Source organism: Melioribacter sp. (genome assembly GCF_049325435.1).
Classification (GTDB): domain Bacteria; phylum Bacteroidota; class Ignavibacteria; order Ignavibacteriales; family Melioribacteraceae; genus Melioribacter; species Melioribacter roseus.
In genome coordinates this window covers 57,672-115,342 of sequence record NZ_JBMOLD010000019.1, presented here as the reverse complement: position 1 = coordinate 115,342, position 57,671 = coordinate 57,672, and the positions used below count along the sequence as shown (strand labels likewise).

The following is a 57,671-nucleotide window of genomic DNA, read 5'->3' as shown; positions in this document are numbered from 1 at the left end:
CAATGCCAGAACAACCAAAACGACTAAGATTATCAATAAAATCATTACCCAGTCGAGAGGTATTGTTACCGGAGATTTTACGTCCCGGATATCCTTTTCCGGGTCTATCTTTAAGGAATGAACATTAACGACTAAACTGTCAACCGCCGCGAATCCCGTATCTTTGCCTGCGACATATTTTATTCGGAATGAGGGAATCGTTACGCGCGCCGAATCGTAGTAAGAAAACAGATAGCCGCGCTTTTCGATAATTTTATTGTCGACTTTATTAATTGCCGCGCTTAGCGTGTCGATAAATTCGAGGTTTTTCAATGAATCTTTAACCGAAGGCATCAATATTTTGATATCCGGCGAATGAATAATTTCCAGTTGATATTTAATATAGTCGCCGATTTTATAGTCGGAAGTATCGGTAGTCGCTCTAACCGAGACTTGTTGAGCATCTGTTCCGTGCGCAAATAAAATCAGAAAAAGGAGAATGCTTAAATAGGCGCTTTTTACCATCTTTTTTCCCGCATCTTGAAAAATTCCACTAACGGTTTAACATAAGTTTGACTCGTATCTATTTCTACGGAATCGATTCCTCCGGATATAAATATCGACTTTCTGTACTCGTTTAATCTTCTAATGGTTTCTGCATAATTTACTTCGAAATCTCGGCCGTTCGTATCGACGTATCTTATATCGCCGGTTTCGGAATCGTGGAATTTAATCAGTCCGAATCCATTCAGTTCTCTTTCCCTTCTGTCGTTAAGAACAATACCTACGAGGTCGTGTTTTTTACCTACGATTCTAAGCATTTTATCATAGCCTTCGTCCAGAAAATCGGAAATCAAAAAAACAATGGCTCTCTTTTTGACTGCGTGATTCAGATATTCGAGCGCTTGTTTGATATTTGTTCTGTTGCCCTGAGGTTCGAAAGAGAGCACTTCCCGGATCAATCTGAGCGAATGAGTTTTCCCTTTTTTGGGAGGAATAAATTTTTCAATTTGATCGGTAAACAAAATCAACCCGACTTTGTCGTTGTTTTTAAGCGCCGAGAAAGCCAGGATTGCGCTCAGTTCAGCCGCTATTCTTTGTTTGTTTTTTTCTCCGCTTCCGAAAAGCAGAGAGCCGCTCATATCCACCATCAAAATTACCGTCAGTTCCCGCTCCTCTTCAAAAACTTTTACGTACGGGTGTCCGAAACGCGCAGTCACGTTCCAATCGATATTTCTGATATCGTCGCCTATCTGATATTCACGCACTTCGGCAAATTCCATTCCTCTGCCTTTAAATACCGAATGGTATTCGCCGGAGAACAATTCGTTGACGAGTCCTCGAGTGCGTATTTCGATATGTCTTACTTGCTTGATTAAATCTTTGGCAATCATTCTCGAATCCGGATATTAAGGCACTTCCACTCTGTTAAGTATTGTCTGAATTATCTTTTCGGAGGTAATTTCTTCGGCTTCGGCTTCGTATGTTACGGCAATTCTGTGTCTCAGTACGTCGTAACAAATCGAACGGACGTCTTCGGGGATAACGTATCCTCTCCTCCTTATGAAAGCCATAGCTCTTGCGCCGAGAGCAAGATTGATAGTTGCTCTAGGCGAAGCTCCGTAACTTATCAAATCGGAAAGTTCGTCCAGTCCGTAGTCTTTCGGGTTTCTCGTAGCAAAAACAATATCGAGTATATATTTTTCGACTTTTTCGTCCATATAAACTTCGTTCACAAGGCTGCGCGCTCGCAGTATATCATCCGGATTAATTACCTGTTTAACCTCGGGCAGGCTTTGCGTAGAATTCAGTTTCATTATTTTTAGTTCTTCTTCCCTGGTGGGATACGTTATTTTAACTTTCAGCATAAAACGGTCGACCTGCGCTTCGGGCAGCGGGTATGTGCCTTCCTGTTCAATCGGATTTTGAGTAGCCAAAACGAGAAACGGTTCGTCGAGTTTGAATGTAGTATCGCCGATTGTAACCTGGCGTTCCTGCATCGCCTCCAGCAATGCGCTTTGAACTTTTGCTGGAGCTCTGTTTATTTCGTCTGCAAGAATAAAATTGGAAAATACCGGCCCTTTTTTAATTGTAAAGTTGCCGTCTTTTTGGTTGTAAATTAAAGTACCTATTAAGTCGGCGGGCAATAAATCCGGCGTGAACTGAATCCTTTGAAATTTGGCTTTCATCGAAGACGCGAGCGTTTTGATGGCGAGTGTTTTTGCCAGCCCCGGAACGCCTTCCAAGAGCACATGCCCGTTGCCCAACAATCCGATAACCAGCCGTTCGAGCATATATTTTTGACCGACAATCACTTTGCCGATCTCATTAAACAAAATGTCAATGAACTCGCTTTCACGCCTGATTTTTTCATTTAATGCCGAAATGTCCAATTTACCACCTCTATATTTTTTAAAATCGTTTGGTTTTACAAAACTTGCATATAAAAGTTTCTGTAAATTTTACGGAATGTAAATATAACAATATTCGAAAAGAGACGTGCAATTCGATTATGATAGTTAGAATTGCCCGGATTTATTAAATTGAAGTGCAACAAAAAAAAAGGCTCGGCATGAAAAAGATAATATTACTCTTTCTTATTTTAATATTCGGATGTACGGCGCAATCAGATATCGAATATAAGGAATATAAAGACCAATTGATCGAAACAGCCAAAAGGTGCTACGATCGCCAACTTTTCTGGGGCTCGGGAGGCGATATAAGCGTAAAGATTCCCGGCGCCGGCAAGTTTATCGTCAAATCGACAGGCTATTCGCTCGGATCTCTCGATTATGATAGAGTTACTACAATGACTTTCGATAATGAAGTGATTGAAGGAAAGACGCCATCGCACGAGGCTCCCATACACGGCAACATATATAAAATAAGAAAAGACGTTGGGGCTATACTTCATATGCACGCTCCTTATTCGACGGCATGGGCGACAGCGGGCATGAAAGTTCCGCCAGTAACTCAACAGTCCGTTAAATTGCTTTCGAAATGCGGAATAGTTAAATACCATCCGGTCGGCTCAAATGAACTTATCGAAGAAATAACCGATTTATATAAAGACACAAGAATAAAAGTAGTTTTTATGGAGAATCACGGCGTATTTGTAGTTGGCAAAGATCTGGAGGAACTGCTCAATAATGCGGAACTTGTTGAGAACACGGCTCGCATAGCTTATTTATTAAAGACGATTGGCACACCCAAAGAATTCAAATTCGAGTGAATTTCCATCCATAAATCAATATGAAACGAAAGAGAGAATATGAAAAAAAATACTTCGAATAAATATATAGATAAATTTTTGTCGATTGTGGAAAATGTAGGCAATCGCCTGCCTCATCCCACAACATTATTTGCTCTTTTTGCGCTATCCGTGGTAATATTGTCTTGGCTGGTCAGCCGATTCGAATTTTCGGTAGTCCACCCCGGGACGGGCGAAATTATAACTCCGGTAAATCTCCTTTCGGTAGAAGGGATTCATCGAATAATCTTAAATATGATTACCAATTTTACCTCTTTTGCCCCGCTCGGAACCGTATTGGTTGCGCTGCTCGGAATTGCGGTTGCCGAACACAGCGGTTTGATAGGCACGGTATTAAGATACCTCGTTTTGAAATCGCCGCCCAAACTTTTAACATTCGTAATTGTTTTTTCGGGTATACTGTCCAATACCGCAAGTGAAATAGGCTACGTGCTTCTTGTCCCATTATCGGCAATAATTTTTCTTGCCGCCGGGCGTCATCCGATAGCGGGACTGGCAGCCGCTTTTGCGGGAGTCTCGGGAGGTTATAGCGCAAATCTTCTACTCGGCACAATCGACCCTCTTCTTGCCGGACTTACTCAGGAAGCGGCGCACATAATCGACAAATCGTATGAAGTAAACGCCGCGGCAAATTATTATTTCATGTTTGTTTCGACATTTTTTATTGCAGCCGCCGGAACGTGGGTTACGGAAAAAATAGTGGAACCGAGATTGGGTAAGTATTCCGGGAACGTGGAAGCGGAGGAAATCAAACCTCTGGACAAAGCGGAAAAAAGAGGATTGAAGTTTACCGCATATGCAGTATTACTTTTTACTGCAATTATTCTGATCGGAATTTTACCGGAAGACGGTTTTCTAAGAGAAATAAATACCGGCAGTATTCTTAAATCTCCGTTTCTGAAAGGAATTGTTGCGTTCATATTTATGGGAGGACTGATATCCGGTATAGCATACGGAATAGGAGCCCGCACAATTAAAAACGACAGCGATGTTGTAAAGGGCATGAATAAATCGATGGAGACACTTGGTTCTTATATCGTTCTGGTTTTCTTTGCCGCTCAATTCGTTGCATTTTTCAATTGGACGAATTTAGGATTGATCGTAGCGGTCGAAGGAGCTAATTTTCTAAAAGCTTCCGGCTTGGGTCCCATTCCACTGTTGATAGCGTTTATAATTATTTCGGCAATAATTAATTTATTCATCGGAAGCGCCTCGGCTAAGTGGGCTGTAATGGCCCCGGTTTTCGTACCGATGTTTATGCTTTTGGGATATACGCCCGAACTGGTTCAGGCGGCTTACAGGGTCGGCGACAGCATAACCAACATCATATCCCCGATGATGTCCTACTTTGCTCTCATTATTGCATTCGTGGGGAAATACGATTCGAAAGCAGGAATAGGCACACTGATTGCAACGATGCTGCCGTATACTTTTACGTTTTTCATTATATGGGTAATATTATTTATTATCTGGTTCATACTCGGCATTCCAGTCGGTCCCGGAGCGCAAATGTTTCTCTGATATTTATTGATTGCCGAATTCGAAGTCCTCGGGATTATAACCGTTTTGTTTGAGTATAGAAAATATTCGGTCGAGGGCTTCGCTATTCAGTTCCGGCGTTCGGCTCAATATCCAACCGTATTTTCTCGACGGCGTTCCAACAACCGCCCATTGATAATATTCGTCCAATCCGATTATCCAGTAATCGCCCCACACGGGACGCCATCCCAGAATACTGAAAAAACTTACTTCCAATTTGGAATTCGTTTTTTTATCGACAACGCGCGCTACGCCTTCGGCTTTATCCGTCTCTCCGTCTTCTTCGACGCAGGAGTTTACAACTTTAATTTCCCCGCTCTCCGTAAGCGTATAGTTAGCTGTTGTTCCCTTTATGCAATGATCCTGGAACTTGTTTGGTATTTTTGCTATTTCGTACCAAAGTCCCGCATATTTGTTTATGTCTACATAATCGACTGTTTTAATTTCGTTGTTTTGTGCGAATAATAATCCCGCAACGAGAAATAATAACGAAAAAAATTTCATATACGCCTCTCATAATTTTAATAATTTATAAATTCATTATCAGCTTCAAATTTTCATCCGTAACTTTCAACAAACCGCTGGGTACGAGTCTCGGAGTGAGCGTTTTCCAATTTTTATCTTTATCGAACACCTCTTTGAAAAGTTTAAGGGCGTCTTCGATCCTGTCGTTATTAGCGAGCGTAACAGCCGTCCAATATTTCATTTCAAGATTATCGGGAAACATATCCATTGCCGCCGAGTATTCTTTCATTGCGGTTTCCATGTCGTTTTTCTCGACTGCCAGGTCGCCGTTATTCATGTGTTCATACGCCCTGTGCACTTTAAGCAGTCTTTTTATTTCTTTTATCGGCTCGGGATGATCGTCAACTCTCAAGTCGACCAATTTATCGAGCCATATTTTACCGGTCGGTTTGCCTGAGAAGACCAACAAAGCCGCAGATTGTTTGCCTCTGATATCGCCTCCGGCATTTTCGGCGGCTTCCAGAGCCGCTACCATTCTCTCGGCCAGAGGACCTTCGGAATTTTCAAACGCTTTCGACATTGCGCCCCAGATTTTGTCGTTCGACATTAAATTAGCCTGAACCGAATAGCCTTTCCCTACAATATGTCCGGCCGGTTGAATGCAGTTCTTTCCAGTAAAAGCGGCAACATTTCCCTTGGCGTCGAGAATAGCCAATTGTCTGTATTCCCTTCCTTCGTCGTCGCTCAAAAGTTTATCCACGGCTTCTCCGGGTGTGAGTCCTTCTTTCAGGAGTTCCAATCCCCGCGGACCGAAAGAAACGTTTACGAACGATTGAGTCGCAACTACTCCTACTCCCGCCTCGCCCCAACATACGACTGATCCTACCGAAAACCAGTGCGATTGAACCGCCACCCCGATTTCGCCCGTAGTCGAGTCGTAAGCGACAATTGAATACGTGTGAGCGAAAGGATTATTGCCGTAAAATGATTGAGCCGTCAAAGCGAACGGAATCAACAACAATAATATAATCTTCTTCATTGCTTTGTCTCCCGATTGATATATTAAAAATAAAGGAATGAAAGAGATTAGTCAATTGATTTGCTATTCATGGCGACAGGATATATTTTCAACAATCACAATTTATAAATTTACGGGAGTACAAATGAAATTAACCGGAATAATCGCATTGCTGTTATTATCGGCAGGAATAATATCGGCACAGCAGGAATCCATTCTGAAGACGGCGGAAGATTCGATCAGCTACAGCGTGGGTCAAAGTATCGGAAAGAATATCAGCGATCCTCAATTAAAAATTAACTACGAAGTTCTTTTTCAGGGCTTGAAAGACCAGTCGGAAGGGAAATCGCTTTTGACCGACAGCCAGATTCAAACAATGATGATCCGACTGAATCAGAAACTGATTGCCATGCGCAACGCTAAGATTGACGAACAGAAAGTAAAGAATAAAAAAGAGGCGGAAGAATTTCTCGCCGAAAACAAGAATAAAGAAGGCGTGGTTACTCTACCGAGCGGATTGCAGTATAAAGTATTAGTAAAAGGCGACGGACCTTCGCCGAAAGAAAACAGCGTTGTAAGAGTTCACTACAAAGGAACGACAATCGACGGCAAAGTTTTCGACAGTTCGTACGACAGAGGCGAACCCGCCGAATTCGAACTCGACAGAGTTATCAAAGGCTGGACCGAAGCATTGCAACTGATGCACGTGGGCGACAAATGGATGCTTTATATACCTCCGGAATTGGGTTACGGCGAAGCCGGAGCCGGCGAAGTTATTGAGCCGAATTCTTTGCTAATTTTTGAAGTCGAACTGCTGGACGTAAAATAAAAAAAGGGAGGCAACGCCTCCCTTTCTCTTTTTTAAGCCAATTCTTTTTCTTCCAACCAATGTTGAGCGTCGAGAGCAGCCATACATCCGGTGCCTGCCGCAGTAATAGCCTGTCTGTATTTTTTATCGGCTACGTCGCCCGCGGCAAAGACCCCTTCCACGCTCGTGTGAGTGCTGCCGGGTTTGGTAATGATATATCCGGTTTCATCCATTTCGAGCTGACCTTTGAAAAGAGATGTATTCGGTTGATGTCCGATTGCTATAAAAATACCGTCGGCTTGAATTTCCGTTGTCGAACCGTCTTTGGTATTTTCCAGAATAGCGCCCGTAACGGACTTTCTTCCGTCTTCTTCTTTACCCAATATTTCTTTAATCACCGCATTGGTAATGAATTTTATTTTGGGATTTTTGCGCGCTCTTTCGAGCATGATTTTCGAAGCTCTGAACTCGTCTCTTCTGTGAATAATCGTTACTTCTGAAGCAAACTTTGTCAAATAAGTTGCTTCTTCCATCGCCGTATCGCCGCCTCCGACTACCAGCACTTTCAAATCTTTGAAAAAGAACCCGTCGCACGTAGCGCACGCAGATACTCCGTATCCCATATACTTCTTTTCGCTTTCGATGCCGAGCAACTTTGCAGAAGCGCCGGTTGCAATGATAACGGAATCGGCAGTGTGACTTTCGTTCTCGGATTTAATTACAAAAGGACGTTTCGAAAAATCGACCTCGGTGACGTTTTTGAATACACATTTGGCTCCGAATTTGCACGCTTGTTTTCTCATAATATCCATCAATTCGGGGCCCTGGATTCCGTTTTCGAAACCGGGATAATTTTCCACTTCAGTTGTAATCGTAAGCTGTCCGCCCGGTTGCATTCCTTCGAAAACAATCGGTTCCAAATTGGCTCTGCCTGTATATAATGCGGCTGTCAATCCAGCGGGTCCCGAACCGATTACTATTACTTTGTGATGATTTTCGTTCATAATATCTCCCGTATTTTAATTTCATTAGATGTAAATATATTCAATTCGATTCAGAATCGATCAGGAATTGAGCGTTTCGTTTCAATCCCTTCAGTTTCGATCTTTTAATCGGGCTTACGTTAAATTTTTCTTTGAACTCTTCTTCGGTCATGTTCATAATATCTTCCAATAAATATTCTTTTGATGCAGCCGGTTTGAAGGCTTCTTCATTTGCGGGCATTGAAAATTTCTTATTCCAAGGGCATACGTCCTGGCAAACGTCGCACCCGAAGAGCCAATTGTCGAATTTACCTTTAAATTCCCCCGGAATTTCGCCTTTGTTTTCAATTGTTAAATACGAAATGCATTTGTTCGAATCGACTACGAAATCCTCGACAATAGCACTCGTGGGGCAGGCGTCGATACAAGCCCGGCAAGCGCCGCATAATTCGTTCGCGGGTTCGGAATATTCAAATTCTCTATTATTTATCAAAGTAGCTATAAAAAACCAGCTGCCCATATTTCTGTTAATTATATTCGAATGTTTTCCCATCCAGCCGATGCCCGATTTAATCGCCCAGACTTTATCCATAACCGGACCGGTATCAACATAAGATTTCGCGACAAAACCTTCGTCCAATTTTTTCAGTTCTTCTTCGAGCAATTCAAGTTTGTCCCAAACTATCAGATGATAATCTTTGCCCCAGGCGTATCTGGAAATTTTTCCGTGTCCCGGCAGATTGGAATGTTTTTCGTTAATATAATAATTCAAACCCAGACTTATAATCGATTTTGCTTCGGGGAAAATATTCTTAACATCGCACCTTTTGTCGATGTTTTTTTCCATGTATTTCATGCCGGCGTGATATTTTCGATCGAGCCACCGATTTAATCTTTCCGTTTCCTCTTGCAATGTTTGGTACGGAGCAAAGCCGATTAAATCGAAGCCGATTTCCCTCGCCTTTTCGATTACGATTTCGTTCGTAAGTTTCATATTTGATCAAAAAAAATTGAATTATATAATTCAGTTACCAGTCGGGGAATCGATTATCCACTTTGACGTAGACATCGTCTCCGAATACTTTCACCTCGTAAACGCCTATGCCCCTTCTGCCGTTGGGCATAGAGCCGTCGTTCAAATTAAATTTCCAGCCGTGCAAAGGGCAAATTACATATTCGTTTTCTATTATTCCGTCGTACATAAGATGAGTTTTTTGATGCGGACAAATATTGCTTACGGCAAAGACGCTTTTTTTTACTTTAAATAAAGCTATTTCCACATCGTCCACAAAGAATTGTTTTCCTTCTTCGTCTTTCAATTCGTTTATGTTGCAAACTTTTACAAAACCGTCCGGAATTTTCATGGCAATTTTTCGAATTTTTCTCTTATTACTATTGCGCCTTTTTCATTGCGCTCTAAAGTTGCGGCGGCGCTGTACGGATCGTGCTCGAAAAACAGCGTCCAATTTTCTTCGACCGCTTGATTGAGTATATCAATTTTTTCTTTCAGTGTAACCAAAGGCTGGAGATCGTAACCCATTATATAGGGCAGCGGAATATGCGACGTAAACGGAATCAAGTCGGCGCAATAAAGAAGCTTAGTATCCGAATCGGAAATTTTAACCAATTGCTGACCAAATGTGTGTCCGTTAATTTCTATAAACTCGATTCCTTCGATTAGTATTTGATTTCCTTCGGTAAAGACGACCATATTTCTGTCCGCCAGCGGTTTGTATCGTTCTTTGAAGTAACTTGCTTTGTCCCGTAAGGAAGGATTCATTGCCCAATCATATTGCTTTTTTTGTATATAATAAGTCGCATTCGGAAAAGAAGGCTGCCACTGGCCGTCGACCAATTTTGTGGCTCCCCCGGTATGATCGAAATGAAGATGGGTAATTATAACGTCAGTTATATCTTCCGGATTAACGCCGTTTTGCGACAACGATTTTTCCATTGAAAATTGCGAATTATCAATACAGTAAATCCCTGAAAATTTTTCGCTCCAGTTTCCTCCCACGCCGGTATCGATTAATATTTTCCTTTCCGGAGACTCCAAGAGGAGGCAACGCGCATGAAGAAGAATTCTGTTTTGTTCGTCGGGAGGATTTGTCTTTTCCCAAAAAATTTTCGGAACTACGCCGAACATCGCGCCCCCGTCGAGTTTGAAACTGCAGGTTTCGACGGGAATCAGTTGATAGCTACCTATTTTCATAATTTTTTCTTATGTTTTTTATAAAATAACAAACTAATACGAAGGTATATAATGAACGCCCAAAACAGGTTGTTGAGTTCAGTTTTGGTGATTACTCTTTTTGCCGTATTAAGCTGCTCTACTACAAATCTAATAAAAAAAGAAGAAAAAGACGCCGTACCGATTAAAGTTATGACCTTTAACATAAGATACGGCGGCGCCGACGACGGAATAAACAGTTGGGATAACCGAAAAGATATTACATTCGAAGTTATTCGAAATTATTATCCGGATTTGTTGGGAATGCAGGAAGCGCTCAAATTTCAGTTGGACGAAACGCTCAACCAATTTCCCTATTATAATTATGTGGGCGTAGGCAGAGACAACGGGAAAACAGAGGGAGAATATGCGCCGGTATTGTATTTAAGAGACCGGTTTATAGTGGATACAAGCGGAACTTTCTGGTTTTCCGAGACTCCCGATATCCCCGGTTCTAAATCGTGGGGAAACGAAATCACTAGAATCAGCAGCTGGGCGCGGCTTTATGACAAATTTACCGGCAAGGCGCTCGAAATTTACAATCTGCATCTCGACCACAAATCGATGGAATCGAGAATTAAAAGCGCTCAACTGCTGCTAAAAAAAATAAATAAAAATATTCCGACTATAATTACGGGAGATTTTAACAGTTCCGAAGACGAAGAGACAATAAAATTGATATTAAATAACGGTTTTACGGATACCTATCGATTCCTTCATCCGAAATCCGAGCATGAAGGCACATATCACCGTTTTTCTGGAGACGACACTGGAAGTAAGATCGATTTTATCTTTGTATCGAAACATTTCAGAATTCTTGGGTCGGACATAATTAAAACGTACAGATTGACGGACGACAGGAAGCTCTATCCCTCTGACCACTTTCCCGTAACCGCGGAAGTTGCAATAAAATCTTCTGCGGAATAAAAGATTAGTCCCGAAGCGTTAAAAAGCTTCGGGACTTGAAAAAATTATCTTCCTAACGAATCCAGATATTCTTTCTTTTTGAGGAGAGTTTCTTTGTCTTCGACATGATTCGGATCGGGCACGCAGCAATCGACCGGACAAACAGCAGCGCATTGCGGTTCATCGTGGAAACCGACGCACTCGGTACATTTGTCGGGAACTATATAAAAGTAATCGTGCGAGAAAAAGCCCGTTGCGCCCGAAGGAGCAGGATCGTCGGGACCATAGGTTTTGCCTGCCAGAGTCCATTCCGCGCCGCCTTCATAAATTGCAGTATTAGGGCATTCGGGTTCGCATGCGCCGCAATTGATGCATTCGTCGGTTATCATTATAGCCATTTTTCAATTCTCCTGGTTTATTTGATAAAAGAAAATTTAGTTGAAAATCTTTGTAAAACCAATGAAATAATAATAAAAGGAGCAAATAACGTCAAGGAAAAAAGGACTTTCTCTCTTGAATTATCACCAACTTCCGCTGGCTCCGCCGCCTCCGAAAGAACCGCCTCCTCCGCTGAAGCCGCCTCCGCCGAAACCGCCTCCTCCCCAGCCGCCGCTTCTTCCGCCTCCCATTGAACCGATAACAAGCCAGGGCAGTAATCCTCCTCTTTTTCCCCCTCGGGTTAAGAGCAAAAAGAGTATTATCATTATTATATAACCGATCGGCGCTTTTACATTGTCATCGTCTACGCGTTTATCGTTCGTATACTCGCCTTTGACAGCCATCATAATTGCCGCTATTCCGGATTTAATACCCGAATAGTAATCTCCTTCTCTGAAATAGGGTCTCACCTCGTTTCGAAGAATCGAACTTGCAAGCGCGTCCGGCAACGCGCCTTCCAAACCGTATCCCACTTCAATGCGCATTTTTCTGTCCTCTTTTGCCACAAAGAACAAAACGCCGTTGTTTTTTCCGGCTCGCCCGATTTTATTCTTGTCGGCAACTTCATACGTATAATATTCGAGCGGATAACCCTGCAAAGAACGTATCATTAGAAATACGATTTGAGTGGAAGTCGAATCGTCAAAACTTTTTAACAAATAATTCAGCTCGCTCAGTTGCGACTGAGTGAGCGTAGAAGTAAAATCGTTGGCGTAGTTTTTAAGCGCTGGTATCTCCGGCTGCGCAGTCAACCGAAATGAAAATAAAAGTAATATAAAAACGATTTTTTTCATCAATAACAGATTCGCTAAAATTGAACTCTGGGAGCTTCTTCAGCGCCGGTTGCAGCGCGGAAATACTCTTTTTCTTTGAAACCCGCCATATTGGCAATCAAAGCGGCGGGGAAACGTTTTATTTGCGTATTATATTCCTGAACAACCTGATTATATTTCATTCTTTCCACTGCTATTCTGTTTTCCGTTCCTTCGAGCTGAGCCTGCAACTGAAGAAAGTTTTCGTTGGCTTTCAATTGGGGATAATTTTCCGAAACAACCAATAATCTCGATAACGCGCTGCTCAGCCCGTCCTGAGCCTGCTGGAATTTCCTGAAAGCTTCGGGGTCGCTTAACTGGTCGGGCGACAGTCTAATTTGACCGACTTTTGCTCTTGCTTCGGTAACCGCGGTATAAGTTTCTTTTTCGAAATTAGCCACCCCTTTGACTGTCTCCACCAGATTGGGAATCAGGTCATAACGCCGTTGATATTGATTTTCCACCTGACTCCAAGCCTGATTGACCTTTTCGTTCAAACCGATCAGATTATTGTAAACACCCACGCCCCATCCGACAATAACAAGAATAAGAATTACAAGCGCGGCGACTATACCGAGCGCAATCATTAAACCTTTTTTCATCGTACCTCCTGAAATATTAATTTGTTAGACTTCTCATAGGGGCAGGAATTCTGCCGCCTCTGTTTATAAAACCCGAACTGCAAAGTTTTTTGACTTCCATGACCGGAGCTTTACCCAGCAAACCGCCGTAATCCACAAAATCGCCGACCACTTTACCGAAAGCGGGAATTATTCTGACCGCGGTAGTTTTATCGTTAATCACACCGATAGCCGATTCGTCGGCGATTATACCGGCGATTGTTTCGACGGGAGTGTCTCCGGGTATTGCAATCATATCGAGTCCCACCGAACAAACAGCCGTCATAGCTTCGAGTTTTTCGAGAGTCAGATTCCCGTTTTGAACCGCCCGAATCATTCCCATATCTTCGCTGACCGGAATAAAAGCTCCGCTGAGACCTCCTACCGAAGAACTTGCCATCAAGCCGGCTTTCTTAACTGCGTCATTCAACATAGCCAGAGCCGCAGTTGTTCCCGGCGCGCCTACGTCTTCAAGTCCCATGGCTTTTAGAATGTCTCCTATACTGTCTCCCTCGGCGGGCGTGGGAGCCAAAGAGATATCGACTATGCCGAACGGGATGCCGTTTTTTTCGGCTACTTTCCTGCCGATTAATTCACCCGCTCGAGTAATCTTAAAAATAGTTTTTTTAATAACTTCAGCAAGTTGCTGCAAATCGACGCGTCCGGCTTCACGAATTGCGTCTAGCACAACGCCGGGCCCGCTAATACCGACATTTAACACTACTTCCGGCTCGCTGACGCCGTGGAATGCTCCTGCGACAAAAGGATTGTCTTCTACGGCATTGGCAAAGACAACCAGTTTTGCGCAACCGATAGAATCGTGGTCTTTTGTTAATTCGGCGGTTTTTTTAATCGCTTCCGCCATCAATCTGACAGCGTCGATATTGATACCGGTTTTCGTGGAGGCCACATTGACGCTTGAACAAACACGTTTTGTCGAAGCCAACGCAAGCGGTATCGAATTAATTAATTCCCTTTCGCCGTTAGTCATTCCTTTTTGAACCAAGGCGGAATATCCGGCGATGTAATCGATGCCGATATCAGCAGCCGCTTTATCGAGAGTCCGAGCAATCTCTACGAATTCCTCTTCTTTGCAGGAATCGAACGGTATCGATATAGGCGTAACGGAGACTCTTTTATTGGCAATCGAGATACCGTATTGAGCTTCGATTTCCTTTGCGTACTTTACGTGATTTTTCCCGTAACGAATTATCTTATCGTATATTTTCTGACAGGTTACTTTAATATTCCTGTCGGAGCAATCCCTCAAACTTATTCCCATTGTAACCGTACGGATGTCAAAGTGTTCGATTTCTGTCATCCGTATGGTTTCGAGGATTTCTTCGAATTCGTATTGCATAAGCGGATAATCTTATTTTGTGATAGTGATTAAATTCTGTGCATAAATCTGAAAACGTCTTCGTGCTGCAAATATATTTTAATTTTAAGGTCTTCGGCGACCTTTTGCATTTCGCTTTGAACATCGCTCAAATCTTTTGGCGAAGCCGTAATATCGATAATCATTATCATCGTAAAAAAGTCGCCCATAATTTTCTGACTCAAGTCGAGAATATCGCAACCGTTTTCCGCCAGCGCTTTTGTAACGGCAGCCACGATTCCGGGTTTATTCAATCCGAATGAAGTGAGAATAACCCTACCGGAATCCAGACTTTTGTTTTTCAGATCGATATTGTCGACGTTCATAGTTTCGATTTTGGAACGGACGGCATTTTTAATTTCGTCTTTTGTGGCTCCCAGCCCGAGTTCTTCGATAGTTTCGAGCGTAATTTTTCTTATAATATCTTCTGTGATTTTCATGGTTTTGCTCCGTCGTAATTTAACTGGAAATATGCGAGCGCTTTATTATAGATTTCTTTGTTCCTCTTGTAAGCGTTTCTTTCCGCCGCTTGAATATTACCTCTGTAAAAGCGCAGCCATAAGAGAGCGCCGTTTGTCATGCCGTCGAAAATTCGCTCGGCTGCAAATGCCTCTGCCGTAAAATATCCGAACAATAAATTATACCCGAGCGACATAAATCCTTGCAGATAATTTCCCATATAAATAAGACCACTTCCCGGCACAATATAAGAAATTGTTTTTGCAAAAGTAACCGAATATTTTTGCTCGATAACATTCCTGCATACGCGCTGCATATCATACGACAACTGATTTTCTTTTAAAATCCGATAAGCCTCGTCCCACTTATCGTTAAAAATATTAATCCAGGCTCTCCAGTAATTGAGAGAATCTCTTTTGTCGCCGAATCTTTCGTCTTTTTCAATTTCCTCAATAATTTCGTCGGCTCTAGCCAGAGTGCCCCTCAATATATTTACTTTAATCATTTCGATTTTTGTCCTGAACTCTTTGCCTCTGTCATCGGCGTCGAGAGAAGCCTTGAAAAAATATTTTACGGCGTCGTCGAAGCGCGCGCCTGCTTTGTACGATTTCCCTATCATAAAATTAGAGTAATACGAATACTCGGACGGACTGTTTGTCAGTTCGGCAAAAAACCGGAGCCTTTTATATTCGGTGATAGCGTCGAAATAATTCCCGCTTTTATACAAACTGTCGGCTTTCGCTCTTATGCTCTCAAGCGAATTTTGAGCGCTTAAAGCGGAAAAAAACAGAAAGAATATCAAAAGTAATTTTTTCATTTTACATTCAAATCCGGCATGTAATAATTTCTTGACTCAAAATAAAATCTGATTTTTTTATCGGTATCGACGCGGATTCTCGCGTTGTAGATATTCGCAGCCGCAACCGATCCGTAAATATTACCCGCGTAAAAAGCCGCCGCCATACCGGCAAAGAGATAACCTCTGAATTTATGATCATGCTGAAAAGCCGAAACCGAGAGATAAGCCGTAAGACCCGTAACTATAAACGAAGCGATCCCGTCGCTAATGTTACCAGTATAAATTTTCCCTGCGCCCGGTATGATCGCCGACAGGATTCCCGCTTTCAATTCGCTTTTAACCGGCGGATTAAATTTAAGATAATATAAACTTTTTATTTCGGTTTTGTTCGAATCCGGAAACGCCCCGAAAAACTCAGACGTGTCCGACGCCTTTTTGCCTTCGTACAGATACGATATGGCGGACAGTAATTTCACGTTTGTTTTGTATTCTTCCGGTTGATAGACATCATATTCAGCCAATTTTCTGAAGTTATCCAAATTTCCGGTCAAAAAACACGAAAGGTAAAATTTTAATTTTGCTTTCTCTCCAAGTTTCGAATTAAAGAAGAGCGATTTGAAATTAACGGCAGCCTCTTCGTAACGCCTCATATTAAAAAAACAATCGGCGTATTTAAATAGCGCCGTGTCGTTATGCGAAAATTTGAGATAAGCCCTGTATTCGTCGAGAGCGCGCAGATAGTCGTTAGAGTCATAAAGATAATCGGCAAACTTCAGACGGTACTCGGGAGAATAAAAATCGAATTCGGCTGTTTGAGCGATAAGCCTGTTAGAAAACAAAAAAAGAATTAGAAAAAGCTTACTTATCTTCATTCGGAATCGCCTGATATTTATTCGGTAATAAAGAATAGATTTCGGGAGGGTCGTAAAATTTTCCGCTTGCCGAGACGGGATAGTCTTCAAGTCCTTTGAAAAAATTTATGTCTCTCACAAAACGGTCCGAAAACATCAGAAATCCTTTAAAAATGCCTTCCGATTTAATCGATCTGACGAAGAAAGCCGAACAGGAAGGCTCAAACGGACAATTGTCCCCGTCCACATCGGATATAAAATACCGATAACCGTTTGCAAGGAATGAAAGTAAATCGTTATTACTCCGTTGACTACTCTCGGTTTTTACCCACGTATAGTTAGGCTCAACGGCATTCCATTTAGTCCATTCGGGTTGCGCGTTTAACGATGCGTATAAAATCAAAATAAACAGATATACTCGTTTCATAACTTTAATTAAGTTAAAGTGTACTAAAATAACTAAATTTAACGACAAGATGCAGGGCGGAGTAGGGATTCCGCCCTTTAAAAATAATTACTCGAAATGTTTTAATATTTCTCTAGCAATAACAATTCTCTGAATTTCCGATGTGCCTTCGTAAATTTCGGTAATTTTTGCGTCGCGCAGGTACCTTTCCACCAAATATTCCCTTACGTATCCGTAGCCTCCGTGAATTTGAATGGCTTCGAGCGAGTTTTCGACAGCGACTTTTGAAGAATATAATTTTGCCGTCGCAGCAGCTTCGATATAATCGATATGCTTATCCTTAAGAAATGCGGCTTTTAAGGTAAGGAGTTTAGCCGCTTCGAGATTAACCGACATTTCCGCAAGCTTGAACTGAATTGCTTGCAGATTGGCTATTTCGGTTCCGAAAGCTTTGCGGGTTTTGGAATACTTAACCGCAGCCGAGAAAGAGGCTTTCGCAATACCGCAAGCTTGAGCCGCTATGCCGATTCGCCCGCCGTTCAATGTATTCATCGCTACATTAAAACCTTTTCCGACTTCCCAAAGAATATTTTCTTCGGGCACTTCGCAATTTTCGAACAACAAGGAACACGTGTCGCTGCTACGGATGCCCAGTTTGTCTTCCTTTTTGCCGTGAGTAAATCCGGGAGTTCCTTTTTCTACGATAAAGCAAGTAATTCCTTTGTGGCGTTTTTCCCTGTCGGTTTGAGCGAACACAAGATAATAATCAGCGTTTATGCCGTTTGTAATCCAATTTTTAACGCCGTTAATAATCCACCTGTCGCCTTTTTTAACCGCCGATGTATGTTGATGAGTAGCGTCGCTGCCGGCTTCCGGTTCGGATAATGCAAAGGCGCCTAATTTATCGCCCCGCGCCAGAGGTTTAAGATATTTTTCTTTCTGATAATCCGATCCCCATTCTTCCAATCCGTAGCAGACAAGCGAATTATTCACAGACATAATCACTCCAAGACTAGCGTCCACTTTGGAAATCTCAATCATAGCCAGCACATAACTAACGGTGTCCAGTCCTGCGCCGTCGTATTCCGGAGACACCATCATGCCCATAAATCCCAGCTCCCCCATTTTTTTAACCAGATCGTGCGGAAATTCGGCGTTGATATCGCGATCGACGGCTGACGGAGCCGCTTCGTTTTCCGCAAATTCTCTGGCCGCCTGTTGAATCAACAGATGTTCTTCGGTTAAATTAAAATCCATAAATGCTCCCGCATTCGTTAAAATTATTTTGTTTGATATGAAACTACGGAATGGAATTTCGAATAGCAACCGAATTATTGACGGGCAATTAATCCCGCGAGTACATATATTTGCCGTTATGAATGGGAATTCTAAGAAAATATTAAAAGGACTCACTCTGAAAGAGCTGCGCAGTTACTTTGAATCGATAGGCGAGGCAAAGTACCGGGGCGATCAGCTTTTTAACTGGATTTATAACCACATCGTATTCGACGCCGAAGAGCTATCCAATTTTCCGAAAAATTTACGCATCCGGCTGGCTGAAGAGACCGAATTAATAACGCTGACGCTTCAGGACAAACAACATTCGGTTTCGACGGGCACTGTCAAATACTTATTCTCTACAAAAGACGGACACAAAATAGAATCGGTGCTAATTCCCGACGGCGACAGAAATACTCTCTGTTTGTCCACGCAGGTAGGCTGCCCTCTCGATTGTAAATTCTGCGCTACGGGTTTAATGGGTTTCAAAAGAAATTTATCCGCCGGAGAAATTACAGACCAGTATTTATTAATCGCTTCTGACTATGGGAAGGAAAAAATTACAAATATTGTTTTTATGGGAATGGGAGAGCCGCTAACGAATTACAGGAACACTCTTACAGCCATAGAAATATTCACACACGAACTATCCAAAAGTTTGAGCCGAAATCGTATTACGGTATCCACAGCGGGAATACCTGATAGAATAAGAGAGCTTGCCGACAGCGGCTTACGAGTTAAACTTGCATTCTCGCTTCACTCCGCATTTGACGATATCCGCAACAAAATTATGCCCATAAATAAAAAATATCCGCTGGAAAAGAATATAGAAGTATTGAAGTATTATGCGGCGAAAACAAAAACTCGGATTACTTTCGAATATACGATGCTTAAGAGCATAAACGACCGGGATGAAGACATTAAAGAATTAGCCAAAATATGCAGCAGGATTCCTTCCAAAATAAACATCATTCCGTTTAACAGCATAAAACATATGAATCCCGGAGGAATTTCCGCGGAATTGGAACCGACTCCATACGAAGAGATTATAAACTTTGCAGATAAATTGAGACAACGCAACATAAGCGTATTTATAAGAGATACGCAGGGCGACGACATTGCGGCTGCCTGCGGGCAACTGGCAGTTAAATACAACTAAACAAAGAGGAGCAACCATGAAAGCAGTAATCATCATCCTGCTTTCGTTTATTCAAGTTTATTCGCAATCGGAAGTGGAAAAAGCAAAAACCGTTTTAATACTGCCTTTTTACGAAAGAGAGTTCAACGTATCAAGCGAATTATATCATTCTCTCAAAACGGGTTTTATGAGAGAAGATTATATTGTATTGACAAACGATACCGTATGGAATAAAATTGACAGTCTCGATATTTCATTTAACGATATCGATTCCGAGATTGCCGATTCGATAAAAAAAATAATCGACTGCGATTTAATAGTCTACGGAAGAATCGACGAAGACATTAAACCCCGCACTTCGCCTGCGCACGACAGAAACGTTTCTTACAAGCCTTTTATAATAAAGGTATACGACACGCGTACCCAATCTCTGGTTCTCTACGAAAGGATTGAACTTATAAACAGGTGGGGACTTTTCAGCGACAATACGGAAATACACGATATCGGATATAAAACGGCGTTGAAATTAAGAACGCGAGGGTATTAATGAAAAATCGTACGCTAGTTCTGATTGCGATAATTATTCTGTGTTGCGGCTGTGAGGAGACGAATTTCGAGCCGGAAACACATAATTTCCGGTTCGAGCAATTGCCCGGCTGCCAGACTCTGGTATATAATAATTTGGAGAAAGCCGGAGCGGACAGTTGCTTTAACTACAGCTTTTTCGAAAAATTAGTTGTTGAATTTTGCGTAAGCGGTAATTGTTGTCCCGATTCCAATCGATTCGCAGTGGAAAGTAAAGAGCTCGGCGATACCATTACAATATCGGTTCAGGACACTGCCGCCAATTTGTGCAGGTGTAATTGCAATTATATTATTTTAACCGAATTTCAGAATTTGACCGGGAACAATTATTTTGTCAAATGCACGGATAAGGAATCGGGCAGAGTTCTCTACTTGAAAGAAGTAAAGCGCCGCTGACTTCTTCTTAATTAATTCGTCTAACACCGGTGAATATTCTTTGTTTTGTATGAAAAAGTCGATACTAATTTATATTCTCTTTACTACTCTTATTTATTCGCAAGGGAAAGGGACATTAAGCGGATTTATATACGACGCCTCCAACGGCGAGGCATTGATAGGCGCCAATATTTATCTGAAAGTGATTAATCTGGGCGCCGCTTCGAACGGCAGCGGCTACTTCGCCATACCGAATATTCCCGAAGGATCGCACGAGTTAATTGCAAGTTATATCGGGTACAAAACTTTTCAAACAAAAATTACAATTAAAAACGGCGAAGAAAAGAGACTCGACATTAAATTGGAACCCGGGGCTGTAATAAGCCGGGAAGTTGTAGTTTCTGCGGACTCGGTCGGAATGCCCGAAAGATTATTCAACAAACCGGTTTCCAAAATCGACCTTTCGCCCGTACAATTGGGAAAAGTGCCTCAGGTTGTGGAAGCCGACCTCCTCCGAACGCTGCAAAGCATGCCCGGCATAGTTCCCGTTTCCGATTTTTCGTCGGCAATTTATGTGAGAGGAGGCACGCCCGATCAAAATTTATTTTTAATCGACGGCACAGACGTTTACAATCCCGAACATGCATTCGGATTGTTTTCAACTTTCAATACCGACGCAATCAAAAAAGTGGAAGTCTATAAAGGAGGATTCGGAGCCGAATACGGCGGTCGCCTTTCGGCTGTGATTAACGTTATAAACAACGACGGAAACCGGAACAATTTCGAAGGCAAAGCTACGTTGAGTCTGCTTACGCTCAACACTACATTACAAACCCCGATCGGTAAAATCGGTTCCCTTTCCGGTTCTGTAAGGCGCACTTATCTCGACCAGACGCTTGCAAAAGTGATCGACGATATACCCGACTATTATTTTCTGGACGGCAACATAAAAGCTTTTTTCGACATTAATAACAAGAATAAACTAAGCGTAAGTTTCTACGGCGGAATTGACGACCTCGATTTTAAATTGGACAAAGACCGTCCGCAGTCCTTCGGATTCAAGTATGTTTGGGGAAATCAGACGGGAAGCATAAACTGGAGAACTATCTTTTCGCCGAAGCTATTTGGAAATTTTTGGATTACAGCCAGCAGATTTTTTTCCGACTTCAATATTGATATAGTGGAATTCAGCGAGGCAAACAGAATCGAAGATTTTACTATCAAGGGAGCGGTCGATTATTTCTACAGCAAAGAATTTACTTTTAAATTCGGATTCGAGCAGAAAAATATTAACGGGGCGTTGAAGCAGGAATTTACATCGGCGCGCATCGACGTATCGAAACACCGAACTCTCTATTCGCTCTATTTCAGCGCGCAATGGGCGCCCAATCCGCTCTGGGATATCGAAGCGGGCTTAAGATACGACTATTTCGTTTCGGACAAAAATTTCAGCAATCTCGACCCGCGCTTGACCGTAAAGTACAGACTTACCGAAAAAAGCAATCTTAAATTTTCAACCGGAATTTTTCATCAATATGCAAACAGAATACCGAGATTATTTTTCGTAAGTATTTGGGTAAGCGCCGACGATTATATAAACGGCTCAAGCTCAAACCACTATATACTCAGTTATCAGCGGATACTGTCAAAAAATATCGAATTCGAAGTAGAGGGTTATTATAAAACCTACAATAACATTTATTCGTTCAATCCGAATTACCGCGCCGAGGTCGAGCCACAGGGATATACGAAAGATAACTTGCCGGTGTTTGCTTCGACCAAAGGATTATTCAACCGGGGCGACGGATATTCGAGAGGACTTGAAATTTTGTTAAGAAAAGACGCGGGCGCTTTAACAGGATGGCTGGCGTACTCATGCGCGCAAACCGAGTATCTGATTGACAACGTAAATAAGAACAATTATTTCAAGCCCCGACACGACAGAACTCACGCAATAAATTTTGTTCTGAATGCCGATTTAAGCAATCTGTTAAACGAGTTATACGGCAGAAAATTTGCAAACAGCGACAAGCAATGGAGTCTGGGATTAAACTTCACTTACTTTTCGGGGCAGCCGATAACCCTTCCCGCATCGGTCTATATTGCCAACTCGGTTCCCGACTGGGACATAACCAAAAACAGTTTACAGCTCTATCCTTCAGACATTAACGAATTCCGGCTGCCTTACTACGCAAGACTCGATTTCAGTCTCAATTACAAAATAACATACGACGGCTGGTCGCTTTCTCCTTATCTTCAGGTATTTAATCTTCTCAACAGAAAAAATGTGTGGTTCATACAGTACGAAAACGAAATCGAAAACAATACGGCGAAATTGAAAGTAAAAAACGTGACAATGTTTCCAATACTTCCGAGCGTGGGAATTACAATAAAATTCTAAAAACATGAAAAAATATTTATTTGCTATATTGAGCTTGTTGTTGGTTATGTGCGGCGAGGGAACCGTTGAAATCGGCTCCGGACAGTACAAACCGAAAATCGTAGTGGAAGGCTATATAATTCCGGGCAATCCGATAAAGGGAATCAGAATAACAAGAAACTTCCCCATTAACACTCAGCCCAATCCTTTCTCTCTTATTCTCAAAAACGCAGAAGTTAAAATTACCGAGTTGGAAACGGGTAAAACCGAAATTCTTACATATAACGATTCTACATTTTCATTCGAAGGCGCATTAAATTTTATTGTGGATTACGATAAATCCTACAGACTGACAATCGAAGCGGATATTGACGGCAAAAGACTGAAAGCTTCGTCAACGACGACTACGCCGGCAAAAGGTTTCGAAGTAATAAGGGAAGAATCGATACTCGATTCGATGAAGTACCGTCAAACGGGCGCCGACGGCAAAGTTAATAATTTCAAAGTTGTATTTAAGCCCTCTCCGGGCACGGGATTTTATGTGTTTTCAATCGTTGCGCTCGACGCGTCGTATTCCTCTTTTATATATGAAAATCCGTATATAGAAATCGATTCGTCGGATCTCGACGAAAGTTTCGATAATTTCAGAAATCAACTTAAGTGGCTGCAGTTCGTAAATTCATCGGCTGAAAAAATCGAGTACAATATCGAATGGCTCGATACATGGTTTTACGGCAGATACCGACTGATAATTTATGCGGGCGACGAAAATTTTCGCCGGTTTCTATTAACTCACGGCAGCGTTCAGGACCCCGACGGCAATTTTCATGAGCCCTTGATGAATTTCGAAGGCGAAGCAATCGGCGTCTTCGGGTCGTATCAGGCAGACACGCTCTATTTCAAGGTTCTTAAGTAATATCCTTCCATATTTATTATCTTTACCGGAAAAATATTTTTCTTATGGGATGGATCTACATATTTATCGCCGCTTTATTCGAAATAAGCTGGGTTGTCGGACTAAAGTACAGCGACGGTCTCACTAATCTGAAAGCGAGCATATTTACAATTATAACGATGCTGCTTAGTTTTTATTTTTTGGCTCTCGGTTCAAAAGAATTGCCGATTGGCACCGCTTATGCTGTATGGACGGGCATAGGAGCCGTCGGCACGGTTATCTACGGAATGCTCTTTTTCAATGAGTCGAAAGAATTTTTAAGAATCTTTTTTATTATGATTATTATTCTTGGAATAATCGGACTGAAATTAACGGACAAACAAATCTGACTATGAGAAAATTATCGCACGAAGAAATTTCAAAAAACCGAAGCACTTTGGAAACGCTCCATCGAGTCAGCAAATTGCCGGTATATGCCGTTCTTCACAATATCAGAAGCAGTTATAATGTCGGCTCGATATTACGCACCTCAGACGGAGCCATGGTCGAAAAACTCTATTTATGCGGATTCACGCCCGCTCCTCCCAAAAAAGAAGTGCTCAAGACTTCGCTCGGAGCCGAAGAGAGCGTGGCGTGGGAATATGCAAAAGATACAAAGAGCGTTATCCTTGAACTTAAATCCAAAGGCATTAAGATTTGCGCTTTGGAGTTGACCGACAACAGCAAGCCGTATTATAACCTTACCAAAAACGACTTTCCTCTTTGTCTTGTGGTGGGAAATGAAATCAGCGGCGTGACAGACGATATTCTCGAATTGTGCGACTTTTCGATTGAAATTCCGCAATACGGCATAAAGCAGTCTCTCAACGTAGCGGTAGCTTATGGCATCTCGATATTCGATTTAAGAAGAATCTACGATACCAAATAATCAGCCGGCATACGTAAAATAGCTTTCGCCCTTGTCGTTGATATGAATGAGCAAAATATTCGCGCGAACGAGTTTTATCAAAGTTCGAGAAGCTCTTCGCTCCGATATATTTGCAATTTTACATAGAGTTTTAACCGTAATGGTTTCATATTTATCGAGATATTCAAAAACAATCTTTTCATTTTTTCCAAGCGAATAATTTTTCAACGAAACGCCGGAGGATTGCGTCTGTAACAATTTAATCATTTCCTTGCTTGCCTGAACGCTCTTATCGTTAATTCTGACGTAAACAAGCGCGCTGTTCAAATCCAGAATCTGTCGATAATCCTGCAGACGATGAGGTTTGAGATTCGATTCTTTTATTTCGACTGCCAGTATTTCTTTGTTTTTAATCGGAACGACAAACGTGGAATATTCAACGGGCGGTTCGATAAATTCCCGCGCCGTTTTTTCGATTAATTCGAGGTCGGATTTTTCGCTTTCAATGCCGTAGATTGTCTTGTCGTCGTCTACTCCGATCAGTAAGTAACCGCCTCGAGTATTAGCAAAAGCCATCATTTCCTTGGCGATTTTTTCGTAGGAAGAAAATCGTTGTTTGAATTCCACATAAAGATTTTCTCCTCCTTCGATCAATTCAAATATTTTTTTGCGGTTCATTTCAAAAGCTTTTTCTTGGCAGAATCGGCTTTCTCCTCGTTTCTTATTACGGCGGGTTTTATCGTATCCTGTTTAATGCCTTCGGATTTTTCTTTTTGAATTACCTCCTTTTTCATCAATTCTTTTTTCCGATCAACCGAGTCGGGAGAGCCTTCGTTGTCGGCAATTTCTTTTATCTTTACCGTATCTTTGGCTTCGTTCAGCTTTTCGGCTTTTTCCTTTTCCACCCTTTCCAGTTCGTCCTGGTACGTCTTATACTTTGCCACCACCGCTTTACCGTACGGAGTCGAGAGATAATCTTTGGAAGTCAAAATTCTGTAATAAAATGCCGCGGAATCGTTTTTAGCTTGTTCTTCGTATATAAATCCGATATAATAAATTGATTTGGGAGCGTACGGGGAACGCGGATGCTGAAGATAAATATTTTTGAACGCGGCAATGGCATCGTGATAATTTTTCTGATAATATTTTTTCTCGGCATCGACGTATAATTTTTCTACCGGATCTCCTGTTTCTTTAACTTCGGTCACATCCTCTATTAAGCCGAGCTGTCTTCCCGCCGCCGTATATAATTTATGCCCCGGATAATTGTCGTAGATTATTCTGAAAAGACTATCGGCTTTTTCTTTTGCTCCTTGCGATTCGTAATATGTACCGAGCGCGTAAAGAGTGTTAACCTTAAATTGGCTTTCCGGGTATTCATCCAGAACTTTGTTGAAATAAACCAACGCCGAGTCGGTATTATTTAGCTCGGAATAGAACAGGTTTCCTTTTTCAAACAGGTTCTGGGCAATCAAGGATTTAATCGAGTCGACGCTAATGGTAGGACGAGTTGGCTTTTTGGCTTTTCCTTTTGCAATCAGTTCGATTAACGAGAGATTCTTCTCGGACAAATTAGTAGTGTCGCTTACCGTTGTGTCGCTCGCAGCGACAGAATCCTGCTGCGGTTCATCTCCTCTTCCTCTTCTCAAAGGATTATTGGTCCTCGATGCATTCTGCTCCATCTTCTGCCTGTTTTGAGCCACATACTGCTTGAAGGCAATATCGTAGTCGACAGAATCGCGAATAAATCTGTCGGGATTTACCGCATAATCGTATTGCAGATTCAGATCGTTAATCTGGTCGTTTAGCTTGAAGTATTTATCCATTACTTTATTGTGGGAGACAATTTCGGCTTTCAAATCCTTGTCGATCAAGGGAGAAGTGACGGCTTTATTATAATATTTATACGCGCTGTCGAAATCCCCTTTATACATTTCATAAATTTTACCGATCATAATATCCGCGGATACGGCTGTATTTTTCTTTTTGTAAGTTGTATCGATATCCTTGTAGATATCGAGAGCCTTATCTATCTCTCCTTTCTCGAAGTAAATATTTCCCAGTTCCAGTACAATTCGGTCTTCCCGTTCCTTAAATTTGCCTTCTCCCAACAAATCATTTATCAATTCTTCGCTTTCGTCGACGTTTCCAAGGTCTTTCAGAAGTCTTGCGTATTCGATTCTGCTTTCGAATTCGACATCGAATGAGGGAGAGAAGTCGAGAACTTTGGCAAAAGATTCGAGCGCTTTTTCTTTGTTGTCCAAAAGCAAATAAATTTTACCGAGCTGATAATAGATCAACGCCACGGTTTCATCGTCTTCGGCATTTTCAAGAAATTCATTACACTCTGCGACGGCATCTTCATATTGTTCTCTGAAAAGCAGAAACGCTATTTTTGTAATTGAAGCTTTTTCGAACAATTCGTACTCTTCCTCGGCAAGGGACGTTTGCTTGACTTCTTCGATGAGGCGTAATCCCTCTTCAAAATTGCGCAATTGCAAATGCGTTTTAGCAAGCCACAGTTTGTTTTCCAGGGCGTAATCGGATTCGGGAATAGCGGACAATTCAATAAACTTGCGTTGAGCCCTTGCATATTCCTGCTGATAATAAAACGCTTTTCCGGTAAGAAACAGGGCGTCGTCAAAATAGGAAGATTCGGTATCGAACTGCAAAATTCTGGAGCATTTTTCAATAACTCTGGTAAATTCCTTATCGAGCTGAGGGCGCGCTTTTTCCGTTCTGAAAGCAAAGGGGTCGGTTTGTTCTTTTAATAGATCTTCTTCGGCGCGTTCAAAAATAGTTTTTGCATTATAGTAGGTATTAAAATAAGTGGTAAAATTTTTCCATAGGCTGCAAGAATAGAACAGGAACGCGAGCGTAATAAAAATAAATATTCTCTTGAACATATAATTACCGTTAAATTTCAAAGCGCTTCGGTGCCCGATTCGTCGGTACGAATTCTGATTGCATCGGAAATATCGGAAATAAAAATTTTGCCGTCGCCCACCTGTCCGGTTTTGGCTGTAGTTAAGATGGCATCGATGGCTTTTTCGAAAATCGATTCGTCGACTACGACTTCGAGTTTAATTTTGGGAACGAATTCGATTTGATATTCGCTCCCCCTGTAAGTTTCTTTATGGCCCTTTTGACGCCCGTAGCCGCGGACTTCTGTAATTGTCATTCCTCTTACGCCTACTTCGAGGAGAGCCTCTTTGACTTCGTCGAGTTTGAAAGGACGAATTATGGCTTCTATTTTTTTCATAAAGTCCTCTAATTAGAAAGTTTACCGTGGCAATTTTTGTATTTTTTTCCGCTGCCGCAAGGGCAAGGGTCGTTTCTGCCGATTTTTTCTTCAACCCGAATCGGTTTTTTCTTAACCATTGTGGTCGTATCTTCCTGCGGTTGCGCTCTTAACCCGAGATTATCGGCGGAATCCTTTATTGTGCTAATTCTTTGAGGTTGTCTCCTTTGCTCCTGAACTTCGACGGCTCCCTGCGGCCAGAACTTAAAGGCAAATGATATTACATCGTCTCTGATTGTATTGAGCAGTTGTACAAATAATTTGAAGGCTTCTGATTTGTATTCGAGAAGCGGATCTTTCTGACCGTAGGCTCTCAATCCGATACCTTCTTTAAGGTCGTCCAGGTCGCGTAAATGCTCTTTCCACTTTTCGTCGATGACGCTGAGCACTGCATATCTTTCAAGGCGGGACATCAATTCCTCGCCGAGCATTTCTTCTTTTCGTTTGTAGAAGTCTTTTGCTGCTTCGAGTATTTTTTCCTTTACGCCGTCTTTACCCAGTTTTTCAATTGCATCGGGTTCGAATTTAATATCGACAAGGATCTTCTGGAATAAATCGTCGTGAATTTTGTCGAAATTACCTTCGTCAAAATTTTCTTCGACAAGGGCATCGACATATTCTTCAAGATATTCCATAATTTCGCCTTTGAGGCGTTCTCCTTCCAAAGCCTGGCGACGCTTGGCATAAATCACTTCGCGCTGCTGATTCATAACGTTGTCGAATTCCAGCAGTCGTTTACGAATAGCGAAGTTGTTTTCTTCGACTTTTTTCTGGGCTCTTTCAACCGAGCGGCTGATCATCGGATGCTGAATGGCTTCGCCGTCTTCCATTCCGAGTCTGCCCATAACGGAAGTAATTCTATCGCCACCGAAAAGCCGCATCAGGTCGTCTTCGAGCGAAATGAAAAATTTGGACGTACCGGGGTCGCCCTGTCTTCCGGCTCTACCGCGCAATTGCCTGTCGATACGACGCGACTCATGTCGTTCCGTGCCGAGTATATAAAGGCCTCCGACTTCTCTGACGCCGGCGCCCAGTTTAATATCCGTACCGCGTCCCGCCATGTTGGTTGCAATCGTAACGGCGCCGGGCTGACCCGCATAAGCCACAATTTCCGCCTCGCGCTCGTGTTGTTTTGCGTTCAATACATTATGAGGAATTCCCTGTCGCTTCAACATTCGGCTCAAAGTTTCAGACACTTCGACGCTCGTAGTGCCTACAAGAACAGGACGTCTTTGTTCTCTCAATTCTTTTATTTTTTCAATAACCGCGTTATACTTTTCTCTTTTGGTTCTGTAGATTGCGTCGTCTTCGTCTGCTCTTATAACGGGCTTGTTTGTAGGAATAACAACGACTTCCAGTTTATAAATTTCATAAAATTCATTTTCTTCCGTCTCGGCGGTACCGGTCATACCGGCGAGTTTTTTGTATAATCTAAAGTAATTTTGGAGAGTAATTGTAGCCAGCGTCTGGGTATCTCTTTCGACTTTAACGTTCTCTTTTGCTTCGATAGCCTGATGAAGTCCGTCCGAATATCTTCTGCCCGGAAGAATACGCCCAGTAAATTCGTCGACTATAGCAATTTTACCGTCTTCCGTAACTACATATTCAACATCTTTTTCGAAGAGCGTGTATGCTTTCAGCAATTGATTAATGGTATGAATTCTGTCGGAACGCTCGGAGAATAATTTATAAAGTTCGTCTTTCTTTTTAAGTTTTTCTTCCGGTGAAAGATTCGGGTCGTTTTCAATTTTGCTTATTTCGGTGCCGAGGTCGGGAATAACGAAAAATTCTTTGCCTTCGTTGCTGCCGGTTGCCAATTCTTCGCGACCTTTTTCGGTCAGGTCGATTTGATTGAGCTTTTCGTCGATTGCAAAGTAAAGTTCTTCGTCTATCTCGGGCATTCTCTTTGCATTTTCTCTCAGGAATTCCAATTCGGTCTGCTGGAGTAATTTTTTGTATTCCGGTTCGGAGAGCAATTTCATCAAAGCTTTGTTTTTAGGAAAACCTCTGTAGGCTCTCAAAAGCAAAACTCCGGCTTTTTCCCTCTCCTTCGTGTCGCCGGTAGCGAGCAGACTCTCAGCTTCCTTCACTATCGAAGCGACCAAATTAGCCTGTTTTCTGAAAAGACGCTCGACGCGGGGTTTCATCTCGTCGAATTTATGTTCGGTTTTTTCGACCGGACCGGAGATTATGAGAGGAGTTCTGGCTTCGTCGATAAGCACCGAGTCGACTTCGTCCACTATTGCATAGTTATGGCCTCTTTGAACGCAATGATTTTTATCGATCGCCATATTGTCGCGCAGATAGTCGAATCCGAATTCGTTATTCGTGCCGTAGGTAATATCGCAATTGTACTCTTTTATTCTGTCTTCCGGCGCCATATTATTTAGTATACATCCTACGGTAAGTCCGTGGAATTTGAAAATTTCGCCCATCCATTGACTATCGCGTTTTGCGAGATAGTCGTTTACCGTTACCAGATGGACGCCCCTACCGGTAAGAGCGTTCAGATAGAGCGGCAGAGTAGCCACCAAAGTTTTACCTTCGCCGGTAGCCATTTCCGCAATTTTACCCTGATGCAATACAATACCGCCGAGCAGCTGTACATCGTAAGGAATCATATCCCACGTAATTTTTGAACCGGCCACTTCCCACGACTTGCCGACAAGCCTTCTGCACGTATCTTTTACAACCGCAAATGCTTGCGGTAATATTTCATTTAGAATTTCCTCGTATTTTTCATCGAGTTCTTTTTCTAGTTCTTCTATTTCGTCGTATACTTTATGCTTTTCGTCCGCATTCTCTATGTGAGCCAGACCGGATTTGAGCTCGTCTATTTTATTACGTATATCCGCCGTTTCCGATTGAATTTTTTCCTTAAATTCGGCTGTTTTGGCTCTAAGTTCGTCGTCCGTTAAGTCTTTTAGCTTTTCGTATTCCTCGTTGATTTTGTCAACTATAGGCCATAATTCTTTTAAAGCTTTGGTATTCTTATCTCCGAAGATTTTTTTCAATAGCGTACTTATCATCAATCACTCCTGTTTTTCGAAGTTGAAAGTTAAATAATGAGGTTCTGAAATGCAATTAAACGTCATTTCAGAGACTTATAAAGCCGATACTTCTGTTTGTTTCTGCTTACTGTTAAAATTGGAATGGAATATTATTATCTTTGTTTTTCAAACCATCGTCAGAATATGAAAAGAAAGAAATTTCGATTTTCGGAAGAATTTACGAAAAGATTCATCGAACTCGCCGAGGGGTCGCTTAGCTCCGAGGAGTTCGAGTTGGTTTTAAGTCTTCTCGAAGAGGAAGCGTCGAAATACTACTTTTCGCCTTCATCTGAAGTAAATCTGATAAGAGCGCTCAACGCCATATACGATAAGCGCAGTTTCCTGAGCGAACTGTTGGTCTATCCCCATCATTCCGAAATTCTTATAACCATTACAGCCAGCAGCAATTATCTTACCGATATTATTGTACGCAATCCGGAATATCTTTACCAGATTTTCGACCAGAAATATCTCGAACGTTTGCTCGATGAAGACAACCTGAAAAGCGAATTGATTTCCGGCATCGGCAGATATTCAACCGTTAATGCGAAATTAAACTACATACGTCAGTTCAAAAAAAGATATATACTCAAAATCGGATTAACCGATTTATTGGGAATAAGAAATCTGGAAGAAATTACTTATCAGTTGTCGACGCTTGCTAAGGTTGTCAATTCCGTCTTATTCGATTTTTGTTATTCGGAAATTTTAAAAAAACACGACCTGCAGGAAGTAGACAACAAATATTGTTTATGCGCTCTCGGCAAATTGGGCGGCAACGAACTGAACTACAGTTCCGACGTCGATATGCTTCTCTTTTATGACGAGAACCGGTCCTACGGCAATAAAGAATACCACGAAATTTTGTCGGAAGCGGCTCTGCTTTACATTAAATATTCAACGGAAATTACCGAAAGAGGTTATATATACCGAGTCGATTTCCGATTGAGACCCGACGGCAAATACTCGCCGCTTTGCAAATCGTACGCTGATTACACGCGTTATTACGAAGCGCGCGGCGAAGATTGGGAAAGACAAATGCTTATTAAGCTCGATTTTGTTTCCGGCGACAGAAAGCTTTACAAAAAGTTTTACGATTTTCTTCAGCCCTATATCTTCCCTTCCTCATTCGCCAAGCCGCTAAAAGCTCAAATCAAAAAGATGAAAGCGAACATTGAACTGCATAACAAATCCGAAAAAAACATAAAGTTGTTTGCAGGCGGAATACGGGACATTGAATTTACCGTTCAGGCGCTTCAATTGATTAACGGCGGCAAAATAAAAGAACTGAGGACCGGCAACACTCTGAAAGCCATTAAAATTCTCAGTTCGCATAATTTGTTAAACGAACGCGAAAGCGAACTGTTAAAGAACGCATATATTACTTACAGAAAAATCGAGCATTTTCTACAACTGATGAACGACACTCAAACCCATCTGATTCCCGAAGAAGGCGAAATGCTCTATAAGCTCTGCAAATATCTCGGATTTAAAAGTCCGACAGAGTTCAATGAAAAATTGGAGAGGTACAGGAAGGAAGTCAGAAAAATATATAACGACATACTCGGGGAATCGGATGAAGAGTCGTCGGATTTATTCGGCGATATAAAATTTGCCGACGTCAATCGCGCAGAAAAGAATCTCAAATACCTCCGCAGCGGTATCGGGTACCTGGAACAAAAACAATTTGACTCCCGCACTATCGAGATATTTTCCGGACTGGAAAAAGAATTGGCGTCATATCTGCAAAAATCAGCCGCTCCGGACATTACGCTCGAAAACTTTGTAAAGATTATAAGGGCGACAAAATTTCCTTCTATCTGGTATACGCAGCTATCCGGCGCGGATTTCTTCAAAGATTTTTTGCGAATATGCGAATTTGCCTCTAAAGCCGTAGACGTAATTGTAATAGACAAACTTGCCGAAGAATCGTTCCTGTCCGGAGAAGTATTTCTGAAAAATTTATTCGATGACCTGAGTAATTTTAATTTGAACAAAATAGTCCTGTCAGCGTCCCTCCAATATATTTTAGGATTTATCGACGTAAACAGAGTTTCCGAAATTTTATGTAAATTTATCGACTCGGTCATACGCGAAGAATGCGAGGTCTATAAAGACGAATTCCCGTTTTTCATTGCCGGGCTGGGCAGTTACGGCACGATTAAAATGCATTTTGCTTCCGATATCGATTTAATAGTTGTGACGGATGATATTACAAAGCATCCCGAAATTCACTCCGTTTTTCAAAAGGTGCTTGGAAAACTAAAGGACAAGCTTCCAATGTTCGAAATCGATTTTCGTCTTCGGCCGGAAGGTAAAAGCTCCCCCCTGGTTTGGGATATATCGAATTACAAACAATATTTGAAGACAAGGGCGCGAACGTGGGAACTTCAAGCCTTGTGGAAAACGCGTATGATTACGGGAGTACCGGAATTATTCGAAAATTTCAGGAAGGAAGTTGCCTTAAATGTTTACGAATCCGACGCAGGCAATCTGAAAAAAGATATTTTGGAGATGTACTACAAGATTCAGAAAGACGGAATACTCACGACGGGCGATACTTTCAACATTAAAAAACAGCGGGGCGGTTTGCTGACGATCGATTTTTTAACTCAATTTATAGCGCTTACGAACGCTCAAATTTTCGAATCCACTTTCGGCAAGCCGACAGTTTACACCCTGGAATTTCTGGCGAAAGAAATCGACAAAAATGACTTTGAAACTCTGGGTGAAAATTACAAAAAGCTAAAAGAAATCGAACTCGCAATTCAAATTATATTCAATTCCAAAAGTACAATCGTCCCTCTGGCTTCGGAAAAGAAAAACCTCTTGGCTGCGTTTTTCGATCGAAGCCCCGAAGAATTCATGCGCGAATTCAACGCTATCGTCAAGTTTAACAACCGGATGTTCGAGAAATATACCTCCTAAGCCGGCTATTCCAGCTCTTCGAGTAATTCTTCTTTTTTCTCCGGATCCACTTCCCGTTCGGTCATAAACGACTGCAGTAAAACATCGACCTGCTGAATCAATTTCTTCTTATAATATTTCGGCGCATAAATTGAAGCGTCGAGCATATACAGGCGTTTGGTCGGTTCGTCATAAAAAGTATAATTGATAAACGGACCGCCCATAGAGCCGTCTTTCATCTTCCATAATCCCTGGGTCATCAAGGCGTAACGTCCCAGGAAATTGACTTCTTTCGTCGTTCTGTAATTGTCTTCAATTAAAACGTAACTGGAGTCGTCCGAAGTCCTGTAAAACTTTTCCGTAATCCTGTTGCGAATTGCATAAACCGAATCTTTATTAAGGAGCAGCGGCGATGCATTGTCAATCCAGTGAACAAAAATCCATCTTTCCATATCGGTGCCGGGAGCTCGGCGCAGCCATACAAAATTGTGTTCCGGCTTGTCGATTGCCAGATGGTAATCCGCCTGGACGTAAATCAGCCATCCGTAATTTTTAAGAAGTTTGGCTTCTATTTCTTTTCTTTCGTATCGCGAATTGTACAAACTCTTGAAGAGACGTTCGTTTGAAATTTTTTGAAAATAATAGAGCAGGTTTTCGTGCTCGTTAAGAATTTTCTTGCCGAGCTCATTCAAATCTTTAGCGGTCAGAATCATTACCAATTGTCCCCTCGCCCACAAGTCATATTTATTAATCACAAAAACCGAATCCTGACGCACCATTTCTTTAACCTGTTGATTAAGCAGTCCGTCGATATAATTCGAAGTATTAGAGCCGCTGCCGAGAGGTGCGGTTATTATTATGTTTTTCTTGTTTTTGTATTTATCGAGCTCCGAAATGTCTTTTCTTATAAGAATAAATAAATTTTCAGGTTGCGGTGTGTAGATTATCTTGCTGAAGACGGTCAAAAGAGACGCTTCGATCTGTTCGTATTCGGTGGAATCGGCGAAGACATAAATTTCGTCTTCGTTGCCTGTAGCGCTTTTTTTGGCGTCGCATCCTACTATCAGTGCAATCAATAACGGAATAAGTAATAGATATCTTTTTTTCATGGCTCAATTCTATTTTTTGACGTTATACACGGGGCTTCAGATAATTGTTTCAGTAAGGGACGTTGTGCAGAATAAGCGACATATCGGGAAACAGAACGGCATATAAAATCCACATAACCACTCCCACCGAAATCGGGATTGTTAAATTGTCATCGAGAAAACCCGCCGATAGGTTTTCTACTACGGCACCGACTGCCACAGCCGCAAATCCGATAAAATACTCAGCCACGCCGCCTGTTACTTTTGGAGTAAAGAGCACAACCAATCCTGAAAAAAAGAAAAACGCGAATGTGCCTTCAAGACTTTTCTTCAAAAGCGGCGTATGCCCGAATTTTCTGCCAACGAGCGCCGCGGCTATGTCCCCGATTATCAGAACCGCAAAAGCCGTAACGGCGATAACCTTCGGGAAAACTGACACCACAATAACGGCTGAAATCAAAACGTAAGTTGCGCCGTTTAATCTTTTCGTTGTATGATCTTTTTCGTGATTTCTCAGAAGAAATCCGAATATCTTATAGAAGAAATCGCTGACCGGTTTAACGTAATACCTGCCTAAGTCAATTATAAGCGAAATTACCAGAAGCGGCGTTAGTATGCTGAGCGCCAATTCCTTGGTTATATGGTAATAGATAACCGGAATCGAAAGCGAGCACAGATGAATTGCTTTTCTGAGCACTTCGTTTTTATAGTCGATAGTCGCGTAATCAGTCGGCATTATCCGGCTTATCGTTATTGTCTCCGGTTTCTCTCTTCTTTCTTTCTTCAAGTAATTGTTTGACATGATCCGGCACTTCGTTTTCTTCTTTTTTACTCTCGCTGTTATTCCTTTTTACCGGCGGAAGTTCCTCGCCTTTGATAATTTTTTCGATTTCTTCGCCGTCGAGAATTTCTCTTTCGAGCAATTCTTTCGAAAGTTTATGGAGCAAATCGATATTATCCGAAAGAATTTTTTCCGCCCTGTTCATGCACGTCATCACAATATTCTTAATTTCATCGTCGATTTCCTGGGCAGTTTTTTCGCTGTAATCTTTATGCCGCGTAATTTCACGTCCGAGGAAAATTTCTTCTTCTTTAGAACCGTAAGACAGAGGACCTAATTTTTCGCTCATACCCCACTCGCAAACCATTTTGCGGGCAATATTTGTGGCTTTTTCGATATCGTTGCCCGCCCCGGTAGTAAATCGTTTAAATACGATCTTTTCCGCCGCGCGTCCTCCGAGAGCGTATGTTATCATCGATTCGAGATATTCTTTGGAGTAAGTATGTTTTTCGTCGACCGGCAGATAAGTGGTTACACCGAGCGCTCTGCCGCGCGGTATAATCGTAACTTTATGAACAGGATCGGCTTCCGGAAGCATTTTAGCTACGAGCACATGCCCGATTTCATGATAAGCCGTAATTTTCTTTTCTTCTTCGGAGATAATAAGACTCTTTCGTTCCATTCCCATCATCACTTTGTCTTTGGCTTCCTCGAAATCTTCCATCGAGACTTTCTTTTTATTCTTTCGGGCTGCAAGCAGAGCCGCCTCGTTAACCAGATTTGCCAACTCGGCGCCGGCGAGTCCCGGCGTAGCTTTGGCAAGAACGCTCAAATCGACGTCGGAATCGAGAGGAATTTTACGCGTATGCACTTTAAGAATTCCTTCCCTGCCTTTTACGTCCGGACGGTCGACGACAATCTGGCGGTCGAATCTGCCGGGTCTGAGCAATGCAGGATCGAGGACGTCGGGCCTGTTTGTAGCGGCAATAATTATTACGCCGCTGTTTTGTTCGAAGCCGTCCATCTCGACAAGGAGTTGATTCAGGGTTTGTTCGCGCTCGTCATGGCCGCCGCCAAGTCCGGCGCCCCGGTGCCGCCCGACTGCGTCAATTTCGTCTATGAATATGATACAGGGAGCGTTTTTCTTGCCCTGCTCGAACAGGTCGCGAACGCGGCTTGCGCCTACTCCTACAAACATTTCGACAAAATCGGCTCCGGATATCGAAAAGAACGGCACTCCGGCTTCTCCTGCAACGGCGCGCGCCAGTAAAGTTTTACCGGTTCCGGGAGGTCCCAGCAATAGGACGCCGCGCGGAATTTTACCGCCCAGCTTCTGAAATTTGCCCGGCTCTTTCAGGAATTCGATAATTTCTTCGAGTTCCAGTTTGGCTTCGTCCGCACCTGCTACGTCCTTAAACGTAACTTTTATAGCCGATTCGGTAATCAACTTTGCACGACTTTTTCCGAAGTTGAATAATCCTTTAGCGCCTCCTGCTCCGCCTTGCATTCTTCTAAATAAAAGTATCCATACGCCGAATAAAATAATCCAGGGCAGAAAGCCCAACAAAATGGTTGTCCATTCGTTGGTATCTTTTACGAATGTAAACTTAATGTTCTTTTCTTTCCATAATTTCACCTGTTCGGATATTACAGGTTCAATAAGAGTAACAACGAAAACCTTAACTTCGACATTTACGCCGTTTAGATTTACGTTTTCCTGTGTTTTAAGCTTGCCTTCGAAACGGTAGTCGTTAATGTCGGTTTTATAGACTTTTGCTTCCGCAATCTTATCCTGATTCAAAAAGCTTTCATAAAGATCGTAGGGCACTTCAATTGCGTTTTCCGTTCCGGTGCGCATAAATTGCATTATTATGACCGCTATTACAATAATTGCGCCCCAGCTGAAAACCGTTCTTATAATTTTCGACCAGTCGAATTCGCCGTCGGGTTTTTGATCGTTATTATTGTTTAACGGTTTTTTCGGTTTGGGACTTTTCTTTTTATACTCGTTTGGCATTCCTTTATAACCTCAATTTATTCACTCAGTACGTAAATAGATTTTAAGTTTCTGTATTTTTGGGCGTAATCGAGACCGTAGCCGATTACAAATTTGTCTTTAATTTCAAATCCAATATAATCAATTTTAACGTCATATTTTAAACTCCCCGGTTTAACCAGCAGCGAGACCACTTTCATGCTTGCGGGATTGTGTCCGGCAATCAATTCTTCGATATATTTGATGGATAATCCGCTGTCGACTATATCCTCTACGATAATCAAATGCCTGTCGGAAATGTCGGCGTTAAGGTCTTTTATAAGTTTAACGTTGCCCGAACTGATTTTCGAATCGCCATAGCTCGAAAGTTTGAAGAAATCGACCTCGCATTTGATTGAAATATTTTTCATCAAGTCGGACATAAACATGAACGAGCCGTTCAAAACGCCGATGAAAATCGGTAATTTTGTTTTATAGTCGGCGGAAATCTCCCGACCCAATTCTTTTATTCTCTTTTGAATCTCTTCTTCGGTGATATAGGGCACAAACTTTTCCGTTCCGACCCATATTTCATTATTAACGGGATTAATCATTTCATCCATAACTTAAATATCTTCCTTGTGTTTGTTGATATTTTAAATCGCTCGTCTATCCTTAAACCGACAACCCAGACGATATAGTTCCCGTTTGTCAAGACAAGTTGATTTTTCCTGTCGACAGGGGCTACTTTGGAATCGGTAAGGAAATCCGAAATTTTCTTGGGAGTTTTCATACCCAGCGGAATAAATTTATCCCCCGGTTTCCATTTCCTGACGATAAAATTTTCGGATAAATTGTCTCCCGAAATATATTCAACTTTTCCGGTTTTTCGGTAACGAACTTTCGTTTTGTCAACGGGAGTAATTCCGATCGTAAGCTCAAAAATTTTCACGCTCGATCCCGGCGACAAATACACTTTGACATCTCCCGTTTCTTCCGGCTTGTAAATTGTTACGCATCCTCTTTGTTTGATTGCGCAGAGACGGTTTCTCAATTCGATCGATTTTCCGGTTTGCGTCAATTTACTTATCGATTTCAAATCCGAAAAATCGAGTTCTACTTTCCAGATGCTTTTAACCGCCTTTCTGATTGCATCATTAAGGAGCGCGGCGTCAACATTTTTAAATGCCGAAGTTTTTACCGAAAGTTTATTTTGTTTAACGGCTAAAAATGTCTCTGCGATTTGTTCGATTTCTTTCTCTAAAAAACCCGAATAATTCTCAATTGTTTTGGACGTACGAAAGACCGCTTCGTCGAGAGACGGATTTATTTTCTTAAAGAGAGGAATTATTTTATTTCTGATATAATTTCGGCGGTAATCATTTTTAAGATTCGTACTGTCGATTCGAAACCCGATATTTCTGCTAGCAAGATAGGACAAAATTTCATCTTTCGTCAATACAAGAAACGGACGTATTATATTATTTCTTTTGACGGGAATGCCCGAAATACCGCTTATTCCCGTTCCGGCTATCAAATTGAGCAAAACGGTTTCGGTATTGTCGTTTTTATTATGCGCCGTCACTATTTTAGCGTTCAGCTTTTTCGAGAGCTCGAAGAGTTTTTCATATCTTAGATTACGAGCGGCTTCTTCAACCGAAAGTTTATTCTTTTTTGCATATTCCTTTACGTCCAGGTCGACAACCGCAAGAGGCACTTTCAATTTATCGCAGAGCGATACTGCAAAGTCACGGTCGCGGTCGGATTCTTTTCCTCTCAAATGATGGTTGAAATGGACGGCGTGGAGAAGGCATTTATATTTCCCGGAGTATTTAATAAAAAACGAAAGAGCGAAAACGGAATCGGGTCCTCCGCTGAGAGCAATCAACAGATTGTCTCCCTCCTTAACAAGCTCGTGTTCTTTGATAAAATTAATTACTTTTTCTTCGACCTTTCTAATCATTCAGAGTCCTTACCTTCTCGTAAGACGAATCAAAGCATCTTCTCCGATTTTTCGCACGTCGTTCATCTGGAACTTGTGAGCTTTTGAAAGACTGTTTATACCGAGACCGCTGCACAATGGAATTCCTTCGCAGAGCAGTTTAGGAGCTATAAACAAAAGAATCTCGTCGTCGAGTTTGCTTTTAATAAACGACGAAAAGACTCTGCCTCCCCCCTCCACGAGTATCGAAGTAATATTCAATTTTCCCAGTTTTCTCACAAGGGATTTGAGATCGAGCATCCCTTCGGAAGTAACCGGAACAAAGATAAACTCTACGCCGGCTTCGTAATATTTAGCCAATTTCGGCATGTCTTTGTTTTTTTTGTCGGTAACAATTATCAGGTTATTGTCATTATTTTTTCGTACGAGATCGGAATTCGGTTTGAGTTCCAGACGGGTATCGAGCACAATTCTTTTGGGATTTCGTCCTTCGACGAGTCTAACTGTTAACGAAGGCTTATCGGTTTTGACAGTATTGTATCCGACAAGGACTGCATCGTATTCGGTGCGCAATTCATGGACCAAACTTCTCGATTCAACGGAAGTAATCCATTTCGAATTGCCGTTTATGTCGCTAATTTTACCGTCGAGCGTCAGCGCCATCTTCAATGTGACAAAAGGTAATTTGGAAGAACTATATTTCAAAAAGAAGCGGTTCAAATCGGCCGATTCTCTTTCCATAATTCCGGAGATAACCGAGATTCCGTTTTCTTTCAATTTTTTGGCGACTTTATTGTAGAAAAGAGAATTATTGTCCAGTACGCCGAAGACCATTTTTTTTATTCCCGAATTTCGGAAAAGAGAGATATACCTTTCTTCTTCTCCCGATTTAATAACGGGATTAATATTGGAATAGAGGACGGAACCCTTCGGAATGTTTTTTAATTTTGAAAAAAGAATAAATTCAGGCTGTTCCGACAAACGGTCTTTCAGAAATTCGGCGCCGACTATTTTACCGTCGTTTACAATAACAACTCCTCTAAGGGAAAGGGGACTAACGGCGCCTTTCCCTTTTTCGGCCAATTGATGCGTAATCTGAATGTAAGATTCGTCTAGCAATTTATTCCAGCTCTAAGATTTCAAATTTTATAATGCCGGCCGGAACTTTAGCCTCGACAGTCTGACCCACTTTAGCGCCGATTAGCGCCTGTCCGACAGGCGAAGAAATCGAAATTTTACCCGCCTCAAGATTTGCTTCTTCCGGAGATACAAGAGTATATGTATAGGTTTTTTGATTTTTGAGATTTTTTACTTTTACAGTAGAAAGGATATGAACCTGGTCTTTCGGCATATTCGAAGTATCGATAATTCTGGCTCGCGAGAGGAGTTCTTCGAGCTTACTGATTTTCATTTCCAGGAGACCCTGTTCTTCTTTGGCGGCGTCGTATTCGGCATTTTCCGATAAATCGCCGTGCGCGCGAGCTTCGGCAATTTTTTCCGCCATTTTTTTTCTGCCATTGGTTTTCAATTCATTGAGTTCTTTTTCAATTTCCCGCATTCGTTCTTTACTCAAGTATACAAAATGTGCCACGTCGGTAACTCCTTTTTCTATTATTGTCGTTTCGTAAAAAAAAATTGCCACCGCTTCCGCAGTGGCATCGAAAAAATAAAAATATTCGTCGAAGTTTTCAACTATAAACTGCATTCGCCTTTTAATTCTCTCATGGCTTTCTTAAATTTGATATCCGAATACCGCAGGGCAAAGATGAACAAAAAATTTATATATCTGGTTTTGTTTTCAATAGCGATGTCTTACCTTGAAGCGAGCGTTGTAGTCTACTTACGGAAAATTTATTATCCCGCCGGTTTTCGTTTTCCTTTAGAACCGATCGAATCCAAGATATTAATTATAGAAATCGGAAGGGAAATTTCCACTTTGATGATGTTGACGGCGGTATCGTATATGTACGGAGCTAATTTTCGAAAACGATTTGCGGCTTTTCTGTTGACTTTCGGCATCTGGGATATTTTCTACTACGTCTGGCTAAAAATCCTGCTCAATTGGCCGCAGTCACTTCTTGACGACGACTTGCTCTTCCTGATACCTATTCCGTGGATATCCCCGGCTCTGGCGCCTATTATCGTATCGTTGTTTTTTATCTTATACTACATTCTCGAGTCGAGGATTAAAGTCGAGAACCATTCCATAAAACCTGCCGCTATAATACTTTCGGCGACAGGAACAATTTTAATACTTATTTCGTTTATGTGGAACGTTAACGAAAGAATTAATTCGAACTCCCCGGTAGACTTTCTTTGGGAAGTTTTTATAGCGGGAATAATAAGCTGGACGTTAAGTTTATTAATCACATACAGAAGAAAGGAGAAAATTATGGCTACTGACACTTTAAAACTCGGATCCAAAGCGCCCGATTTCAGTCTGGAAGGCGTTGACGGCAAAACATACTCCCTCGAAAGCTTCAAAGACAAAGAGGCGCTAATAGTTATTTTCAGCTGCAATCATTGTCCTTATGTTAAGGCGTATGAAGACCGAATAATAAAGATCCAGGAAGACTACGCTCCAAGAGTTCAGGTTGTCGCAATCAATTCGAATGACGATGTAAATTATCCCGAGGATTCGTTCGAGGAGATGAAAAAGAGAGCCGAGGAGAAAAAATTTAATTTTCCTTACCTGCGGGACGAGACGCAGGAAACGGCAAAAGCCTACGGAGCGACTCACACTCCGGAAATCTTTTTGTTCGACAAAAACCGCGAACTCCGTTTTCACGGCAAAATTGACGACAACTGGCAGGACCCTTCGGCGGTAAAGCAAAATTATCTGAGAGACGCGCTCGACGAATTGCTCGCCGGTAAAGAAATATCCGTGCCCGAGACTTTTACAATCGGGTGTACCATAAAATGGAAATAAAAAAAGGCTGCTCGAAAGCAGCCTTTATTTTTAACTCAGTCCTCGTTTCATTTTCAATACATTATTCCGAGATTTAAGGTAATATAAATATGTCCGAAATCCTTGCGCACTTTTCCTTCAAGGCTTTCTACGCCGTCGTCGAGCATATGAATAAAATAGTAACGCACGTTCAGCCCGGCAAGATTCTTTTTACTGATTCCGAAATTTGCGCCTATGCCGACATACCCGCCGGCAGCATAATGCATTTTAGAGTCCCCGAAAGACGAGAAAAATTCTTTTTCGTAAGGGGTTGTAAGAACAAACGTCGGCCCGACGCCCGCATTTACATAAGGGCGTAAGTTATCCGTCAGAGTTTTACTGAACAGTCTGTACTGGACTCCTAAATTCAGCGGGATGAGGAATACGCGGTTTTTCTTTCCAATAACATACGGAATACCGAAATACGGATCGATGTATTCGATTTCCCTTTCGTCTTTCGATTCGGAGAACGAGAGGTCTACAAATCCGGTAATATTTTCGCTTAAACTTTTTCTGAAAAAAGTACCCAACCCGAATCCGCCTTCGCCGAACATAATATCGACACCCCAACTTTTCTCCGGAAATACCTCGTTCGGTTTTTCCGGCGCAAGCTTGCCGATGCGTTGTCCGTATATTGAAAGCATGGGCAGCAAAATCATCATAAGCGCAAATCTTTTCATGACGCACCTCCTTTTCGGCTGTTCAATCAATTTTCTCAACTAATATGTATATTAGACAATAACAAAAACAAATTTAATTACCGATAGGTTTAACATGCCGCAAAACCTCGAACTAAAAGTAAGGGTAAAATCGCACAGAAGATTTCTTACTCACTTAAAAAATAACAATATACCTTTTGTTTCTCAATTAAATCAGAAAGATATTTATTTCGCTTACGACAAAGGTTTGTTAAAATTACGGATTGAAAACGGAAAGCATTATCTGATAAAATATAACCGGAACGAATCCGGAAAGAGGTGGAGCAAATATCAAATTTTGAATTTGGACGGCGACGCTCCGTACGACTATCTGAAGGACATTCTCCGAACCGAGACAATTGTCGAGAAGATACGTCTGTTGTACGTCTATAAAAATACGCGCATACATCTGGATAAGGTAAAACAGTTGGGATACTTCATCGAGCTTGAAACCGTTTTAGCAGGCAATAAAAAAGATGCCGTCCGGGAGTTCAATTTTATAGTAGAACTTCTTAAATTGAACGACGAAGAAGAATTAAGATGCTCATATAAAAATTTAATCGACTCGCTTTATGATTCTGACTAAAGAACAAGATTCAAAATTCAACATTTCCATAACGATCGATCGGCTAATAAATTCAGGGAAATTGAACGAGGCAGTATTTCTCGTTCCGACTAACAGAAAAGCCCGCCATTTAAAGAAAGAACTAATTTCCAGCGCTCCCGGACGTTCTACCGGAAAGATTAATATTGAAACTCTTTCTACTTTAGCCGCGGGAATTCTCAGCAAGACATACAATTATAAGATCTTAAGCGACGCCGCGGCGTCTGTATTTATAAAACAGGCGGTAAACTGCGTAAAGCTGCGGTATTTCAGGGTCTACAACGGAGATATCCCCTACGGTACGCTGGACAGAATAAAAAATGTAATCTCCGAATACAAACGCCACGGCATATTGCCGGAAAATTTGAGAGAAACCGCAGGCGAACTCGACACGAAAGAAAGACAAAAAGCCCTCGACATAGCGGACATTTACGAGGAATACAAAAAGAAATGCTACGCCGCAAAAGCCTTTGAAATTGGCGACGTTTATTATGAACTTTTAAATCTAGACGATAATAATTTCGAAAAGAATTTCAGGGAATATTTGCCCGAAGCACAATTCGTTTTCGGGGACGAGTTTATCGATTTCACATATCCGGAAATTAAAATTCTGAGCCGAATATCGAACATCAAGAATGTGCGTCTTTACATTAATTTCGATTATAACAAAGACAATAAATTCCTTTTCGGTCACCTAGACGAGCATTATTCGCATTTCGAAAGAGAAGGCTTCGTTAAAATTTATGATACGAGCAGTTTTCCGGAGAGCGGTTATAAACTAAAGCTAAAAGAAAATTTATTTAATTTTACTCCGAACAAAATAAAAACAAGCAAGACCAAAACCGAGGGAAATATTTCAATTCTCAAATGCGACGATCGCGAAACAGAGGCGGAAACCATCTCCAGAGTAATAAAGAGATTAATAAAAGAAAAAAACGCCGACCCGCATCGCATATGCGTCGTCTTTAATAACATACAGAATTACTCGGTAACTGTAAGAGATGTTTTCAGAAAAAACGGACTTCCAATTAATCTGACAGACAGATTTACTCTTGCGAACAACAACGCCGTCAACGGTATAATAAATTTCCTCGAAATCATCGAAAGCGATTTTTTCTATCAGAATATATTGAGAGCCTTAAGCAACAGCCTATTGAACACAAGCGGCATTTCAGCCGCAAATCTTTCTAAAGCCGCAGTTGAATTAAAAATTATTGCCGGCAAAACAAATTGGGTTTCCGCGCTGGAACAGGCTGCCGAAGCCGAAAAATTTTCGCTATACGGCGACGATAACGGGGTTTCTTTCACTCAGGCAAAAAAAGATTTTGAAAATCTGATTGATTTCCTGAAGCCGTTCGAAAGTTTGAACCGGGAATACTCGATAGGGGAGTTCGACGATTGTTTGAAGAAATTTATTTATAAATCGGGATTGCCGTTTAAAATTTTATCCGACGGAACGGACAGAAACATCCGGGAAGAAAATATAAGGGCGTTCGAGAAATTCATCGAAACTCTTGACGAGATATTTTTTTTACTATCAGAGGAATACGGAAAAGACCGTAAATTCAAATTGAATTTTTTTATTGAGCAGTTGAGAACCATAGCGCAGTGGACCCGGTTTAACACGAAAGAAAAATCCGGATACGGCATAACAATTACCACGCCGGACGAAATTCGGGGACTGAAATTCGACTACCTTTTTATCGGCGGATTATGCGAAGGGGATTTGCCCACAAGATATAATCCCGAAATCTTTTTCAGCGGCAAATTTAAAAAAGGAGCAAGGATTCACCAACTGGAAGAAAGATATCTTTTTTACAAAACATTGTGCGCATGGGAAAAACAGTTATACTTATCGTATCCGCTGTCTGACAACGGAAGAGAATTAATCAAATCAACTTTCCTGAGCGAATTCGAGTCCTTATTTGAAATTGAAGAAGCAGACATACGGAATTTGGATGAATTTATTTATTCGGAAGAAGAATGGCTGATTAATTACGGTCAGGGCAAAAAGTGTGATTACAATTTTTCGAGAACGGATACCGAGAAAATAGCAAAAGCGTTAAAAATTGAGGAGGCACGCCGGCAAAATCCGGATAATTTCGAATACGGCGGATACATTGACGCGGAAACAATGGATAAATACAGAGACCTCCACGACGAAAATGTTTTTTCAGTTTCACAATTAGAAACTTATGCCCGCTGCCCATTTAAATATTTCATCGAAAGAATATTAAAAGTAGAACCGGAATCGCAACCTACGGAAGACGTTGAGTCGATAGAACTGGGAAATCTGCTGCATTACATCTTATTCAAATTCTACTTACACGTAAAAAAGGATAACATAGATATTGCAACCGACAGAGAAGCAGCTGAGAACTTACTTTTTTCAGTTGCCGAAGAAGCCATTGACAGCGGAATTTTCAGATCGCCTCTTTCATTCTTCGAAAAAGAAATTATTTTGGGAATAAACAATGACAGAAAACAATCCATACTAAATAAATTTCTCGAACAAGAAATCGTATATGCGCGCGAAGGATTTCGTCCCGAATACTTCGAAGTTTCCTTCGGCAGAAAAAAACTCACCGATGTAGACGAGGAGTTGAGCGCCGTTGAAGCTGTCGAAATCACGCCGAACCTCAAACTTAAGGGAAAAATCGACCGTATAGACCTTCACGAAAATTCTTTTGACATTATCGACTACAAAACAGGCATTGCAAAACCCTCCGGATCCGACCTGCAAAAAGGCTTGTCGTTGCAGCTGCCGCTTTACGCTCATATAGCTTCGCAGCTCCTTAAAAATTATACCGGTAAAGATTTTACCCCTCATGAACTCTACATCTATACTTTAAAGTACAACAGTAATTCCTTTGGCAAGAATTCGCTGACCAAATCTCGTGACAAAACCACTATAGATGACAAAATCAAAAATGCCATTGAAAAAGCGGAGGAATTTGCCGACGGTATAATTAAGGGGCGGTTCCATATTTCCGCGCACGATAACAGGGAAACTATCGCCTGCAGGTTCTGCAGCCTATCGAACGTATGCCGCGTTAAAAATAATTGAAGCCCTCCTATAAATTTATTATTTTTACATAACTTATTATTGAAAAGATATGGATCCGGTTAGACTATTATTTCTGGTATTATACGTTAGCTACTTAGGTCCGCTGATTAGATTCAGAGGTCACAAGTTTTTTTATTTCTTCTTTATCTACGCCGTATCGGACCCGATATTAATGCTTTTTGCCACATCGACAGGCATCTACTACCTACATAATTATTACTACATCGGCGTTTTATTATTTTCTATTTTGGCGCTACCAGATATCGATACCAAATATAAAGCCGCCATTATCTTCAGCACAATATTTTATTTATCTATTGACCCTGACTCTTTGGATAAAGTAATAGCTATCATACTTTTAATTCTTTTCCTTTGCTTTTATTTTTCAAGCAAATTTATTACGACGCTTATTACCGAAAAAAAAGTTTATCTTTATTTGCTGGCGCTTATAGCGATTCACTTTATTATTATTACATCGAAATATTTATACTATACGGATAACAATCTCTTGAAGGAGTTATATCCTCTACGTCTCTCAGCCAATATAATTCTTGTATTATTAATTACTTTAGCGGGACCTAATTATTCAATTCCGCTTAATTTGAAAATTTTTGAAAAATTGGCAAAAAAGCGACTTGGCAACATCGAATCGCCCCTAACTTTCATTTCGGAGCTTAAAAAATTAGGACTTACAAACAGAGAAATCGAGATACTAAAATATATCGGGGACGGTTATACATCCAAGGAAATTGCCCAGATATTAAATCTCTCAAAAAAAACGATCGATTATTACAGAAGCGTAATAAAAGAAAAATTAAATGTCAGTACTAAGTCGGAATTAATGCAAATTGTTAAAGATAAAAACTTAGAAATTGAACAGTATTTAAAAAATAATAACGGACTTCATATCGACGATTCTTCTTCCAATCTCAGTACCTCAAATACTTAAACTAACCTTGAATTAGTACTTTTTTAGGATTTTTTCCCCTTTACATTGGGAGTTTGTCCCTATCTACTATCCGAATAATAATTTATTTTTGTAGCGTGTCGAGGGCGCCATTAGGGCCGGATTGTTAAATGCAGTCCGGCCTGGAAGTGGCACGGATTAATAGAATGGTTAAAATTATCAAATCAGCAAATAATAAAATTTCAAGCATTGTGATTGCAATATTACATTATTCTTTAATATTTTATCTTTTTATGAATTCATTATTGTCGCTGCTGCAGCCCAAACCGTTATTCGATAGATTGACGGAAGAAATGAATATTTTTCCCGAGCTTGCCTTTTTTATTGTAACTTTGATGCCATTATTTATCCTGATCTTGAGCGTTCTACTTTTCTTCAAAATCAGAACCGGTCAGGTTATAGTAACGCTTCTGATAACTTACATAGTGCATTTTATCTTTTATTTAATAGTTTTTGTTTTTATGGGTATATTATTGTTATCGGAATTACTAATAGCCCTGATAATTATCATTATTACGACAATCCTGCATAAATACCGCTCTCCCGCAAAACAATAGCCAAATATTCCGGCGGCTGAATTTCGTCCATTTTATTCATAATTTTAGATTAATAATAAAATAAACTTATGTTAACTAAAGAAACATTAGAATTATTACTCAATAATTACTCCATTTATAAGATTGACGATATAAATGCCGATTATATAAATCCGGCTGACTTCTATAATGTACTGAACAGACTCGTCGCAGACGACTCGGTAGAATTAGCGGGAATTTCTATTGGGGGCAAGAAAATTTTTAAGATTAAGCGCGGACAAGGCAAAACTAAAATTTTAATTTGGACGCAAATGCACGGCGACGAGCCTACGGCGACTGCGGCTCTTCTCGACCTGCTTAATTTTCTCAACCGTCAAGACGACATTAATAATTTGAAAAAGAAAATAAAGGAAAATCTTACAATATCGATTATTCCCATGCTCAACCCGGACGGCGCCGAATTGTTCACGCGGGAAAATTTAATCGGTATTGACATCAACCGTGACGCTTTACGACTCCAGTCGCCCGAAGCAAAAATTCTGATGAACGAATTTGAAAATTTCAAACCCGATTTCGCATTCAACATGCACGACCAAAATCGTTACTATACAATCGAAAACAGCGATAAACTGCCGGCTGTTTCGTTCCTTGCGCCGCCGTTCGACTTTAACTGCTCTTTGAATCCCGGAAGAATAAAAAGTATGAAACTTATAGCAGAACTTAACCGACTGCTATCATTCTTGAATGCAGGCTTGACCGCAAGGTACAAAGACGATCACGAGCCGAGATCATTCGGCGATTATTTTGCGGGCAGGGGCGCAAGCGTTATTCTTATCGAATCGGGAAACACGCTCGGGCCGGAAGGTAAAGAAATGATACGCAAGTTGAATTTTCTGCTCCTGCTTGCGGCCTTCGATGCAATTGCAGATAATTCGTATATGAATTATGACGAAAAATTTTATTATAATATTCCCGAAAACAAAGAAAGAATGTACGACCTCATTCTTCGAAACCTGCTCATTGAAAAAAATAATCATACCTACACCGTCGATATCGGAATTAAAAGGACAAAGAAATTCGACATTAATAAAAAAAGATTCTATTACATAAGCAGCATAGAAGAAATCGGAGACCTTTCCACATACTATGCCTGGGAAAATTATAATCTCGATGGATTTTCATTAGAACCGTTAAAGTATTACACTTATAAAAACGCTGCAACTCCGTCAAATACCGCTATAGCAGAATTACTTAGAAACGGTTACGGCTTTATCGTCGGCGAACTACCGTCGGATCATTCGGCATATACGGAGTTGCCTGTCAATATTGCGAAGTCATATAAATCGCAAGGCGAGCCAGCGATAGGCGAACCTGCAAATTTTAGGCTGTCGAATGAAGAAAATGAATATTATATTCTTATTAACGGTTTTATAGTATCCGGCAACGATTTAAATTGCTTACCGGATTTGTCGGACAAAATCAAGAATGCTCTTGTTTATGATTAGCAGAACAAATGACCAAAGAAAATAACATAACGACAAATAAAGACGTCTACAAAGATTTCGAGCGGGAAGCAATTCCTCATATGAACGCTCTATACAATTTTGCGTTGAGATTGACGGGCGACCCGGACGAGGCGGACGATTTGCTTCAGGAAACTTACCTTAAAGCATTCAGATTTTTCGATAAATTTGAAAAAGGCACAAATTGCAAAGCCTGGCTATACCGCATAATGAAGAATTCGTTTATTAACGACTACCGTAAAGTAACCAAAGAGCCCGCAAAAGTCGATTACGAAGACGTACAAAATTTTTACGAGACAATAAAAGCCGAGGAAATTACATTCAATCATTATCAATCCGATGCCTTCAGCAATCTTCTGGACGACGACATTACCGGAGCGATTTCCAATTTGCCGGAGGATTTCAGAACGGTAATAATACTAAGCGATATCGAGGGATTTTCTTACGAAGAGATTGCCGATTTTGTCGATATTCCGGTTGGCACAGTCCGCTCGAGACTTCACAGAGCCAGGAAGATGCTCTATTCAAAGCTATTCGATTATGCCAAATCAAAAGGTTTCCTAAAAAAAGCTGGTAAAAAAAAGTAATATGAAAAACGTAAAAAATATTATAATGCCGACAGATTTCAGCAGATTGTCTCTCTCTGCTTTCGAGCTCGTCAAGCAAATATCGGAACTGATCAATGCTGAAATTCACATAATCCATGTGGCAGAGACGAATCCGCCGATAATTTCAATGAAATCATATAATATTGACGAGAACGATTTGAAATCAAAATATATGGAACAAACCCGGGAAGAGCTTGAAAAGATAGCCGACGAATTACGGGACGAGACCGACAGCAGGATAAAATCGGTTCTTTTGACGGGTCTTGATTTTGAAGAAATAGTAAAATATGCGGCGGAGTTACACAAACCAGGAGAGGCGGAATCGTTAATCGTAATTGCAACGCACGGCAGAACCGGCTTAATGCATACATTGATGGGAAGCGTGGCGGAAAAAGTAATCCGCTATGCAAAATGTCCTGTGTTGGTCGTTCCTCACTCTTCGGATTGATTCTTTTAAGATTTATTTATAAGTTTGAATGCTAAATATTTTTTTATAGAATCAAACAAAGGCAGGTGATAAGAGTGGTAGGCATCATAGTCCAGGAAAACGAAAACATCGACAAGGCTTTAAAACGTTTCAAGAAAAAATACGAACGTTCCGGTATCCTTAAAGAATACAAAAAGAGAACGTTTTACGTTAAGCCGTCGATTGAAAAAAGGATGGACATGATCAAGGCCAAGCGAAGAGCTTCGCGCGAGCAAGCTCTCCGAGAAAGAAAGGCTTGACAAAATAAACCCCGGTTATCCGGGGTTTATTTTTTTCCGTTATTTTCGATTAAACTTCCCTTTTGATTCAGAAAATGTTTCTTGAAATGAGTCGTAATCTTATCGAAGGCTTCATCGACCGTATTACAAAAATCAAATAGTTTCATATCTTCTTTACTTATCGTGCCATGATCGATCAACGCGTCGAAATTGATAATTTCTTTCCAATATGCTTCGTCGTAAATAATGATCTTCATTTTCTTCGTTACTTTCTTTGTCTGTACAAGCGTCAATACCTCCATCAACTCGTCCATTGTGCCGAAGCCGCCGGGGAATACAATGAGCGCTTTAGCCAGGTACATAAACCAGAGCTTTCTCATGAAGAAGTAATGAAATTCAAAAGCAAGTTTATGGTCGACATATTTATTAACGAATTGTTCGTAAGGGATACTGATGTTTAATCCGATAGAATGGCCTCCCGCCATATAGGCGCCTTTATTTGCCGCTTCCATAATACCGGGACCGCCGCCGGTGCAAATAATAAACCTGTTGCCGTTGCCGTCGAGCTTCTTCGACCAGAGCGTCAATTTTTTCGAAAGTTCAACCGCGTCTTCATAGTATTTCGACATTTCAAGAAGTTTAACGGCTTTCTCGAATTTTCTTTTACCGGCAGGCGTGTTTTGTTTTTTTGCTTCGTTGACAAGTTTTAACGCGTCTTTTCTTGATATAATTCGAGCCGAGCCGAAGAAAACGATTGTATCGATAATTTTATTTTTTTCGAATCTCGATTTCGGCTCGTAATACTCCGACAGAATACGGATTGTACGAGCTTCGGCAGAATTTAAGAATTCAGCGTTTTTATAAGCTTTGACTGGTCTTTTGGATTTGCCCATTTTTACCTCGGATGGTTATAATAGGGAAGAATGAAACGGGCGGGCGATAATCGTCCGCCCTTTTATTAAATATCATTGATTCGGCTGTTCTGTCGATTGTTGAGGCAAAACTGGCGTAGCCGGCACTGATTGCTGGCCGCTGCCTTGTATTACGCTTTCTCGTTCCGTGACGGCAGATTTCCCCGGGAGGAAAAACAGGTTGATTAGTATAGCCAGCACAATTAATGCTCCTGCCAGCCACCATGTAGATTTGCTCAAAAAATCAGCCGTTCTTCTCGAACCGAACATAGTACCGAATTGCCCGGTTCCGCCGAATGTTCCGGCAAGTCCCCCTCCTTTGCTCGACTGCATCAAAACTATGACAATCAACAAGAAGGATATGATTAGCGCTATTGTAACTAAAATACTGTACATTCTTATCTCCGAAAAAATTGTAGCGAGGGAGGGATTCGAACCCCCGACACGTGGATTATGATTCCACTGCTCTAACCGACTGAGCTACCTCGCCAGATATTTTAAAATCGGATAGTAAATATAAAGAGTTGCTTCCCAAAGTTCAAGAATTTTTCTCTTATTGCATTTTCGATTTAACGAACCTCTGGTACTCCTTATAAAAAATACCCGGTGCGGATGTGTCTTTATACGTCAATACATTATAGCCCATTTCAGAAATTCTTTTTTCGGTATTTTCAATCCTGTCCAAAGGATCGGGGTGAGTCGACAAAAACGTGGCAATGCCTGCATCGGCAGTTGATATCTTGCCGTCGTCTCGTAACTTCTCGAAAAAGAATTTAACGCTTCCTGGATAAAATCGAGTTGTCTTTAAATACAAAATCGAATACTGGTCGCTCTCGTCTTCGTTTGAACGACTGTTTGCGAGCAGCGCCAAACCTGTGAACATATTGGCGGCGAGCTCGGCAAGTTGCGTAGGATTATTTCCCAGAACAACACTCATCACAAAGGAAATGCCGTATGCCGCAGTAATACGTTGCGTTGCGTGTCGTCTTTCTACGTGAGCTATCTCATGCCCGATTACGCCGGCAAGCGCCGCTTCCGAGTCGAGATATTTAAGCAATCCCGTATAAATATAGATGTAACCTCCCGGCACTGCAAATGCATTCAATACCGAATCGTTGTCGATAATTTCCATCTTGTAGTTATATACCGTTCTTTTTTTTACTTCCGGCGAATTTAATATTTCGTTGAAAATGTTTTTTTCGATATAATTTTTCAATTCGGGATTTTTATCGTAAATAGGGTACTCTTCCGAATTCTTGCGTATTTCCTCGTCGAATTTTTTACCGAGCGCCACCTCGTCGCTGTCGGTAAATAAATTTATACCGGTGGAACAAGCCGTCGCAATAATTATCACGTATAAAAATATTTTTTTCTTCATATTACCTCTGAGGATCTTCTTCTTTTTAATAAATAAATAAAAACGGGCGCTCCTATGAGAGATGTAATGGCTCCAACCGGCAATTCCGCAGGGGCGATGACCGAACGAGCGATCGTATCGCATAATATTAAGAAAACAGCGCCCACAATGAACGACGCCGGAAAAACAATCCGATTGTCGTTGCCAAAAATCAGACGGCATACGTGAGGAATCAGCAGCCCGACAAAACCGATAATTCCACTGACCGAAACAAGCGAGCCGACAAGAAAACTTGTCAATAAATAGGCAATTGTCTTCAGTAATTCGGTATTTACTCCCAATTGTTTGGCTGTATAAGAGCCCATACTTAGGATGTTAAACTTATTCGAGAGTCCAGCCAGAAATATGGAAATCAATAATGATGCAAAGAGCACCGGGTATACATGTTCTTTGGGAGCCATCGAGATATTGCCAATAAGCCAGAAAACAGCAGTCCTCAAGGAATCGTTAAGCGTACTCATCATCAACAAAATTAATGCGGAAAAAAATGCGCCTACCATAACTCCCGAAAGCAACAGTGTATTCGGCTCGATTTCGCCGTATCTTTTCCCGAGCATAAAAACTATTATCATAACAAGCAGAGCGCCTGAAAATGAGAGAACTTGAGTGCCGGCAAAAGTTAATCCCAGCGTAAATGAAAGAACGGCTCCGAACGTACCGCCGCTCGAAATACCGAGTATGTACGGCTCAGCCAGCGGATTCATGAGTATCGATTGGAAAACCGCCCCCGATATCGACAACCCTCCGCCAATTGCCAACGCATATAATATTCTTGGCAATCTGATATCGAAGACAATACGCGATAACAATTCGTTCTTTTCGCCTCCCGTTAAAATATTTATCAGGCTTTTAATTCCGAAATCGGCGCTGCCGACCGACATAGAAAATAACATTGCCCCAAACAGAACGAACAACAAAGACGTAATTTTGATTATATAAAGAGACGGCGTCAGTCTTTTAATTCTGTCCATAATGTATCCAGCAATTCATCCATGCCGTAGCCGCTGACAGCGGAAAAAACGATAATCTTTTCATTGTGGTTATTCAACGTCAAAGACTTTACTTTTTCTATTTGGTCATGCGTCAGCAAATCCGCTTTCGATATTCCGAATATTTTTTTCTTGCCTGCCAGGATTTTCGAATAGTTATTTAATTCATTTAGAAGAATATTAAAATCGCGTTGGTAATCTTCCGAAATTGCTTCTACCATGATTAATAATATTTTCGTCCTTTCTATATGCCTCAGAAATTTCAATCCCAAACCTTTCCCTTCATGAGCTCCTTCGATAATGCCGGGTATATCGGCAATTGTAAAACTGTCGTATTCTTTATAACGAACTATTCCCAGGTTGGGTTCGAGAGTGGTGAACGGATAATCGGCAATTTTGGGTCGCGCGGCAGAAACCGTTGAAATCAAAGTTGATTTACCCGCGTTAGGGAAACCGACGAGCCCCACATCCGCAATCAATTTTAACTCGAGAATTATGTTCTTTTCTTCGCCGGGTTTTCCTTTTTCGGCGTAACGCGGAGTCTGGTTGGTTGGAGTTGCAAAATTGCTGTTTCCCTTTCCGCCTTTTCCGCCCTTGGCGGCAACGTATTGTTTCCCGTTCTCATTCAAATCGCACAGGACTTTGCCGGACTCTTCATCTTTTATAATTGTGCCTACGGGAACTTTAATTATAATGTCCTTTCCGTTGCGCCCGTCTTTCAAAGAATTTCCGCCGGGTTGACCGTCTTCCGCCATATACTTTCTATTGTACTTAAAATCGAGCAACGTGCCTAAATTGGAATCGGCGACAAATATAACATCGCCGCCTTTGCCTCCGTTGCCCCCTGCGGGACCGCCTTTGGGAACGTATTTTTCTCTTCTGAAAGCAACCGCTCCGTCTCCGCCTTTCCCGGCTTTGACATAAATTTTTGCATAATCGATAAACATATCAGGATTCTTTTCCGAAGTGTTCGGTAATAATTGACTTGAACAATTCCGCTTCTTTGCCCGCGGAATCGATATTTCTGTTGAGTAATGCTTCGTTTATAATGGCGTACGCTTCGTATATATCCTTCGACTTCGAAATACTTTCTATCACGTTTGTAAATTCTTCTATATCGTAATCGAAGATTACTTCTATAATTTTATTGATATCTTTGTTTTCCAGCAATTTATTAATATCGATTTTTTCTAAGTTCTCTTCTTCTTTACCTTGTTCGTTTTCAGGTTCTTCAAATTGATTGTCGGCATCCTCTATCTCTTTTTCGGAATCAGTTCTTTTCAATAATATAATTTCTTGCTCTTCTTCGTCCGGTCCCTCGCTGTTTTCGCTAACTTCCTCATTTTCCTCCTCTACACGAATATCCACCTTCGGCGGTTTATAAGTAATCGAGACTTCTTCCTCCCGCATAAAAATATCTTCCTCTTCTTGAATTTCATCTTCGTCGCTTCCGGAAATCTCTTCCGTATTTACCTCTTCTTCAATCGAAAGTTCCCGTATCTCATCTTCCTTGGGGAGATCGTCAAACAGAGTCTCTTCCTCGTTTATTTCTTCGGAGTCCTCGGTTTCTTTTTCTTCTATTTCTTCATCTGTATTTTCAACAATTTCTTCCCGTGCGAAATTTACGGAATCATGTTCCTCTATTTTTTCTTCGATTTCAGACGAATCGACATTATTAATTTCGACGGTTTCCTCTTTCAACTCTTCATCTTTCGTTTCTGTTTCTTGGACGTCTTCTTCAACCAGCGGCAAAATAGTACCGAACTCTTTCATCAGATCGTTAACGCTGCATCTAATCGATTTATCGTCCCCGTACATTATCCTAAGCTTCTTGATATGCTGATCCAACTCCTTTTCTTTTAAAAATTCTTCCACAGCTAGTAGCGGCACTTTGTTTTTTTGAAGTTCTCCGATATTGAAAAAATCCGCCATCGATTTAAGGGCTCCCGACAGCAGACTCTGCAGGTTAGTTTCTTTGCCGATGTCGTCGATTTTTTGCAACAGTTCGGAGAATTCTTCGGAATTCAACGAAATGATTTTCTTTTTGTCGATGTATGAGAAAATAATCTTTTTAAGATATGAATAATAATAGAGATAATTGAGAATCTGTTTGATTTCGATGCCCGTGCGATGATTGTTTTCGTCGAATATAAATTTTGTAAGCGTCCAGCGCGGCCGCGCCAGGAAATTAACATTGAAAGAAGAGGCGTGGAGCAATAATTTGGAAACGAAATCGGATGATAATTTTTTATTTCTTTTGATTTCCTCGTTTATCAGTGAGAAATAATGCGAAATTTTTTCGCCGGAGTAATCGAATACCGAACTGCTGAGAAGTTTCTGTCTGTCTTCGAATATGATATAATCGATTTCGGCGGAGATATAATTCAGTATCGCAGGGTGAAGCTCCAGGTTTTTTAGTTGTTCGAAAGTAAAGTACGTACCGAGCCTGTTAATTTTGTTCAGGTTAAAGTCGTAAATAAATTTTATTTCTCTTTCGAACATAAATATCAGCCCGGCGAATTAAACATGGATAATTTATTGAAATCACACTCCAATAATACCAAAAAGGTCAAAAAAAATCCCGACATAGAATGTCGGGATTAAATTAAGCGTCGACCTCTTCGGTCTTAACTTTAGCCGCTATAAATTCCCTATTCATTCTGGCAATATTCTTTATGGAAATTCCTTTCGGACATTCCGCTTCGCATGCATAGGTATTGGAGCAGGCGCCGAATCCGAGTTCATCCATTTTTTTAACCATCGCCTGCACTCTTCTGTATCTTTCCGGTTGCCCCTGAGGAAGCAATGCGAACTGCGAAACTTTCGCGCTTACGAACAGCATTGCCGAGGCGTTTTTACATGCAGCCACGCACGCGCCGCAACCGATACACGAAGCCGAGTCCATAGCTTCCGAAGCTATATCTTTCGGAATAGGGATCGTATTACCGTCGGGCACGCTGCCTGTATTGACCGAAATAAATCCTCCAGCTTCCATTATTCTGTCGAAAGCCGACCTGTCAACCATCAGGTCTTTTATTACGGGGAATGCTTTTGCCCGGAAAGGTTCTACCCAAATAGTGTCTCCGTCTTTGAAATTTCTCATATGCAGCTGACACGTGGCAATTTTGGGAAGCG

58 protein-coding genes and 1 tRNA gene (2 of these 59 cut by a window edge) are annotated in these 57,671 nt (G+C 41.3%); 21 read left to right on the top strand and 38 right to left on the bottom strand.

Going from position 1 to position 57,671, the window contains the following annotated elements; genetic code table 11:
* The 3 genes in view from ACOYVE_RS14380 to ACOYVE_RS14370 are tightly spaced (at most 15 nt apart) and all read right to left on the bottom strand, a layout consistent with a single transcriptional unit that may run on beyond the window.
* On the bottom strand, positions 1-504 hold the 5' portion of the coding sequence (locus ACOYVE_RS14380) for a hypothetical protein (protein ID WP_014855078.1). The gene continues 441 nt to the left of window position 1, outside the view; the window shows 504 of its 945 coding nt (coding positions 1-504); the start codon lies at positions 502-504; the stop codon falls past the left edge of the window.
* Entirely contained in the window at positions 498-1,373 is an 876-nt protein-coding gene (locus ACOYVE_RS14375) for a DUF58 domain-containing protein (protein ID WP_422882515.1), read from the bottom strand. Before ACOYVE_RS14375 ends, ACOYVE_RS14380 begins: the two co-directional genes overlap by 7 nt.
* A gap of 15 nt (positions 1,374-1,388) precedes the next feature.
* Positions 1,389-2,372 (bottom strand): AAA family ATPase, encoded by a 984-nt coding sequence (locus ACOYVE_RS14370; RefSeq protein WP_014855080.1) that lies wholly within the window; start codon positions 2,370-2,372, stop codon positions 1,389-1,391.
* Positions 2,373-2,551: 179 nt separating this feature from the next.
* Between ACOYVE_RS14370 and ACOYVE_RS14365 the strand changes: the two genes are divergently transcribed.
* A complete protein-coding gene (locus ACOYVE_RS14365) occupies positions 2,552-3,211 on the top strand; it encodes a class II aldolase/adducin family protein (protein WP_422882513.1) in 660 nt (219 codons plus the stop codon).
* Between the two features lie 39 nt (positions 3,212-3,250).
* The gene (locus ACOYVE_RS14360; RefSeq protein ID WP_422882512.1) at positions 3,251-4,771 is read left to right on the top strand and encodes an AbgT family transporter; all 1,521 of its coding nucleotides are present in this window, start codon (positions 3,251-3,253) and stop codon (positions 4,769-4,771) included.
* Positions 4,772-4,774: 3 nt separating this feature from the next.
* On the opposite strand, the gene ACOYVE_RS14355 is transcribed toward ACOYVE_RS14360, so the two are convergent.
* Together ACOYVE_RS14355 and ACOYVE_RS14350 are read right to left on the bottom strand one after the other, a co-directional pair.
* Entirely contained in the window at positions 4,775-5,293 is a 519-nt protein-coding gene (locus tag ACOYVE_RS14355; RefSeq protein WP_422882510.1) for a lipocalin family protein, read from the bottom strand.
* Positions 5,294-5,318: 25 nt separating this feature from the next.
* Positions 5,319-6,293, bottom strand: a complete 975-nt coding sequence (locus tag ACOYVE_RS14350; protein ID WP_422882508.1) for a DUF1028 domain-containing protein — start codon at positions 6,291-6,293, stop codon at positions 5,319-5,321.
* A gap of 124 nt (positions 6,294-6,417) precedes the next feature.
* Here ACOYVE_RS14350 and ACOYVE_RS14345 point away from each other — a divergent pair, with 124 nt between their 5' ends.
* On the top strand, positions 6,418-7,101 hold the full coding sequence (locus tag ACOYVE_RS14345) for an FKBP-type peptidyl-prolyl cis-trans isomerase (protein WP_422882506.1): 684 nt from the start codon (positions 6,418-6,420) through the stop codon (positions 7,099-7,101).
* 32 nt (positions 7,102-7,133) lie between these two features.
* Here ACOYVE_RS14345 and trxB read toward each other — a convergent pair whose 3' ends face one another.
* Genes trxB through ACOYVE_RS14325 form a run of 4 tightly spaced genes read right to left on the bottom strand, consistent with a single transcriptional unit; the run spans position 7,134 to position 10,275 of the window.
* Entirely contained in the window at positions 7,134-8,084 is a 951-nt protein-coding gene (gene trxB, locus ACOYVE_RS14340) for a thioredoxin-disulfide reductase (protein ID WP_014855086.1), read from the bottom strand.
* A 40-nt stretch (positions 8,085-8,124) separates the two neighbouring features.
* Positions 8,125-9,057, bottom strand: coding sequence for a tRNA epoxyqueuosine(34) reductase QueG (queG, locus tag ACOYVE_RS14335; RefSeq protein ID WP_422882505.1), 933 nt, complete (start codon positions 9,055-9,057; stop codon positions 8,125-8,127).
* Positions 9,058-9,091: 34 nt separating this feature from the next.
* Complete coding sequence (gene nirD, locus ACOYVE_RS14330) at positions 9,092-9,427, bottom strand: nitrite reductase small subunit NirD (protein WP_422882503.1); 336 nt, start codon at positions 9,425-9,427, stop codon at positions 9,092-9,094.
* The gene (locus ACOYVE_RS14325) at positions 9,424-10,275 is read right to left on the bottom strand and encodes an MBL fold metallo-hydrolase (protein WP_422882501.1); all 852 of its coding nucleotides are present in this window, start codon (positions 10,273-10,275) and stop codon (positions 9,424-9,426) included. The genes nirD and ACOYVE_RS14325 overlap by 4 nt, the downstream gene beginning before the upstream one ends.
* 51 nt (positions 10,276-10,326) lie before the next feature.
* On the opposite strand from ACOYVE_RS14325, the gene ACOYVE_RS14320 reads away from it, so the two are divergent.
* Positions 10,327-11,220: an endonuclease/exonuclease/phosphatase family protein gene (locus tag ACOYVE_RS14320; protein WP_014855091.1), complete on the top strand. Its 894-nt coding sequence runs from the start codon at positions 10,327-10,329 to the stop codon at positions 11,218-11,220.
* Between the two features lie 44 nt (positions 11,221-11,264).
* Here ACOYVE_RS14320 and ACOYVE_RS14315 read toward each other — a convergent pair whose 3' ends face one another.
* From ACOYVE_RS14315 to ACOYVE_RS14275, 9 genes are all read right to left on the bottom strand, one after another.
* Positions 11,265-11,597, bottom strand: a complete 333-nt coding sequence (locus ACOYVE_RS14315; protein ID WP_014855092.1) for a 4Fe-4S dicluster domain-containing protein — start codon at positions 11,595-11,597, stop codon at positions 11,265-11,267.
* A gap of 123 nt (positions 11,598-11,720) precedes the next feature.
* Positions 11,721-12,431: a TPM domain-containing protein gene (locus ACOYVE_RS14310; protein WP_422882498.1), complete on the bottom strand. Its 711-nt coding sequence runs from the start codon at positions 12,429-12,431 to the stop codon at positions 11,721-11,723.
* A gap of 14 nt (positions 12,432-12,445) precedes the next feature.
* Positions 12,446-13,051: a LemA family protein gene (locus ACOYVE_RS14305; RefSeq protein ID WP_014855094.1), complete on the bottom strand. Its 606-nt coding sequence runs from the start codon at positions 13,049-13,051 to the stop codon at positions 12,446-12,448.
* 16 nt (positions 13,052-13,067) lie between these two features.
* Positions 13,068-14,429 carry a PFL family protein gene (locus tag ACOYVE_RS14300; protein ID WP_014855095.1) on the bottom strand — a complete coding sequence of 454 codons (1,362 nt, stop codon included), beginning with the start codon at positions 14,427-14,429 and terminating at the stop codon, positions 13,068-13,070.
* Positions 14,430-14,458: 29 nt separating this feature from the next.
* Positions 14,459-14,887: an ACT domain-containing protein gene (locus tag ACOYVE_RS14295; RefSeq protein ID WP_422882497.1), complete on the bottom strand. Its 429-nt coding sequence runs from the start codon at positions 14,885-14,887 to the stop codon at positions 14,459-14,461.
* Complete coding sequence (locus tag ACOYVE_RS14290; protein WP_422882495.1) at positions 14,884-15,723, bottom strand: hypothetical protein; 840 nt, start codon at positions 15,721-15,723, stop codon at positions 14,884-14,886. Before ACOYVE_RS14290 ends, ACOYVE_RS14295 begins: the two co-directional genes overlap by 4 nt.
* On the bottom strand, positions 15,720-16,577 hold the full coding sequence (locus tag ACOYVE_RS14285) for a hypothetical protein (RefSeq protein WP_422882494.1): 858 nt from the start codon (positions 16,575-16,577) through the stop codon (positions 15,720-15,722). The genes ACOYVE_RS14290 and ACOYVE_RS14285 overlap by 4 nt, the downstream gene beginning before the upstream one ends.
* The gene (gene yidD / locus ACOYVE_RS14280; protein ID WP_422882492.1) at positions 16,564-16,983 is read right to left on the bottom strand and encodes a membrane protein insertion efficiency factor YidD; all 420 of its coding nucleotides are present in this window, start codon (positions 16,981-16,983) and stop codon (positions 16,564-16,566) included. Before yidD ends, ACOYVE_RS14285 begins: the two co-directional genes overlap by 14 nt.
* A gap of 87 nt (positions 16,984-17,070) precedes the next feature.
* Entirely contained in the window at positions 17,071-18,219 is a 1,149-nt protein-coding gene (locus ACOYVE_RS14275) for an acyl-CoA dehydrogenase (RefSeq protein WP_422882490.1), read from the bottom strand.
* Between the two features lie 118 nt (positions 18,220-18,337).
* On the opposite strand from ACOYVE_RS14275, the gene rlmN reads away from it, so the two are divergent.
* Genes rlmN through ACOYVE_RS14240 form a run of 7 tightly spaced genes read left to right on the top strand, consistent with a single transcriptional unit; the run spans position 18,338 to position 24,541 of the window.
* Entirely contained in the window at positions 18,338-19,399 is a 1,062-nt protein-coding gene (rlmN, locus tag ACOYVE_RS14270) for a 23S rRNA (adenine(2503)-C(2))-methyltransferase RlmN (protein ID WP_422882488.1), read from the top strand.
* A 16-nt stretch (positions 19,400-19,415) separates the two neighbouring features.
* Positions 19,416-19,925, top strand: a complete 510-nt coding sequence (locus ACOYVE_RS14265) for a hypothetical protein (protein ID WP_014855102.1) — start codon at positions 19,416-19,418, stop codon at positions 19,923-19,925.
* Positions 19,925-20,359 carry a hypothetical protein gene (locus ACOYVE_RS14260; protein WP_422882486.1) on the top strand — a complete coding sequence of 145 codons (435 nt, stop codon included), beginning with the start codon at positions 19,925-19,927 and terminating at the stop codon, positions 20,357-20,359. The genes ACOYVE_RS14265 and ACOYVE_RS14260 overlap by 1 nt, the downstream gene beginning before the upstream one ends.
* A gap of 49 nt (positions 20,360-20,408) precedes the next feature.
* Entirely contained in the window at positions 20,409-22,739 is a 2,331-nt protein-coding gene (locus ACOYVE_RS14255; protein ID WP_041355738.1) for a TonB-dependent receptor, read from the top strand.
* A gap of 4 nt (positions 22,740-22,743) precedes the next feature.
* Positions 22,744-23,634 (top strand): DUF4249 family protein, encoded by an 891-nt coding sequence (locus ACOYVE_RS14250; RefSeq protein WP_422882484.1) that lies wholly within the window; start codon positions 22,744-22,746, stop codon positions 23,632-23,634.
* A 44-nt stretch (positions 23,635-23,678) separates the two neighbouring features.
* On the top strand, positions 23,679-24,002 hold the full coding sequence (locus tag ACOYVE_RS14245) for a DMT family transporter (RefSeq protein ID WP_014855107.1): 324 nt from the start codon (positions 23,679-23,681) through the stop codon (positions 24,000-24,002).
* A 2-nt stretch (positions 24,003-24,004) separates the two neighbouring features.
* On the top strand, positions 24,005-24,541 hold the full coding sequence (locus tag ACOYVE_RS14240) for an RNA methyltransferase (RefSeq protein WP_014855108.1): 537 nt from the start codon (positions 24,005-24,007) through the stop codon (positions 24,539-24,541).
* On the opposite strand, the gene ACOYVE_RS14235 is transcribed toward ACOYVE_RS14240, so the two are convergent.
* From ACOYVE_RS14235 to secA, 4 genes are read right to left on the bottom strand one after another with little or no spacing between them, the layout of a single operon-like run.
* Positions 24,542-25,198 (bottom strand): helix-turn-helix domain-containing protein, encoded by a 657-nt coding sequence (locus ACOYVE_RS14235; protein WP_014855109.1) that lies wholly within the window; start codon positions 25,196-25,198, stop codon positions 24,542-24,544. It abuts the gene before it with no gap.
* On the bottom strand, positions 25,195-27,426 hold the full coding sequence (locus ACOYVE_RS14230; RefSeq protein ID WP_157867287.1) for a tetratricopeptide repeat protein: 2,232 nt from the start codon (positions 27,424-27,426) through the stop codon (positions 25,195-25,197). Before ACOYVE_RS14230 ends, ACOYVE_RS14235 begins: the two co-directional genes overlap by 4 nt.
* Positions 27,427-27,443: 17 nt before the next feature.
* Positions 27,444-27,782 (bottom strand): P-II family nitrogen regulator, encoded by a 339-nt coding sequence (locus ACOYVE_RS14225; protein WP_014855111.1) that lies wholly within the window; start codon positions 27,780-27,782, stop codon positions 27,444-27,446.
* Between the two features lie 8 nt (positions 27,783-27,790).
* On the bottom strand, positions 27,791-30,850 hold the full coding sequence (secA, locus tag ACOYVE_RS14220) for a preprotein translocase subunit SecA (protein ID WP_014855112.1): 3,060 nt from the start codon (positions 30,848-30,850) through the stop codon (positions 27,791-27,793).
* 165 nt (positions 30,851-31,015) lie between these two features.
* Here secA and ACOYVE_RS14215 point away from each other — a divergent pair, with 165 nt between their 5' ends.
* On the top strand, positions 31,016-33,799 hold the full coding sequence (locus ACOYVE_RS14215; RefSeq protein ID WP_162098590.1) for a hypothetical protein: 2,784 nt from the start codon (positions 31,016-31,018) through the stop codon (positions 33,797-33,799).
* Positions 33,800-33,804: 5 nt separating this feature from the next.
* Here ACOYVE_RS14215 and ACOYVE_RS14210 read toward each other — a convergent pair whose 3' ends face one another.
* The 7 genes from ACOYVE_RS14210 to greA are packed head-to-tail and all read right to left on the bottom strand — an operon-like array spanning position 33,805 to position 41,155.
* Positions 33,805-34,887 carry a DUF4837 family protein gene (locus ACOYVE_RS14210; RefSeq protein ID WP_014855114.1) on the bottom strand — a complete coding sequence of 361 codons (1,083 nt, stop codon included), beginning with the start codon at positions 34,885-34,887 and terminating at the stop codon, positions 33,805-33,807.
* A gap of 49 nt (positions 34,888-34,936) precedes the next feature.
* Entirely contained in the window at positions 34,937-35,602 is a 666-nt protein-coding gene (locus tag ACOYVE_RS14205; protein ID WP_014855115.1) for a diacylglycerol/polyprenol kinase family protein, read from the bottom strand.
* Entirely contained in the window at positions 35,592-37,664 is a 2,073-nt protein-coding gene (ftsH, locus tag ACOYVE_RS14200; protein WP_014855116.1) for an ATP-dependent zinc metalloprotease FtsH, read from the bottom strand. Before ftsH ends, ACOYVE_RS14205 begins: the two co-directional genes overlap by 11 nt.
* Positions 37,665-37,681: 17 nt before the next feature.
* Positions 37,682-38,236: a hypoxanthine phosphoribosyltransferase gene (gene hpt / locus ACOYVE_RS14195; protein ID WP_051015897.1), complete on the bottom strand. Its 555-nt coding sequence runs from the start codon at positions 38,234-38,236 to the stop codon at positions 37,682-37,684.
* Positions 38,233-39,585 carry a tRNA lysidine(34) synthetase TilS gene (gene tilS / locus ACOYVE_RS14190; protein ID WP_014855118.1) on the bottom strand — a complete coding sequence of 451 codons (1,353 nt, stop codon included), beginning with the start codon at positions 39,583-39,585 and terminating at the stop codon, positions 38,233-38,235. Before tilS ends, hpt begins: the two co-directional genes overlap by 4 nt.
* Positions 39,586-39,594: 9 nt before the next feature.
* Positions 39,595-40,683, bottom strand: coding sequence for a bifunctional diaminohydroxyphosphoribosylaminopyrimidine deaminase/5-amino-6-(5-phosphoribosylamino)uracil reductase RibD (ribD, locus tag ACOYVE_RS14185; RefSeq protein ID WP_014855119.1), 1,089 nt, complete (start codon positions 40,681-40,683; stop codon positions 39,595-39,597).
* A 1-nt stretch (position 40,684) separates the two neighbouring features.
* Positions 40,685-41,155, bottom strand: a complete 471-nt coding sequence (gene greA / locus ACOYVE_RS14180; RefSeq protein ID WP_014855120.1) for a transcription elongation factor GreA — start codon at positions 41,153-41,155, stop codon at positions 40,685-40,687.
* A gap of 174 nt (positions 41,156-41,329) precedes the next feature.
* On the opposite strand from greA, the gene ACOYVE_RS14175 reads away from it, so the two are divergent.
* Positions 41,330-42,493, top strand: a complete 1,164-nt coding sequence (locus ACOYVE_RS14175) for a thioredoxin family protein (protein WP_226990964.1) — start codon at positions 41,330-41,332, stop codon at positions 42,491-42,493.
* Between the two features lie 53 nt (positions 42,494-42,546).
* On the opposite strand, the gene ACOYVE_RS14170 is transcribed toward ACOYVE_RS14175, so the two are convergent.
* Positions 42,547-43,191, bottom strand: coding sequence for an outer membrane beta-barrel protein (locus ACOYVE_RS14170; RefSeq protein ID WP_014855122.1), 645 nt, complete (start codon positions 43,189-43,191; stop codon positions 42,547-42,549).
* Between the two features lie 94 nt (positions 43,192-43,285).
* Between ACOYVE_RS14170 and ACOYVE_RS14165 the strand changes: the two genes are divergently transcribed.
* The 8 genes from ACOYVE_RS14165 to rpsU all read left to right on the top strand — a co-directional run bounded on the left by ACOYVE_RS14165 (position 43,286) and on the right by rpsU (position 51,240).
* On the top strand, positions 43,286-43,795 hold the full coding sequence (locus ACOYVE_RS14165; protein ID WP_014855123.1) for a class IV adenylate cyclase: 510 nt from the start codon (positions 43,286-43,288) through the stop codon (positions 43,793-43,795).
* On the top strand, positions 43,782-46,880 hold the full coding sequence (locus tag ACOYVE_RS14160; RefSeq protein WP_422882479.1) for a PD-(D/E)XK nuclease family protein: 3,099 nt from the start codon (positions 43,782-43,784) through the stop codon (positions 46,878-46,880). Before ACOYVE_RS14165 ends, ACOYVE_RS14160 begins: the two co-directional genes overlap by 14 nt.
* 49 nt (positions 46,881-46,929) lie before the next feature.
* Positions 46,930-47,829, top strand: a complete 900-nt coding sequence (locus tag ACOYVE_RS14155) for a response regulator transcription factor (RefSeq protein ID WP_081489435.1) — start codon at positions 46,930-46,932, stop codon at positions 47,827-47,829.
* Between the two features lie 164 nt (positions 47,830-47,993).
* A complete protein-coding gene (locus ACOYVE_RS14150; protein WP_014855126.1) occupies positions 47,994-48,404 on the top strand; it encodes a hypothetical protein in 411 nt (136 codons plus the stop codon).
* A 68-nt stretch (positions 48,405-48,472) separates the two neighbouring features.
* Entirely contained in the window at positions 48,473-49,888 is a 1,416-nt protein-coding gene (locus tag ACOYVE_RS14145; protein ID WP_014855127.1) for a M14 family zinc carboxypeptidase, read from the top strand.
* An 8-nt stretch (positions 49,889-49,896) separates the two neighbouring features.
* Positions 49,897-50,493, top strand: coding sequence for a sigma-70 family RNA polymerase sigma factor (locus ACOYVE_RS14140; RefSeq protein ID WP_014855128.1), 597 nt, complete (start codon positions 49,897-49,899; stop codon positions 50,491-50,493).
* 1 nt (position 50,494) lies between these two features.
* Positions 50,495-50,962, top strand: coding sequence for a universal stress protein (locus tag ACOYVE_RS14135; RefSeq protein ID WP_014855129.1), 468 nt, complete (start codon positions 50,495-50,497; stop codon positions 50,960-50,962).
* 74 nt (positions 50,963-51,036) lie between these two features.
* Positions 51,037-51,240, top strand: coding sequence for a 30S ribosomal protein S21 (gene rpsU / locus ACOYVE_RS14130; protein ID WP_014855130.1), 204 nt, complete (start codon positions 51,037-51,039; stop codon positions 51,238-51,240).
* Between the two features lie 26 nt (positions 51,241-51,266).
* On the opposite strand, the gene ACOYVE_RS14125 is transcribed toward rpsU, so the two are convergent.
* The 8 genes from ACOYVE_RS14125 to ACOYVE_RS14090 all read right to left on the bottom strand — a co-directional run.
* Entirely contained in the window at positions 51,267-52,112 is an 846-nt protein-coding gene (locus tag ACOYVE_RS14125) for a TIGR00730 family Rossman fold protein (protein WP_014855131.1), read from the bottom strand.
* Between the two features lie 72 nt (positions 52,113-52,184).
* Positions 52,185-52,526, bottom strand: a complete 342-nt coding sequence (secG, locus tag ACOYVE_RS14120; RefSeq protein WP_014855132.1) for a preprotein translocase subunit SecG — start codon at positions 52,524-52,526, stop codon at positions 52,185-52,187.
* A gap of 20 nt (positions 52,527-52,546) precedes the next feature.
* Positions 52,547-52,620 (bottom strand) — tRNA-Met (locus tag ACOYVE_RS14115).
* A gap of 63 nt (positions 52,621-52,683) precedes the next feature.
* Positions 52,684-53,508 (bottom strand): M48 family metalloprotease, encoded by an 825-nt coding sequence (locus ACOYVE_RS14110; protein ID WP_014855133.1) that lies wholly within the window; start codon positions 53,506-53,508, stop codon positions 52,684-52,686.
* Positions 53,505-54,518, bottom strand: coding sequence for a FecCD family ABC transporter permease (locus tag ACOYVE_RS14105; protein ID WP_014855134.1), 1,014 nt, complete (start codon positions 54,516-54,518; stop codon positions 53,505-53,507). The genes ACOYVE_RS14110 and ACOYVE_RS14105 overlap by 4 nt, the downstream gene beginning before the upstream one ends.
* Positions 54,497-55,483, bottom strand: a complete 987-nt coding sequence (gene obgE, locus ACOYVE_RS14100) for a GTPase ObgE (RefSeq protein WP_014855135.1) — start codon at positions 55,481-55,483, stop codon at positions 54,497-54,499. Before obgE ends, ACOYVE_RS14105 begins: the two co-directional genes overlap by 22 nt.
* A gap of 1 nt (position 55,484) precedes the next feature.
* Positions 55,485-57,038: a hypothetical protein gene (locus ACOYVE_RS14095; RefSeq protein WP_014855136.1), complete on the bottom strand. Its 1,554-nt coding sequence runs from the start codon at positions 57,036-57,038 to the stop codon at positions 55,485-55,487.
* Between the two features lie 103 nt (positions 57,039-57,141).
* Positions 57,142-57,671: the 3' portion of a succinate dehydrogenase/fumarate reductase iron-sulfur subunit gene (locus ACOYVE_RS14090; protein WP_014855137.1), read on the bottom strand. The gene runs 241 nt beyond the window's last position; only the last 530 of its 771 coding nucleotides appear in the window; the start codon falls outside the window, past its right edge — the gene reads right to left on this strand; it ends in the stop codon at positions 57,142-57,144.

Excerpts from the sequence above, each read along its gene's own strand:
- ACOYVE_RS14375 (WP_422882515.1), bottom strand. The coding sequence starts at position 1,373 with ATGATTGCCAAAGATTTAATCAAGCAAGTAAGACATATCGAAATACGC.
- ACOYVE_RS14365 (WP_422882513.1), top strand. The coding sequence starts at position 2,552 with ATGAAAAAGATAATATTACTCTTTCTTATTTTAATATTCGGATGTACG.
- ACOYVE_RS14360 (WP_422882512.1), top strand. The coding sequence starts at position 3,251 with ATGAAAAAAAATACTTCGAATAAATATATAGATAAATTTTTGTCGATT.
- ACOYVE_RS14355 (WP_422882510.1), bottom strand. The coding sequence starts at position 5,293 with ATGAAATTTTTTTCGTTATTATTTCTCGTTGCGGGATTATTATTCGCA.
- ACOYVE_RS14350 (WP_422882508.1), bottom strand. The coding sequence starts at position 6,293 with ATGAAGAAGATTATATTATTGTTGTTGATTCCGTTCGCTTTGACGGCT.
- ACOYVE_RS14345 (WP_422882506.1), top strand. The coding sequence starts at position 6,418 with ATGAAATTAACCGGAATAATCGCATTGCTGTTATTATCGGCAGGAATA.
- trxB (WP_014855086.1), bottom strand. The coding sequence starts at position 8,084 with ATGAACGAAAATCATCACAAAGTAATAGTAATCGGTTCGGGACCCGCT.
- queG (WP_422882505.1), bottom strand. The coding sequence starts at position 9,057 with ATGAAACTTACGAACGAAATCGTAATCGAAAAGGCGAGGGAAATCGGC.
- nirD (WP_422882503.1), bottom strand. The coding sequence starts at position 9,427 with ATGAAAATTCCGGACGGTTTTGTAAAAGTTTGCAACATAAACGAATTG.
- ACOYVE_RS14325 (WP_422882501.1), bottom strand. The coding sequence starts at position 10,275 with ATGAAAATAGGTAGCTATCAACTGATTCCCGTCGAAACCTGCAGTTTC.
- ACOYVE_RS14320 (WP_014855091.1), top strand. The coding sequence starts at position 10,327 with ATGAACGCCCAAAACAGGTTGTTGAGTTCAGTTTTGGTGATTACTCTT.
- ACOYVE_RS14315 (WP_014855092.1), bottom strand. The coding sequence starts at position 11,597 with ATGGCTATAATGATAACCGACGAATGCATCAATTGCGGCGCATGCGAA.
- ACOYVE_RS14310 (WP_422882498.1), bottom strand. The coding sequence starts at position 12,431 with ATGAAAAAAATCGTTTTTATATTACTTTTATTTTCATTTCGGTTGACT.
- ACOYVE_RS14305 (WP_014855094.1), bottom strand. The coding sequence starts at position 13,051 with ATGAAAAAAGGTTTAATGATTGCGCTCGGTATAGTCGCCGCGCTTGTA.
- ACOYVE_RS14300 (WP_014855095.1), bottom strand. The coding sequence starts at position 14,429 with ATGCAATACGAATTCGAAGAAATCCTCGAAACCATACGGATGACAGAA.
- ACOYVE_RS14295 (WP_422882497.1), bottom strand. The coding sequence starts at position 14,887 with ATGAAAATCACAGAAGATATTATAAGAAAAATTACGCTCGAAACTATC.
- ACOYVE_RS14290 (WP_422882495.1), bottom strand. The coding sequence starts at position 15,723 with ATGAAAAAATTACTTTTGATATTCTTTCTGTTTTTTTCCGCTTTAAGC.
- ACOYVE_RS14285 (WP_422882494.1), bottom strand. The coding sequence starts at position 16,577 with ATGAAGATAAGTAAGCTTTTTCTAATTCTTTTTTTGTTTTCTAACAGG.
- yidD (WP_422882492.1), bottom strand. The coding sequence starts at position 16,983 with ATGAAACGAGTATATCTGTTTATTTTGATTTTATACGCATCGTTAAAC.
- ACOYVE_RS14275 (WP_422882490.1), bottom strand. The coding sequence starts at position 18,219 with ATGGATTTTAATTTAACCGAAGAACATCTGTTGATTCAACAGGCGGCC.
- rlmN (WP_422882488.1), top strand. The coding sequence starts at position 18,338 with ATGAATGGGAATTCTAAGAAAATATTAAAAGGACTCACTCTGAAAGAG.
- ACOYVE_RS14265 (WP_014855102.1), top strand. The coding sequence starts at position 19,416 with ATGAAAGCAGTAATCATCATCCTGCTTTCGTTTATTCAAGTTTATTCG.
- ACOYVE_RS14260 (WP_422882486.1), top strand. The coding sequence starts at position 19,925 with ATGAAAAATCGTACGCTAGTTCTGATTGCGATAATTATTCTGTGTTGC.
- ACOYVE_RS14255 (WP_041355738.1), top strand. The coding sequence starts at position 20,409 with ATGAAAAAGTCGATACTAATTTATATTCTCTTTACTACTCTTATTTAT.
- ACOYVE_RS14250 (WP_422882484.1), top strand. The coding sequence starts at position 22,744 with ATGAAAAAATATTTATTTGCTATATTGAGCTTGTTGTTGGTTATGTGC.
- ACOYVE_RS14245 (WP_014855107.1), top strand. The coding sequence starts at position 23,679 with ATGGGATGGATCTACATATTTATCGCCGCTTTATTCGAAATAAGCTGG.
- ACOYVE_RS14240 (WP_014855108.1), top strand. The coding sequence starts at position 24,005 with ATGAGAAAATTATCGCACGAAGAAATTTCAAAAAACCGAAGCACTTTG.
- ACOYVE_RS14235 (WP_014855109.1), bottom strand. The coding sequence starts at position 25,198 with ATGAACCGCAAAAAAATATTTGAATTGATCGAAGGAGGAGAAAATCTT.
- ACOYVE_RS14230 (WP_157867287.1), bottom strand. The coding sequence starts at position 27,426 with ATGTTCAAGAGAATATTTATTTTTATTACGCTCGCGTTCCTGTTCTAT.
- ACOYVE_RS14225 (WP_014855111.1), bottom strand. The coding sequence starts at position 27,782 with ATGAAAAAAATAGAAGCCATAATTCGTCCTTTCAAACTCGACGAAGTC.
- secA (WP_014855112.1), bottom strand. The coding sequence starts at position 30,850 with ATGATAAGTACGCTATTGAAAAAAATCTTCGGAGATAAGAATACCAAA.
- ACOYVE_RS14215 (WP_162098590.1), top strand. The coding sequence starts at position 31,016 with ATGAAAAGAAAGAAATTTCGATTTTCGGAAGAATTTACGAAAAGATTC.
- ACOYVE_RS14210 (WP_014855114.1), bottom strand. The coding sequence starts at position 34,887 with ATGAAAAAAAGATATCTATTACTTATTCCGTTATTGATTGCACTGATA.
- ACOYVE_RS14205 (WP_014855115.1), bottom strand. The coding sequence starts at position 35,602 with ATGCCGACTGATTACGCGACTATCGACTATAAAAACGAAGTGCTCAGA.
- ftsH (WP_014855116.1), bottom strand. The coding sequence starts at position 37,664 with ATGCCAAACGAGTATAAAAAGAAAAGTCCCAAACCGAAAAAACCGTTA.
- hpt (WP_051015897.1), bottom strand. The coding sequence starts at position 38,236 with ATGATTAATCCCGTTAATAATGAAATATGGGTCGGAACGGAAAAGTTT.
- tilS (WP_014855118.1), bottom strand. The coding sequence starts at position 39,585 with ATGATTAGAAAGGTCGAAGAAAAAGTAATTAATTTTATCAAAGAACAC.
- ACOYVE_RS14175 (WP_226990964.1), top strand. The coding sequence starts at position 41,330 with ATGAACAAAAAATTTATATATCTGGTTTTGTTTTCAATAGCGATGTCT.
- ACOYVE_RS14170 (WP_014855122.1), bottom strand. The coding sequence starts at position 43,191 with ATGAAAAGATTTGCGCTTATGATGATTTTGCTGCCCATGCTTTCAATA.
- ACOYVE_RS14165 (WP_014855123.1), top strand. The coding sequence starts at position 43,286 with ATGCCGCAAAACCTCGAACTAAAAGTAAGGGTAAAATCGCACAGAAGA.
- ACOYVE_RS14160 (WP_422882479.1), top strand. The coding sequence starts at position 43,782 with ATGATTCTGACTAAAGAACAAGATTCAAAATTCAACATTTCCATAACG.
- ACOYVE_RS14155 (WP_081489435.1), top strand. The coding sequence starts at position 46,930 with ATGGATCCGGTTAGACTATTATTTCTGGTATTATACGTTAGCTACTTA.
- ACOYVE_RS14150 (WP_014855126.1), top strand. The coding sequence starts at position 47,994 with ATGGTTAAAATTATCAAATCAGCAAATAATAAAATTTCAAGCATTGTG.
- ACOYVE_RS14145 (WP_014855127.1), top strand. The coding sequence starts at position 48,473 with ATGTTAACTAAAGAAACATTAGAATTATTACTCAATAATTACTCCATT.
- ACOYVE_RS14140 (WP_014855128.1), top strand. The coding sequence starts at position 49,897 with ATGACCAAAGAAAATAACATAACGACAAATAAAGACGTCTACAAAGAT.
- ACOYVE_RS14135 (WP_014855129.1), top strand. The coding sequence starts at position 50,495 with ATGAAAAACGTAAAAAATATTATAATGCCGACAGATTTCAGCAGATTG.
- ACOYVE_RS14125 (WP_014855131.1), bottom strand. The coding sequence starts at position 52,112 with ATGGGCAAATCCAAAAGACCAGTCAAAGCTTATAAAAACGCTGAATTC.
- secG (WP_014855132.1), bottom strand. The coding sequence starts at position 52,526 with ATGTACAGTATTTTAGTTACAATAGCGCTAATCATATCCTTCTTGTTG.
- ACOYVE_RS14110 (WP_014855133.1), bottom strand. The coding sequence starts at position 53,508 with ATGAAGAAAAAAATATTTTTATACGTGATAATTATTGCGACGGCTTGT.
- ACOYVE_RS14105 (WP_014855134.1), bottom strand. The coding sequence starts at position 54,518 with ATGGACAGAATTAAAAGACTGACGCCGTCTCTTTATATAATCAAAATT.
- obgE (WP_014855135.1), bottom strand. The coding sequence starts at position 55,483 with ATGTTTATCGATTATGCAAAAATTTATGTCAAAGCCGGGAAAGGCGGA.
- ACOYVE_RS14095 (WP_014855136.1), bottom strand. The coding sequence starts at position 57,038 with ATGTTCGAAAGAGAAATAAAATTTATTTACGACTTTAACCTGAACAAA.